This is a genomic window from Methylophaga thalassica MP (assembly GCF_000214595.1).
GTDB lineage: Bacteria > Pseudomonadota > Gammaproteobacteria > Nitrosococcales > Methylophagaceae > Methylophaga > Methylophaga thalassica.
Window position 1 is genome coordinate 403,701 of the sequence record NZ_AFIG01000003.1, and the last position, 57,671, is coordinate 461,371.

Consider the following 57,671-nt stretch of genomic DNA (forward strand, 5'->3'; position numbering starts at 1 on the left):
GTCATGAATGAATCCCTTACCCTGACCCAAAAACAAATATTTGATCCGATGGCGATGGTGCATCATTTCATGCATATGATCGAAATTATTTCTTTTGATCTAGGAATGTTCCTTGCCGTCACTGTCTTTGCAGCACTGGCAGCACCAGCCCTCATAGGCGGCTGGAATTTTTCCACACAAGCCATGGCGTTTAAACCTGAAAAAATGGATCCCATTAAGGGGCTTAAACGCGTTTTTGGTCCTCAAGGTTTAGCTGAGCTGGCAAAAGCATTAGGTAAATTCATTCTTATTGGTGCTATATCTACCGCAATTTTGTGGGGAATACGTGACCAATTATTGACGCTTGGCAGCCAGGAAGTGAACGTTGCCATGACCGATTTAGGTTATTTAACGTTGTGGGTATTTCTTGCAATCACAGCCAGTTTGATTTTAATCGCACTCATCGACGTGCCATTTCAATTATGGAATCACAACCGTCAACTGCGGATGACCAAGCAGGAAGTCAAAGATGAAATGAAACAAACAGACGGTAATCCTGAAGTCAAAGGTCGTATCAGACGTATGCAGATTCAAATGTCCCAGCAGCGGATGATGCAGGATATTCCCTCAGCGGATGTCGTTATTACTAACCCGACTCATTACGCTGTCGCGCTTCGTTATGATCAATCTCGTCCTGGCGCACCTATTGTTGTGGCTAAAGGCGCAGATTTGATTTCACAACAAATTCGACTGGTGGCACAAAATAATGAAGTTCCTATTCTGGCAGCACCACCGCTGACTCGTGCCGTATATTATTCAACAGAAATCGGCGAAGAAATTCCATCTGGTCTATATATTGCAGTAGCTCAGGTACTGGCTTTTGTATTCCAATTGCGTCGCTACCGAAAACAAGGTGGCAAGAAACCGCATTTGAATCCAGAAGATTTACCAATACCTGAAGAATTTAGACGAGATTAACGCTACATGGAAAATAACGTACTGGCTGCCCGTTTTAAATCAGTTGTAAACGGTCAATTAGCCACGCCAATGCTACTGGTGGCATTGCTGGCCATGGTTATCCTTCCCTTACCAGCATTTATGCTGGATATGCTATTTACCTTTAATATCGCCCTATCACTGGTGATTGTACTTGCCAGTATTTACATGCTTAAGCCGCTGCACTTTGCAGCCTTTCCCAGTATTTTGTTGATCGCAACCCTACTGCGCTTAGCATTAAATGTCGCCTCAACCCGTATCATTCTCTTGGAAGGACATACAGGTGCTGCAGCGGCTGGTAACGTTATCGAAGCTTTTGGCGAGTTCGTGATTGGTGGTAACTATGCTGTCGGTTTTGTGGTGTTTTCTATCCTCGTCATTATTAACTTTGTCGTAGTCACCAAAGGTGCCACACGTATTGCCGAAGTTAGTGCCCGCTTCACTCTGGACTCTATGCCTGGTAAACAAATGGCCATCGATGCTGATTTAAACGCTGGTCTTATCGATCAGGATGAAGCACGTCGCCGTCGTGAAGAAATTATGCAGGAATCAGACTTTTACGGTTCCATGGACGGTGCCAGTAAGTTTGTCCGTGGTGATGCTGTCGCCGGTATCCTAATCCTGTTTATCAATATTATTGGCGGTTTCATTATCGGTGTTGCCCAACATGATTTGAGTTTTTCTCAAGCCGCACAGAACTACACATTATTAACTATTGGTGATGGTCTAGTTGCCCAGTTACCTTCATTATTACTGGCATCAGCAGCCGGCCTGCTGATTACACGCTCCACAAAAGAACAGGATATGGGGCAACAGATTGTCAGTCAGTTATTGAGTAATCCCAAAACCTTGGCAGTGACATCAATTATCATCGGTGGACTTGGCTTAATTCCGGGTATGCCAAATATCCCCTTCCTGATTCTAGCCGCCATCGGTGGTGGCAGTGCATTTATGATTCATCAGCGTCAAAAAGTCGCCACGCAGAATGAATTAACGGCGTCCCAACAACCTTCATCTGAGACTTCCCGTGAGCAACGTGAACTCAGTTGGGATGATCTGAGCCCGGTTGATCCTATTGGTCTGGAAGTGGGTTATCGCCTTATTCCTCTGGTAGATAAAAACCAGGGCGGACAATTAATGAATAGAATCAAAGGAATACGTAAGAAAATATCACAAGAAATGGGCTTTTTGATCCCACCGGTACATATTCGCGATAATTTGGACCTAGCACCAACGGCCTATCAAATCACCCTGTTTGGAGTGACATTTGGTGAAGCAGAAGTACATCCAGACAGAATGCTGGCTATCAATCCAGGTCAGGTTTTTGGTGCGCTTGAAGGTATCAAAACGCAAGATCCTGCTTTTGGGCTTGATGCTACCTGGATTGAAACCGGTCAACGAGAATATGCACAAGCGCAAGGCTACACCGTTGTTGATGTCGACACGGTTATTGCTACCCATTTGAGTAAGATTCTGAATAATCACGCCCATGATCTGCTGGGACGTGAAGAAGTTCAGCACTTGCTTGATAACCTTGGAAAATCTGCGCCTAAACTGGTTGAAGGTCTGGTGCCTGATACCGTGCCATTAGGTACGGTACAAAAAGTCTTACAAAACCTGTTGGAAGAAAACATTCCTGTGCGTGACATTCGCACCATCACCGAAGCGATTTCTGAACAGGCGAGTCGTAATCCAGATCCTGAAGCCATTACAGCCGCAACACGTATGGCACTGAGTCATTCTATTATTCAGCATATCAATGGCACTCGCACTGATTTGCCGATTATCACCTTAGATCCAGAACTGGAACAGATATTGCTAAAAACTTTACAGGCATCGGGAGAAGGTGGAGCCAGCCTGGAACCAGGACTGGCAGAGAATATGCACAAGAACTTGCAGGAAGCCACTCAAAGACAGGAAATGACGGGTGACTCAGCTATTCTGGTAGTTCAGGCAGGTTTGAGAAGTTGGATTTCTCGTTTTATTCGCCACTCCATTCCCGGTTTGAACGTGTTGTCCTATAACGAAATACCGGATGACAAACAAATAAGAATAGTGGCCAATATCGGCCGATGAATTAGAGTTTGAGGTTGATGTATGAAAATCAAACGTTTCCAGGCAGCTGATGTACGTCAAGCTATCCGAGAAGTAAGAGATGTTCTCGGTCCGGATGCAGTCATTCTCTCCAACACACGTGTTGATGGTGGGATTGAGATCGTCGCGGCCACTGATTATGACGAATCGCAGTTTCGTCGTCAGTCTCAGGTAGACGAAGCGCCACAACCTCATGTATCTCCAAGGGTAGAAATTAATCCCAGTCTTGAGAGTAATTCGTTTGAGCCATCTCAGCCTGCTCCGAAACAAAATATCTGGTCTCAGGAACCCACTTTAGTCCAGATGCGTAAAGAAATCGCTGGCTTACGTAATATGCTGCAAAACCAGCTTTCCGATCTGACATGGAAAGATATGGAACGTCAAAATCCAACTCAGGTACAGCTACTGAAGCGCTTTATGCAAATGGGTATTGATGTTGAACTTGCCAAATCCATTACCGCAAAAATACAAGGTATTGATGATTTAGAAACAGCATGGCGTCATTGTCTCGGGCAGTTAGCCTCTCAAATTCATCTCACTGAAGAAGATATTTTATCGCAGGGCGGCATCTATGCACTGGTCGGACCAACCGGTGTTGGCAAAACCACTACCATCGCTAAACTGGCCGCTCGTTGCGCTCTAAAGCATGGCGCCCGGCAGGTTGCGCTCATCACTACTGACTGCTATCGCATTGGTGGACAAGAGCAGTTACGCACCTATGCCAGGATTCTAGGCGTGCCTGTCAGAGTTGCCAGAACCCATGCTGAGCTGACTGAAACACTCAATGACCTGCTTGATCGCCGCTTTATCCTGATAGATACTGCGGGAATGAATCAACGTGATATAAAACTGACAGAGAAGTTTGCCGTGATTAAACAGCAGTCACCTCGTGTCAAAACTTACTTAACGATGTCAGCGAACACTCAAACAAGTGCTATGGATGATATTATTAATGCCTATTCTCACTTGAACTTGAGCGGCTGTATCCTGACAAAAACAGATGAAGCCAGCAGTCTTGGTGGTGCCGTTTCAGCTTTAGTGCGGCATCGATTACCACTGGCCTATATTGCTAATGGTCAGCAGGTTCCTGAGGATCTGAGTCTCGCCCGGCCAAATACACTTGTTAATCAGGCCAGTGAGTTGATGAATGATGAGCAACAACTGGATCCTCAAACAGTATCCAGTTATGGAGGTTTTGCCGCCTATGGCTGAAAATACCCATGATCAAGCTGCTGGCCTTCGAAAAATGGCACAAGCAGCCAGACCAGTGAAGGTCATTGCTATTGCCAGTGGTAAAGGTGGGGTTGGTAAAACCAATGTCACCGTTAACCTGGGCGTTGCACTTGCTGCATTGGGCAAAGAAGTCGTTCTATTGGATGCTGACTTAGGCTTGGCAAATATTGACGTTATGTTAGGGCTTCATCCTCAATTCAATCTGCTTCATGTTCTGGATGGCTCAAAAACACTGAATGAAATAATTGTTGAGGGACCCTCTGGTTTAAAAATCATTCCTGCGACGTCTGGCGTGAAAAAAATGGCCGAGTTAAGCAGTGCTGAACACGCTGGCATGATACAAGCCTTCAGCGAAATGGATCAGCATATTGATGTTTTACTTATCGATAGTGCAGCCGGGATCGCAGATAGTGTTATCAGCTTTAGTAAAGCTGCTCAAGAAGTCATTGTGGTGGTGTGTGATGAACCCGCTTCCATCACCGATGCTTACGCTTTAATCAAATTACTCAGTCGTGAACACCAAGTAGAGCGCTTCCATATCGTCACTAATATGTGTAGAAGTGTACAAGAAGGTCGTGAACTGTTTGATAAAATTTCGCTAGTCTGTGATCGCTTTCTCGACGTCACCCTCGATTTTATGGGTATAGTACCGTTTGATGAGGATTTAAGACGGTCTGTAAAGAAACAACGCAGTGTAGTAGAAGCATTTCCACGTAGCAAAGCGGCTACAGCATTTAATCATTTAGCCAAAAAAATAGAGTATTGGCCAGTACAGAAGCAACCACGTGGGCACATGGAATTTTTTGTTGAAAGACTCATTCAGGCAAGTATGGAAATGGTATGAGCAACAGAGCTGTCATGTACACATCGGGTCAAAGTAAATCAGAATTGATTGAACAGCACGCGCCATTGGTAAAGCGAATCGCTTATCACATGATCGCCAGACTGCCAGCATCAGTTGATGTAGAAGATTTGATCCAGGCAGGTATGATTGGCTTACTTGATGCTTCACATCAGTATAACTCAGCTCAGGGTGCCAGTTTTGAAACCTATGCCGGTATCCGTATTCGTGGTTCGATGCTGGATGAAATCCGACGTAATGACTGGGCACCGAGATCCGTTCATAGAAAAGCCCGAGAAATTGCAGAACAAATGCATAAAATAGAACAAGAAAAAGGGCGAAATGCTTCAGACAGTGAAGTAGCGAGTGCACTTGGTATCGATATCAATGAATACTATCAACAGTTAAATGATTCGAGTGGTTATCAGATTTTCAGTCTTGACGAGTTTACTGATAATGATGAAACCCATGCTCATCCAATATCTGTCGGCCCCAGCGGACCCGATGATGAAGTTCAGGATGATGATTTCCAACAGGCATTGGCACAAGCCATAGACACACTACCAGAGCGAGAGCGCTTATTAATGAGCCTGTATTATAATGACGAATTAAATTTAAAGGAGATAGGCGAGGTTCTGGGAGTCAGTGAATCCAGGGTCAGTCAGATTCATAGCCAAACTGTGATTCGACTTCGCGCCAAACTTCGTGACTGGATTATGTAAATTTTGGAGGTGTGCTTTGGATAAAAATATGAAGATCCTGATCGTGGATGATTTTTCCACAATGCGTCGGATAATAAAAAACCTGTTACGAGATCTGGGATTTAACAATACGCAAGAAGCTGATGATGGTCTTACGGCCTTGCCTATTCTTCAGGCAGGCGGAATTGATTTTCTGGTCACCGATTGGAATATGCCAGGCATGCAAGGTATTGATCTGCTTAAAACTGTTCGTGCCGATGAAAAACTTTCATCACTACCGGTTCTGATGGTCACCGCCGAAACAAAACGCGAGCAGATTATTGAAGCGGCACAGGCTGGCGTGAATGGTTATATCGTCAAGCCATTTACTGCAGCAACGCTTAAAGAAAAAATCGAAAAGATTTTTGAACGCATCAACGCACAATAAGGAGCACTCGGCTCATGGCTTCAGCAAATCAGGCAACCCAATTAGAAGCAGCAAGAGCCCTCGTCGAGGCGCTTGAAAAGAATGATGAGATCGCTGCGGAGGAACAACTGACAATTCTGGCAAAAGCACAGGAAAGTCATTTATTCAAAGAAGTAGGCAAGCTTACACGTGAACTTCATGATTCTTTGAATAACTTCAATCTTGATGCAAAACTGGTCGATTTAACCCAGAATAATATGCCTAACACACGTGAACGGCTTAACTATGTCATCACCACGACAGAAGAAGCGGCACACAAAACCTTAGGTTACATCGATAACACCTTACCTTTAGCTCAAGAACTCCGAAATACTGCCGAAAAGATAGATGAGAGTTGGCACCGTTTTCGGAAAAAGGAAATGAATGCAGATGAGTTTCGCTTGTTGGTAAAAGAAATAGAAGAGTATTTACCTACAGTGAAACAACATGCAGATCAGGTTCACCATAATTTATCTGAAATGATGTTGGCTCAGGGCTTCCAGGACTTAACCGGACAAGTGATTCGTCAGGTTATTAGCTTGGTAGAAGAAGTGGAAGACAGTTTAGTGCAGTTAGTCAAAGTGGCTGGCAAACCGAAACAGTCTCCGAATAAAAAAGAAATTGACCCAATTAAAGCTGAAGGTCCGCAGATAAATGCACAAGACAACCCGAACGTGGTGAATAACCAGGATGATGTGGATGACTTGTTATCTAGCCTCGGCTTCTGAGGAAATGATTCATGGCGCTGGACACAGATGATGAAATCCTGCAAGACTTTCTTGTTGAAGCAGAAGAAATATTAGAAGGTCTGAATGAGCAACTTGTTGAGCTAGAAAATAGCCCGCAAGATGCCGATCTCCTTAACTCCATCTTTCGTGGTTTTCATACCATTAAAGGTGGTGCAGGCTTTCTTAGTCTGGAAGCGATGGTCAATCTTTGCCACAAGAGCGAGGACTTATTCAATCTGTTAAGACAAGGTGAACGCTTTGTCGATGCCGATATGATGGATACCTTCCTCAAAGTGCTCGATATTCTTAATACGATGTTTGCCGAAATTAAATCCGGTCAATATCCAAGCCCTGCTGATAATGAAATTATTGAGCAATTATCTGTATACATCAATAATGATTCAGCCGTGGCTGCGCCAGAGCCAGAACCAGAAGTCGCGCCTGAAGAACAAGTTGAGGAAGTTGCGCCATCTCAAGGATCAGAATCAGCCAGTGCAGCTGCAGATGATGAAATCACGGATGATGAATTTGAAGCTTTATTAGACCAGCTCCATGGTAATTCTGCGCCAGGCATTAAAGACACAGAAAAAGCAAGTACACCTGCTCCTACCCCAACACCCACTTCAACAGGTAGTGATGACATAACTGAAGAAGAGTTTGAGGCTCTTCTGGATGAATTACAGGGGGCAAAAAAGGCACAAGCTGAGCCCCCTGCCCCAACACCATCCGTGCCCAAACCAGCTAGCCCGCCAGCATCTGATAAAGCGGCAGAAACCAAAGCTTCTGCACCGAAACCAGTAGAAAAAGCCCCTACTGCTGCTGAAAAGGTTGAAGCGAAAGCGGCTCCTGCCAAACAAGCAGCGGATACCAGTGTACGTGTTGATACAAGCCGTCTTGATGAAATCATGAATATGGTGGGTGAACTTGTACTGGTAAGAAACCGTATAAGCACGCTTGAATCAGCGTTTGAAAATGAAGAGATGGCAAAGGCTGTCAATAATCTGCGCGTGGTCACAGGGGATTTACAGACGGCTGTGATGAAAACGCGTATGCAGCCAATCAAAAAAGTATTTGGTCGCTTCCCTCGCGTTGTGCGGGATATAGCCAGAAGCCTTAAAAAAGATATTGATCTTGAGCTTCGTGGTGAGGAAACCGATCTTGATAAAAACTTAGTTGAGGCACTGGCCGATCCGCTTGTGCATTTGGTCAGAAATGCGGTGGATCATGGTATTGAAATGCCCGATGTGCGTGAAGCTGCTGGTAAACCTCGTCAAGGTAAAGTCGTCCTCTCTGCCGCTCAGGAAGGTGATCATATCTTACTGACTATCGCTGATGATGGTGCGGGTATGAACCCTGAAACACTGCGCCGTAAAGCTGTTGAAAAAGGCATGATGGATGAAGACACAGCAGGAAGACTTACAGAATCCGAGTGCTTTTCACTGATCTTCTCTCCCGGTTTTTCCATGAAACAGGAAATATCAGATATTTCCGGCCGTGGTGTCGGTATGGACGTGGTAAAAACCAGCATATCGAAACTGAATGGCGTTATCGATATTCAATCTGAAGTCGGTGTGGGTACAACCCTCTCTATTAAGGTCCCACTGACATTAGCCATTATGCCGACATTGATGGTGATGTTGGGTGAACAAATTTTTGCATTCCCGTTGGTTAACGTGAATGAGATATTCCATCTCGATCTTTCTAAAACCAATGTGGTGGATGGTCAACAAACCATTATGGTGAGAAATAAAGCCTTACCCTTATTTTATCTCAGCAAATGGCTGACCAAAGGTCGGACTGATGGCAAAAAACCTGAAATTGAACATGTTGTTATCGTAAATGTAGGTACTCAGCGTGTCGGCTTTGTGGTCGATGTCCTGCTGGGGCAAGAAGAAGTTGTTATTAAACCACTTGGAGCTTTGTTACAAGGAACTCATGGGTTTGCTGGCGCGACTATTACTGGTGACGGCCGCATTGCATTAATTCTGGATTTCCCAGAATTAATGAAAGTCCATGCTAACCGTGGATATTAGGAGTAGGTGTGACGGTTAAGGTTCTGATAGTCGATGACTCAAGTTTTTTCCGTAAACGTCTTGCTGAAATCATAGCAACCGATCCGCGACTTCAAGTCATTGCCACTGCCAGTAATGGCGAAGAAGCTATCAGGGAAGTACAACGTCACCATCCCGATGTGGTCACAATGGACTTAGAAATGCCGGTGATGGATGGCATTACCGCCGTACGTAAAATAAAAGCAATCCGTAATACACCCGTCCTTATGTTGTCGACCTGGACCACGGAAGGAGCGAAATCGACGCTGGATGCACTGGAAGCCGGTGCGACAGATTTTTTACCAAAGCGTTTTGAAGATTTATCGAGTGATAAAGTTGAAGCTCAACGCAAGCTTTGCCAGCGAATATATCAACTGTCCAGTGGCTTTCACGCCAATCACTCAGATTTATCAGCGGCGAACAGAATAGTCAAAAGCCAAGTATCTGTTCCAGTGAAAGCTGATAAGTCCTCAAATACGACACCTGAGCTGGTTGCCATCGGTACCTCGACAGGTGGCCCGGTTGCTCTACAAAAAGTATTAACACAATTGCCGGCGAATTTTCCTTGTCCTATTTTATTAATTCAGCACATGCCGGCCACATTTACACCCTCATTTGCAGAACGCTTGAATACACAATGTGCAATTCGGGTAAAACAGGCAGAAAATGGTGAAGTGTTGCAAGCGGGTACAGCCTATCTGGCACCTGGTGGCCAACAAATGTTACTTAAAGGCCGCCCAAATCATCTCTATGTCAGTATCGAAGCCGGTGACGCTAATGAGACCTATAAACCCTGTGTGGATCTGACATTTGATTCTATTGCCAATATATGTGGAGCCAAAACCTTAGCTGTTATCTTGACGGGTATGGGTAGTGATGGTCGTAATGGCTGTGAAAATATCAAGAAAAGAACTGGCACCGTATGGGCTCAGGATCAACAAAGCAGTACGATTTATGGCATGCCAATGGCTGTCGCTAAAGCTGGCCTGGCTGACAAAATTCTCGATATCAACGACATTGGTCGACAACTGGCGGAACTGAGTTGATATGGATATTTTGAGTATCCTCGGACTCATTATTGGTTTTGGGGCCATACTGATAGGCCAGTATCTTGAAGGCGGTCATATTGACACCATTATGAACGCTGTCGCCCTGTTGATTGTGATGGGCGGCACGCTTGGTGCAGTCATGCTACAAACGCCAATGAGTACATTTCTGCGTGCCATGCGAATGTCTTTATGGATCATCAAACCACCCAAGTTATCACCTCGCCTGCAATTAGAAAAAATACTGGAATGGAATCAGGTTGCACGACGAGAAGGACTCATCAGACTGGAATCTATGGCGATTGAAGAGACCGATCTTTTCACGCAAAAAGGCCTGCAATTGATTGCCGATGGCATTGAACCGGAAGTACTCAGAGAAGTGTTGGAGAATGACCTGGATATTCAGGAATCAGATGATTTTCAGACAGCCAAAGTGTTTGAAGCCATGGGTGGATACTCACCCACTATTGGTATTATTGGCGCTGTGATGGGACTGATTCATGTGATGGGAAATCTGGCAGATCCTGCCTCACTGGGTTCAGGTATTGCTGTTGCCTTTGTCGCTACAATTTATGGTGTGGGTCTTGCCAATCTATTATTCCTGCCAATCGGTAATAAGCTAAAAGCGTTGATTAATAAGCGTAGTCGTCTTCAAATGATGTTGATTGAAGGGTTAATTGGTGTAGCTGATGGTGACAACCCAAGAAATATCGAAAGTCGCCTTCAGGCCTATTTAAACTGAGTGATGCTCTATGGCTCGTCGAAACAGACATGAAGAACATGAAAATCACGAACGTTGGCTGGTCTCCTATGCTGACTTTATCACCCTTTTATTTGCTTTTTTTGTCGTGATGTACTCGATCTCTTCCGTCAATGAAGGTAAATACCGTGTGCTGTCTGATACTCTGGAAGCGGTATTCTCAGAACCTGTTCGTAGTAAAGATCCAATACAAATTGGTGAAATCAGTCGGGGAAAAGGTGAGATAGTGATTGAACCTCTCGCCCCAGTTGTGCCGGAAACGCCTCTACCTGAGGTTGTTTCCAACTTTCCACCTAAAGCGACAGATAATGATATCCGTACCATCAATGATCTATCCAAACAATTCAGCTCCGCATTATCCGATTGGATTAAATCTGACGATGTCATGATAAAACAAGGTGAAGACTGGCTAGAACTGGAAATAAAGTCACGAGTGTTATTTGAAAGTGGTGAAGCTAGGCTGGCCCGCCCTGCTATACCTGTTCTGGGGGAGATAGCTAGTATCCTTCAAAAATCAGCTAATCCTATTCAGGTTGAAGGATTTACTGATAATAACCCCATTAATACGCCACGTTTTCCATCTAACTGGGAATTATCGGCTGCACGTGCTGCCAGTGTTGTCCATTTATTGGACAGGTACGGTATTCAACCTGACCGTATGTCAGCTATCGGCTATGGTGAGTATAAACCGATTGCAAGTAATGATACTGAAGCAGGACGGCAGAAAAACCGCCGGGTGGTGTTGGTTGTGTTGGGTAATGATATGAGCCGTCGGGATATCAATGTTTTCCATGATGCAAGCACAGGCTCCCCTTCATCCAGATCGTCAATCCCCGTTAATTCTGACACAAGCCAGTCTGGCCAAAATAATACAGGTGAACAATAATCATGGCTGTCTGGGCAGTATGTAATCAGAAAGGCGGGGTCGCAAAAACGACAACAGTAGTGTCGCTTGCCAGCCTACTTGCTCAGAAAGGTGAGCCCGTGCTGATGCTCGATCTTGATCCTCATGGCTCACTGACAACCTATCTCGGTTATGATCCTGACAGCATTGAAACCAGTATTTACACCTTATTTCAGCAATTAGACAACACTCCCAAAGAAGCCATTTTAAAAAGTCTGAAAAAAACTCGTCACGATAATATTTTCTTATTACCCGCCTCCACCGCGATGGCAACACTGGACCGACAGTTAGGTGCTCAACAAGGGAAAGGCTTAGTGATTCGTAAAACATTAAGCTTTTTCAAAGATCGCTTTAAACACGTGCTTATTGACTGCCCGCCAATGCTTGGGGTGTTAATGATCAACGCGCTGGCAGCCTGCGATAAACTGATTATTCCGGTCCAGACTGAGTTTTTATCGCTCAAAGGTCTTGAGCATATGTTGCATACCGTGTCGATGATTAATCATTCGCGACGAAGCGCCCTGCCCTATTTTATTGTTCCGACCATGCATGATGGCCGAACAAAAGCAGCTATCGACTGCCTGGCAGAACTTCATAAACGCTATGGTGATAATGTCTGGCAAAGTTTTGTTCCTGTCGATATCGGCTTTCGTGAAGCCAGTAAGCTTGGACTGCCTTTACCAGAAATGTCACCCGATAGCGCAGGCACAAGAGCCTATAAACAATTGTTGAATATGTTAAATGAGCCAGAGGTGAATGTTTCCAATGGCTAAGAAAAAAATTTATGAACAGCGGGATGCGTTATCCGCTTACTTCAATGATATGTTATTGGATTCAGAGCAGACCGCGAGCGATGCTGCTGTAAGCCATTCAGAACCACCAATAACCAAACCCGCATTGAAACAGACTGTCATATTTCCAACAGAGGATATTATCCAGTCTGATGAAGATATTGTCGTTCCAGCCAGCGCGCTGGTATCGACACCGACGCCAGAAAACGAGGATGACATACCGCCTCAAGACGTGAGCAGCGAAACAGAATCGATAGTAGAAGAGTCCCTCCAATCTGATGCCGCATCAGAAACGACAGCAGACAAGCGACAAATACCGAACACTGTTCTCAAAATATTATTGTGTGATATCGGTGGTATGAAAGTCGCTATCAAAGTTGATTCGCTTGATAATATTATTCGCTGGCCAACGCAGGGGCTGAGTCAAATTCCTGGACGTAAATCATGGGAAGTCGGTCTTTTCAGTGACAATGGTCAAAATACTAATGTCATTGATATCAGAACGCTATTACATACCCCCAATAAAGAAACAGCATTACAAGCAAACTATATACTTCTGGTCAATGACAGACGCACTGGTATCGCATGCGATAACATTGAGCAAATTATCAATAAAAACAGTGGCGACATTAACTGGCGCCATGATACAAGTCAGCGGCCATGGTTTACAGGCGTACTGAGCGAAACAATGCACAGTATTTTGGATATCTCTGCCATCATTAATGCCTTAGAGTGATGTTAACTGGCATGATGTCTGCATATCCTTTATCAGCAGCTCGCTGTCATAAAAATGACAGCCATATCAGAAGGTCATAAAACATGAGCGAGAAAGATAACAGTAACGAAAACCCGATTTTACAGTGGGTGACGTATCAACTCGAAGACGAATACTATGGTATTAACGTCATGCAGGTGCAGGAAGTATTACGCATGACTGAAATTGCGCCGGTACCAGGCGCGCCTTCTTATGTACTGGGTATTATTAATTTACGTGGCAATGTAGTGACCGTCATCGATACACGAATGCGTTTTGGTTTAAACGCGATTGAACCTGATGATCGGGCTCGAATTATTATCGTAGAAGTCTCTGGCCATGTTATTGGTATGTTGGTCGACTGTGTGGCAGAAGTCGTTTATTTACGCCAGTCAGAAATTGATACTGCACCGAATGTCAGTGATGACAGTTCACGCTTTATTCAAGGGGTCTGCAAACGTGATAAATATTTGTTGATTCTGGTCGACGTCAATAAATTATTAAACGATGAAGAGATTGCTGACATTTCTGGTTTTTAAGGGATAACGTCAATGGCTGATGATATCAACCCTATCCAGCCGACCACGCCCTTGCCGATTATTCATCCTGTCTCAGATGAAGATAAACCGGCGCAACAGGATCAGCACAAGAAGAAACAAGAGACGAATGAAGAAGAAGAGAAACCGCGTCCAAAAGAAGATGATAAGGGCGAGTTTATTGATGAGTACGTTTAAGTTCAGACAGCTGTCTGGGGAGTAAAACCATGACTATTTTCGTCGTATTTACCGTGATGAGTGCCGTATTTCTGGTCATTGGCCTCGCTACCATGCGTCTGCTGAAACTGTATCAATTGCAAACTAAACGTATTCATGATCTTCAAAATCAAATCACCGCCTTATGCTCGGGTGCTGCTGGTACTGATGATCGTATCCATAAGTTCGAGCAAACACTGAGTAAACTGCGTGATCATCAACGCAGCCTCGACCTCAGTGCCAATCATCAACCGGGTTACGACCATGCGATTCGTTTAGCTAAGAAAGGGGCAGATATTCAACAGCTGATAAATAACTGTAATTTAAGCGATGAAGAGGCTCATCTGATTACCACATTACATGGACAGCGTAATGTACATTAATCTTTTGGTTTCGGTATTTTGGCGTTGGGTTTACCGACTAAAAAGCCTTGAACCATATCAACACCATAACTCTTTAACAATTCTAAGGTACTTCTTCTCTCGACAAACTCCGCCACCGTCTTTTTACCAAGGCTATGAGCAATATCGATCATCGATTTCACTAATTGCTGATCAACCGGGTCGTTATCCAAATCAGTAATAAATCCGCCGTCAATTTTCAAAATGTCGACAGGGAAATGTTTTAAATAACTATACGAATTAAAGCCTGCCCCAAAATCATCGAGTGCAAAGCGACATCCCAGTGAACGCAAATCTGACACCATTCTTCTTGTCTGCTCAAAGTTAGAGATGGCGTAGGTTTCGGTAATTTCAAAAACAATACGATTCGGATCTATCTTGGTCTGACTGAGCTTATCCCGTACTAACTTGTATAAATTCTCATCCAGAAATACATTGCCTGAAAGATTGATAGCAAAAGATAGATTTTCTGGCATATTGACGATTAGCTCAAAGACTTTCGCCACTACCCAGAAATCAATCTGATGTATCAACCCCATTGCTTCAGCAACAGGAATGAACTCTTTTGGATAAAAAATAACGTTACCATCACCACGCATACGAATCAGGCACTCATAGTGTGAGACCTGCTCGGATTCAAGTGAATAAATCGGTTGGAACTCTAATAAAAACAAACCTTCCTTCAACGCAGCGCGAATGCGTGGTGCCCATTCCACACTATGACGCAAGGTATGCATTTCTCGGTCATCAGGACTGTAAAGATGCACTCTGTTGCGTCCGCGAGTTTTGGCGGTATAACAAGCCTGATTCGAATGTGACAGTACTTCCCCTACCGTGGTGGCATTGTCCGCATCAATCACTTTTAAACCGATACTGGCTGACAGATGATAATGATGACCATGATGTTCAAAATCATAGCCATCAAAAAGATTGCGTAGATCTTCAGCTAATTTGATTGCTGTTTCTTTATCCGTATTGTTGACCAGCACAGCAAACTCATCCGAACCAATCCTCACCAGAATATCGTTAATATTAAAATAACGCCTCAGCGAGTTAGCCACCTGTACCAGCAAAGTATCGCCTGCTTCATGTCCCTCGGCGTCATTCAGCACTTTAAAGCTATCTAAATCAATATAAAAAAGTGCACTGACGCTCATGAAATTACGCACCTGACTCAAGGTCATATCCAGTGCATTCTCTAAACGTCGTCGATTAGCCAGGCCGGTTAAATCATCATGATTCACTGAAAACTGTAAGCGTGCTTCCATCACTTTCAGGTTAGCAAGTTCATCTTCAAGCTCTGTTTGTCGTTTAAACGTTTTATCACGCTCTCGTTTAATTGCTAATGCCGTCATAATCGCTGGAGGTAATGATTCAGCTGTCATCGGGTGGTAAAGGAGCGAAGTCACACCATAGCCTAAATCAGTAAGTAACTGAGCATGATCCCAAATAGATTGCCTGCATAACGAAATAATGGGGATCAAACGCCATTCATCAAACTGATCCATCACCATACGAATATCTTTGGTAGAAATTCCAGGTAAATCATTATCTAAAATCAATAAGTCGATATCGGATAAGTCGTTTTGGATACTCTGCCGCAGTAACAGCATAACCCCATCAGTATCAGTCGCACTTTGTATGCGTTTAAAACCACTGATTTCAAGTAAGGTTTTTGTAAATGCCGTTTCGGCTGGATGGCGACCGCCAATGATGATCTTTGCATCAAGGAGTTCTGTAACTGAAGCTATGCTAGCAGGTAGATCAGATTTCTGATCAAGTGCTATCTCACGCATCAACGTTTCCTTGATTTTATTTTTCATCAGTTAGGGGAGCTACATTCTGTAGACCAGAAATTAAACATGCACCGACAATATCGGATATATATATTAAAATCAACACTTAATGTTATTTTTATAATCCTGATTATAAAGTTTATGAGTATGTTTCCAGAAAATGCTTATGTATATAAATGCTGAGTTTCAGCTTTGGTTTTTATTTTCTCTTTTATTTACAGGAACTTTTCCTGACACCAGATACGCATACGCAATAACCTCGGCAATCGCTCTGTAGAGTATCGGGGGAATTTCTTCACCAAGTTTGAGTTCACTCAATAACTCGGTCAACAGCGCATCCTGACGCAATGGGATATTGTGTTCGCGTGCTATGCGAATAATTTCATCCGCAATATCACCCTGACCAGTGGCGGTGACAATAGGTGCATTCTCACCATCATATTGAAGTGCTATGGCATGCAAAATATCTTTTTTACTCATACGGAAATATCCACCAGGTGATCATTTCGTTCTGTCATCACAATCGGTGTTACAGGCTTTACAATGCCTTGTCTGCAACTTAGATGACTGACATTAAGCCCAATATCATTTAAGCGTCCATCTAAATGCTCTAAATAAGTTGTCAATAATGTGGCACTTTGCTGACGTTCCGCTAATAACACCACACTCACATCAAGCGCGTGCAGTGTGATTCTGGCTTGCATAGGACCTAAATTCTGAGTTTCAAGGTTGAGTTGGACCTGCCAAATCGCTGAATCCTTATTTTTGTTCTTCCCGGTATATTGCTGGTCAATCCGCATCTGCAACATTTCCAGTTGCTGCTTTTCCTTAACGGGTAGATCAAATAGCCAGACATTGGCGTTGGTATTGAGATCATTGTCTTGGACCATCGACAATTGATTGAACTGAATTTTCGCAGTGACTGACTCAACATCCTGCAATAAATCACGCATCATTTGAAACTCAATCGCTCGTGTAACAGCCTGTTGCGCATTTGCAGCCACATTCACAACTGGTGCAGTCGTGACCGGTGGTGAACTTGTCGTCACTGGTGATGCTGTTTTATCTGTATTGCTAGCTGTTGTTAATCCTGACAATAAACTGAATAACAGCTGAGTTGGTGTTTGCCCACGATTTGCCAGAGCTGGCAATATTTGTGCTGGCAGAGGTCTCATATCCTGCGGTGTTGATAATACCTGCCTGATAGCAGTTTGCACCTCGATCGGTAGTTGTTTTATGAGCTCTGGGTTATCCAGTAATTTAGGTAATAATGGGGATTGTAATTGTGCTCTAAGCACATCCGCTAATCGTAATAAATTCCCTTTCAGGTTCTGTTGTAAATTCGTCTCCGCAGTCGTTTGCTTCAGCTGATTTTCAAAAAACACCCCACTGTTATTAATCGTTTGTTGCAGCTTTTCCGGCTGCTGCAAGCTGCTCTTATCCACCAGGTTTTGTATTAAACCAGTTAGTGCTTGTCGCACGGGCTCAGGCAGAGATTGCGTAGTATCTGGCGATAAATTCATGCTCGCCGGTTTAGCTATCAGGTTCTGTAATAATGGTAATAATTCTCGCTGGTAATTCATCACCCGCTGTTCACGAGTCGCAGCATCCGGCATGATCTTCACCGATAATGGCAGTGTTTTTAATACCTCAACAGCAAGTTTATCGCCTGTTTTAAACAGCTGATTGATACCACTAACATCAATTTCCATTAGCTTAGGTAAAGCGTTGTTTAATTGAGCAAGCTGGTTAGCTTGAGGCTGAGTTACCGACGCATCAGTAATAAATTTAGGTGCCACTAATAAGCGATTTTGTGCAAGCATTTTGACAACATCGGCAGCAATGACTTGCCCCGCTTTTAATAGTGTTGCCAAAGTCATTGGCTCAATATCGATTTTTTGTGCTGAGGCAGGCGTTAATTGAATGACTGGCTGGCCAGCTTCGATAGATTTCTGCAGAGTGACTTTTTGACCAGGCGTCAGCTCTTGTTGCGTATTGACCTGAAACACCTTATCACCAAGCTGAAGTTTAATCTGATCGGCATTGACTCTTCCAATCACTGTCGCCTCTACTTTTTGGCCGACAGGAAGTGCATCCGCTAATTTTGTAGAGGCATTTACAATCACTTCAGTATTCGCTTGTTGAGATCTATTTATCTGCATAAAGTCACTATATAACTCGACATAGTGCTAGTATAGCAATCTGGTTATTGCTAAGAGCAATGGCAATGAAACATAAAAATGGACAATGGTATATTCGTAAACAGGGCAAGATTTCAGGCCCGTTTACCGCTTCTGTTATTAGTAATCACCTAAAAGTAGGCCGGCTTAGTTTGGATGATGAGGTCTCACGTGACCGTCGTCATTGGCATAGCTTTGCTGATTCTGCTGATTTCACTATTGCTCCCTCAAAAGATCAGCCTGTAAAAGGCTATTTAGATGAGCGTACAGGCTTGGATCGACGTAATTCAACAGATACTGTAGTCGATGAGTCAGTATTACAACAACGTCAAGGCGAACGGCGCGAGGAGGAAGCGGAAATAGAGCTGAAAAGACGATATCTGCGTCGAATCCTAATGCATCGTTACTTAAACCGTAACCAAAACATATTATGGCCCAGCATCTCTATTTTAATTGTCCTTGTCATTGTCAGTATTTTAGCCGTTCGCTTTCCAACTCCTTTGCCAACCCCACAATCTGATTGCCAGTCTCCAGCAACACCTAAGGTCAATTGGAATAACTGTCAGCTTTCAGGCCAAAATCTTACCAATACCTCTCTCTCCATGGCGTTAATGCGTGCTAGTAATCTTAGCAATGCTAACCTGATGAACAGTGACTTATCGGGAGCTGATTTGGCTTATAGTGATCTGCGTAAGGCGAATTTGAGTTACGCCCTATTAATGAAGGCTGATCTGAAAGGTGCAAACTTAAGAGAAGCAGATTTAGGTGATGCCGATTTGTCTTATGCAGATTTGTCCTACGCCGATTTAACCCTGGCCAATATCAATGGTGCCAAGCTGGAAGGCGTTCAGTTAGATAATGCCATCTGGATTAATGGTGCAATATGCGGTAAAAACTCGATTGGTATTTGCCGACAATCAGTGCAATAGTTCGGCTAATTGCCGGTCCTGAGTTCTAGCAAAAACGCATTGAGCAAAGATACTGCCATTTAAGGCTAAGAACATATCCCACTGTGTATCCCAGTTATCACCTTGCGTTCCCAGGAAAGCCTCAGCCGCCTGGGCATTAATTACAGCAGCGGCCCACTCGACAAACTCATAACAGGCACTGATAGCCAGACTTACAGAGCAGACCAGAAAAAATAACCACTTGCCTCGCTGAAGTGGAGAAGCGCGTAATAATATTTCACGAGCTAATAATGCTGGTATAACACCCTGAATAAAATGGCCCAGACGATCATAATGATTACGGGCTAAGTCGAACTCGTCCTGAATCCAGTTAAATAAGGGATTTTCTGCATAGGTGTAAAAACCGCCAATAATCAGAATAAAAGCAAAGATGCTAATAGCGCGAATTGAAATAATAGTCAGTGGAAATCGTCTATGAGTCACTAGCAATAGGGGTATTGCAACCATGACCGGCACGGTTTCCATAAACCAGGTCAATCGATCAGCAACCGGATCTATGGCAGAAACAAGCAAGGCAATAGAAACGAATCCCAACCAGATCAGTTTTTCTATATTATGACTTGTCAGCATTACGCAGAGCTTGGGCTTAGTGCAATTTACGTGGCGCAGCCAGGGTGAATGCCGGAATATTCACTTCAAAGCGTTCGCCATTATCACCCATCATTTTGTAATGACCTTGCATCATACCAACAGGCGTATCTAGCATCGCTGCACTGGTATAGGTGAATTCCTGTTCAGGGGCGAGATAAGGGTGAAGTCCTACGACACCATCGCCTTCTACTTCTTGCTCATGACCGTCGCCACCGGTAATTTTCCAGTAACGCGATAACAGCCGTGCCGATGATTGGCTGTGATTTTTGATAGTGATGGTATAGGCAAATAGATAGCGTGCTTTTTCCGGATCTGACTCTTCATCCAGATAGGTCGTTTCTACATCAACTAAAATATCGTTATTTTGTTCATTCATAGCTTAATTATACATGGCTTTTTGTGCCAATAAGCGTGCACCTTTCAGACCGACTTCCTCATCAAGTACGATATGGATCGGTATCTGCTTCATCAACGTCGTCATACGGCCTTTTTCAGCAAAGCTGTTGATAAATGATGGGGATCTAAACTTAGCCATATTCTTCAGCAGAATGTTGCCAACCAGATAAACACCACCTCGAGCGAGTGTTGTCAGCGCTAAATTCCCGGCTTGCGCCGCATAAATATCTACAAACATGTCTAAGGCTTCATTTGCTAGAACATCATTGTGTTCCAGCGCAAACTGACTGATAGCAGATGCCGCATCACCATTAACCATGGCTAATCGCAAAGCATTATTTTCGTCAATTTGTTTATAATCACGTAAGAAATGATAAAGACTAACAAGACCGCTACCACAGACAATACGGTCATAAGACACATGACCATGACGTTGTTGTAGATGCTCCAGAAAAAGCTGTTGCGTCCGATCTAATGGTGCGAAATCAACGTGTCCACCTTCTGTCGGAAAAACTCGCCAGTCACCATTGTCGGGAATCAATATCGCCTGCCCTAGTCCGGTGCCGGCACCTAAGACAACGCGGGGCGAAATTTCACTAGGCCCTCCAATTTGTATGGTTTCAAAATCCGCTGACTGAAGACTGGCAATGCCGTAACCCACTGCTTCAAAATCATTACACAGCGTGACACGCTTGATTGAGAATTGCTTCTCAATCAAGCTGGCATCTAACTTCCAGGGTAATTTTGTCACTTGTCCATACTGATCGCTGACCGGGCCTGCAAGCGCAATACAGGCTGAATCAATCGAATATGCTTGTGGCAGCTGTTCAATAAAAGCAGCCAGAATCGCATCAAAACTATCAAAGCGCTGACTATCTAATCTGAGCTTAGATAAAACATGGCCATCAGCATCGGATAACTCAAATAGTGTTTTTGTTCCACCTACATCAACGGCCAGCATACGTGACATCACTACTGACCCGCAGCAGCTTTATCCATAAACCAGTAATAATCATTCTCCGGCGCCAGACGCTGTACTGGTAGGCCAGAGACAGCATCAGTTGTAATATCATTGACGATCGCCGCTTTGGCTTCGCCAGCAATAAATACAATTACCTGACGCGCGGCGTTAATAACGGGATAGGTAATAGTCACTCGCCATGAATCAAATTTTTCCACATAAAGGCTTGCCGTGAGCGTGTCAGTGACCTCTAAAGCTGGTGTCTCAGGGAACAATGAAGCAATATGCCCATCGGGCCCTAAGCCTAACAAGACTAAATCAAACGGCGCACCATCCATGATCATTTTCATAGTATCGGCGTATCGTGCTGCTACATCAGCTGCATCACCACTTTCTGTTGGCATACGATGCACATTTTCTGCCGGGATCGGTATTAAATCGATCATGGCCTGACGGGCCATCTTAAAATTACTGTCATCATGTGTGGCAGGCACACATCGCTCATCACCAAAAAATAAATGTACCCGCGCCCAGTCAATCTGTTCGATATAAGGTGATGTCGCTAATTTTTCATATAAACCTTTTGGCGTAGAACCACCTGCGAGTGCCACATAAAAAACACCCCTTTTTGCAATCGCTGACCGCGCTGTACTGACAAAATGTTCTGCTGCAGCGGTAATTAAACTCGTCGCATCAGGCAGGATTTTTTGTTCTGCTTTCATTGTGTTCCTCAATTTCTGATTATTTAAACTATGCTGAAACTATGGCGATTAATCACCGCAATTCCCAAATGAATTTTTAGCATGATATATCAAAACTTAACGCTTTTGAGCTAGTCTTAAAATACGCAGCATTTTTTATATAATTAAGGAAGGATCTATGAAAAAAACTTTGGCACTCATTTCGCTTTTTGCCATCAGCCCGCTCAGTTTTGCTGAAGACGTCCTACAACTGGGCATGGTGACCCTTGATACCAGCGCTAGTATAGACGTTGAAAATGATGAACTCATCACCCGCTTGCAAGTTTTTGAGCAAGGAAAAGATCCAGCCAAATTAACCAATATGGTGAATAAAAAAACAGCCCTTGTTCTGGATGCGGTTAAAAATTTCAACGCCATTAAAGCCGAAACATCCAACTACTCCACCCAGCCTATCTATGATGATGGCAAAATTGCCAGTTGGCGCGTCAGTCAACAACTGACTCTGGAAACACGCCAGTTTGACCAAATGAGCCAATTTATTGCTGATATCAATACCTTGGCCAATATCCAATCTATGCAGTTTATGGTGTCAGATGACCGAGCTGAACAGGTGAAAACCGACTTGCTCAAACAAGCGATCAGCAAATTTAAAGATAAAGCTAAACTTATCAGCAGCGAATTTGATCGCAGTGGTTACGAAATCGTGTCTATATCCATTGATGGTAATGCATTTAACCCAATGCCGATGATGGAACGCGCCAATATGATGTCCGCTGATATGCAAATGAAAGGCGCACCAGCCGCATTAGCCGGAGGTAGTAACGAAATTTCCGTCAACGTCCGTGGCAGTATCAAACTGAATCAATAAATCCTGTCATATCCGCGGTGATAGAAGGACATCACCGCGGATATCCCCTTATTTCAAAAACAGTGCATAAGCCGGGTTATCGGTTTCTTCCCAGTAGGTATATCCCAGCGTATCCAGAAACGTCTGAAACTCCTGCTTATAGTCTTCTCCAACCTGAATACCCACCAGCACGCGACCATAATCAGCACCATGGTTGCGATAATGGAAAAGACTGATATTCCAGCGCTGACCAATTCGAGTCAGAAAACGCAGTAAAGCGCCAGGTCGCTCAGGAAATTCAAATCGAATTAAGCGTTCATTATCAATCTGAGGCGCATGCCCCCCCACCATGTAACGAACGTGCAGTTTCGCAGTTTCATTATCAGTGAAATCAACCCAGTCATAGCCAGCATTATCGAGCTGTGAAAATAGCTGCTGTCGTTCTTCTTCCTGCCCATTCATCCGCACGCCGACAAATACCTGCGCTTTTTGCTCATCTGCATAGCGATAGTTAAATTCGGTAATGCCTCGTTCACCCAGTGTTTTACAGAATTTCTGGAAACTACCCGGCTGTTCATCGATTTTAGTGGCAAATAAGACTTCCCTGCGCTCACCAATCTCAGAACGCTCAGCAACATGACGTAGGCGATCAAAGTTAATATTGGCTCCGCTATTAATCGCAACGAGTTGCTGATTTTCCATCGGGTTCTGTGCTAAATATTTTTTCACACCCGCCACAGCGAGCGCGCCCGATGGCTCAGCAATAGAACGGGTGTCCTGGAATATATCCATAATTGCGGCGCATAATTCGTCACTACTGACGGTGACGACTTCATCCACTGTTTCCCGACAGATTCTGAAAGGTTCGACACCCACTTGTCTGACGGCTGTGCCATCGGCAAACAAGCCTACTTGATCCAATTTGACCCGTTCATCAGCTTCCAGTGCGGCTTTCAAACTGGCCGCGTCGGCCGGCTCGACAGCAATGATTTTAATTTCTGGCCAAAAGGCTTTGATATAAGCCGATACACCGGAAATTAGACCGCCACCACCAACGGGCACAAAAACAGCATGAATAGGTTCAGGATGCTGACGGATAATTTCCATCGCAATCGTGCCCTGCCCGGCAATGACTTCCGGATCATCATAAGGATGAATAAAGGCACGACCATCTTTCTCTGCAACAGCTAAGGCGTAAGCACTGGCATCATCATAACTATTGCCATGTAATTTAATTTCAGCACCATAAGCACGAACAGATTCAACCTTGATGGGCGGCGTCGTTTTCGGCATGACAATCAAAGCGGGAATATTCATTTTACTTGCCGCTAAGGCCACACCTTGCGCATGATTCCCCGCCGAAGCACAAACCACGCCGCGTTCACGTTCATCAGCCGATAGCTGACTCATGCGGTTATACGCACCTCGCAGTTTAAATGAAAAAACCGGCTGAAGATCTTCCCGCTTGAGTAAAATCGTATTGTTAAGTCTTTTCGATAAACGAGGCATTACCTCAAGAGGCGTTTCATTCGCCACATCATAAACGCGAGCTTTAAGAATTTTTTCTACGTATCCAGTCAGCATTTCAGCCCAAATCAATCAGTTATGTTGAGAAAAAGACTCAGTGATAGACAGCCAAATCCAGCCATCACTTTCTAAGCAATCGCTTACGTTACCATTGACCGCCATTTATCTCTATAATTGCCGGGATATTTTTTAAGTGATTTGAAACAAAGGAAGCTGCATATGAATGCTGATGAAATGAAAAAACAAGCTGCGTGGGCAGCGCTTGAGTACATTAAAGGTGATGGTATTGTCGGTGTCGGTACCGGTTCGACAGTCAATCACTTCATTGATGCACTGGCAACAATTAAAGATCGTATCGAAGGCGCAGTATCAAGTTCTGAAGCCTCTACACAAAAATTAGAAGCTAACGGCATTAAAGTCTTCAATTTAAATGACTGCAATGAAATTGAAGTTTATGTTGATGGCGCAGATGAATCGAATCACTTACTGGAACTAGTAAAAGGCGGTGGCGGCGCATTAACACGTGAAAAAATCATTGCTGCAGCCAGTAAACAATTTGTCTGTATCGCTGATGCTTCAAAACTGGTCGACGTCTTAGGTAAATTCCCTTTACCTGTTGAAGTGATTCCGATGGCACGCAGCTACGTCGCCCGTGAGATCGTCAAGCTAGGCGGTCAGCCTGTTTACCGTGAAGGTGTTATTACCGATAATGGCAATGTGATTCTGGATGTGCATGGTCTGGATATCATGGAACCGATTAAGTTAGAAAAAACCTTGAATGATATCGTCGGTGTGGTCACAAATGGTTTATTTGCCATGCGTCCAGCGGATGTTCTGTTACTGGGTTCGCCAGAGGGAACCAAAACCGTATTCGCGAAATCATAAAAGGCTAAATATGGACTGATCCTGCTCAGCGGGATCAGTTTTCTTTTTTCTCATCATTGGCGACATTATGTTCAGACCGCTCAGTCTCTATATCGGCATGCGTTATACACGCGCCAAACGTCGTAATCATTTCATTTCTTTTATTTCATTAACTTCCATGCTCGGTGTAGCTCTGGGTGTTGCGGCATTAATTACCGTACTCTCCGTGATGAACGGGTTTGAGAAAGAACTGAAAGATCGCATCTTGGGAATGACTTCCCATGCTTTTATTACTGGCGAGGATGGCACATTAAAAGACTGGCCGGATTTACAAGATCTTATTAGACATGATCCAGATGTAGTCGCTTCGGCCCCTTTTGTGGAGGGTCAGGCCATGCTGAGTCAGGGAAGTCGCGTACGTGGCACCCTGGTTCGTGGGATTGACGCTGAATTGGAACAAAGTGTATCGACCATTGGCGATAAAATTATTCAGGGTAAATTAGCTGACTTAACTGATGGCAGCTTCGGCATTGTGCTCGGTAAAGATTTAGCAACTGCTATGGGTGTGACAACCGGCGACAAAATCACCATGATTACTCCTCATGTCAGCCCTACCCCTGCTGGTGTCATACCACGTCTGAAACGACTGACTGTTGTCGGTATTTTTGAAATAGGCATGTATGAATATGACAGTGGGCTGGCTGTTATGAATATTAACGATGCCGCTAAATTATTCAAAATACCGGGACGCGTCACCGGCTTACGCTTAAAATTCGATGATGTATTCAAAGCACCGCAACTATTACGCAAGTTAATGCAGGATGTTCCTGTTAACTACCGTGCCGCTGACTGGACCTTCCAACATGCGAACTTCTTCCGTGCACTAAAAACAGAAAAAACCGTGATGTTTGTCATCTTGATGCTTATCGTCGCGGTGGCGGCCTTCAATATCGTATCAACATTAGTGATGATGGTGACAGATAAACAATCGGATATCGCTATATTACGGACCTTAGGTATGAATCCTGGCAGCGTGATGGGCATATTTATGGTGCAAGGGACTTTGATCGGTTTAATTGGTACCGCCATGGGTGTTGTCGGTGGTGTACTGCTGGCCTGGAATATTGAATCTTTGATTGCCAGTTTAGAGAAACTGATTGGCTATCAGTTCATGCCTGCTGATGTTTACTACATCAGTAGTCTGCCATCACAGCTAGAATGGAGTGATGTCAGCGTCATTGCTATTACCGCATTTGTATTGTCTATTCTTTCCACGCTTTACCCTTCATGGCGTGCATCACAGATTAAACCGGCCGAGGCGCTTCGTTATGACTAATCAAGCAGTGTTATCTGCCAGCCAATTATCAAAATCATTTACCGATGGTCAGTTAAAAACCGATGTTCTCAATAACATTAATTTAACGGTTAACCGATCCGACCGTATTGCGATTGTCGGTAGTTCTGGCTCTGGTAAAAGTACACTTTTACATATCCTTGGTGGCCTTGATTCACCTACAGAAGGTCAGGTGTTGGTTCAGGGGAAGGATATCCATGCGATGAAAAACAAAGCCGCCAGTCGTTTGCGTAATCAACAATTAGGCTTTGTGTATCAGTTTCACCATTTGCTACCAGAGTTTACCGCTGTCGAAAATGTCGCCATGCCATTAGTGATTGGTGGCATGTCGCCCACCTCAGCTCAAGAACGAGCGACTGAACTGCTTGATAAAGTCGGACTAGCCCATCGCTTTCAACATAAACCCAGTGAGTTATCTGGTGGTGAACGTCAACGCGCAGCACTTGCCAGAGCATTAATCACCGAACCTGCCTGTCTGCTGGCGGATGAGCCGACCGGTAATCTGGATCATCGTACAGCTCAAGGCATATTTGATCTTATTTTGAAATTAAATGAGGATTTTGGCACTGCACTGGTAATTGTCACTCACGATACCGGGCTTGCAGCCAAAATGGATCAGCAACTCACCTTGATTGACGGCTGCTTAGCTGCCGGAGCCTGATTTATTTTTATGTTGGCGCTGACGTTGTGTCCAGGTATGGATAACAACCAGTCGCCAACCTAACCGTACAAAAATAATACCTACTATCGCTGACACCACGCCACAGATAGTGCATCCCAGCAGTAAGGGTTGCCAGATCGATAAAAACTCTTTTGAGAACCATTCCCAGGTCAGACTAAAGGCAGGTGTGCCCATCGGTTCATTTAATACCCAAGCACCCAGTTTATAGGCATAGAAAAAGATGGGGGCCATCGTGAAAGGATTAGTAATCCAAACGCCCATCGCAGAAATAGGCAAATTGACTCTAAACAGAATGGCTAATGCCGCGGCAACAAACATCTGCCCCGGAATCGGCATAAATCCAACAAACAGACCCAATGCCACGCCACCAGAGATGGAACGACGGTTGGTATGCCATAAACGTGGTTCAGTTAATCTCTGACCAAACTTACGGAGATGTGGATGTTCGCGCATCGTGTTGTGATCTGGCATGATGCGTTTTAGGAATTTACGAGGCATGGCGTCTCAGTAACATGCTAAGTCGGGCGTCATTATAGGGATATATGAATAAAACTGCCATTGCATTTTTGCTCGGCACATTGATTAGTCTGTACGTAAGCTATCCTTTAGTAACTGGAAGCTTGTTACTACTGTGTTTAGTGACATTTATCTGCTATCGAAAAATATGGATATTGGGTTTTATTGTCGGACTATTATGGTGTGCATATCAAGCACAATTCGCCATTGAAAATAAACTGGCTGCAGACACACCTGTAAAAGTATCGCAGGTACAAGGACTTATCGCCTCAATTCCTGACACAAATAGCGATCATATCCGCTTTGACTTTTTTCCAGATGACCCGTCACTGCCCAACAAAATAAAACTAAGCTGGTATTTCCCTCCTGAACACACTCCCAAAGCCGGGGAACGCTGGCAACTGACGGTCAAACTGAAACCGCCTTTTGGCATGATGAATCCTGGCGGTTTTGACTACGAAAAATGGTTATTCAGTCAAGGTATCGGCGCGACGGGTTATGTCAAAGAAGCAGCAGACAACCAACGACTGGCTAAATCCAAATACTGGCAAATCAACGATTGGCGTTTCCAACTGCAACAACAACTTCGGGCACTATCTCCATCCACAACACAATTACCTTTAATACTTGGGTTAGCTATTGGTCAACGTGATGATATCAGTCAGACACAATGGCAAGTTTTACGACAAACCGGTACCAGTCACCTGATGGCGATTTCGGGGTTACATATCGGCTTAGCCGCTGGCTTAGGCTTTTATCTGATAAGTTGGTTATGGCGCTATATCCCCTTTAATACACTTCGTATACCTGCACATCGGATTGGTGCGGTGGGAGGACTGACAGTGGCTATTTTTTATGCTTGTCTTGCTGGCTTGTCCATTCCAACACAACGAGCTTTAGTAATGATAAGCCTCGCCATGTTAGCCCTGTTTCTGAAAAGGTCGGTCTATCCTTCACATATTTTGTCACTGGCTTGTATTTTGGTGTTGCTAATTAATCCCTTTGCCTTGTTAAGTGCTGGATTTTGGTTATCATTTGCTGCTGTTGCCATTATCTTGCTTTGTTTTACCCAGCGTTTTCCAGCTATCAGACTTGCTTGGTTAAAGATTCACTTTTTAATGGCTTTGGGATTGATCCCATTACTGATTCTTTTCTTTAACGATGTGTCGTTGATATCCCCAATAGCGAATCTGATTGCTATACCACTAGTAAGTGTATTGGTTGTACCGCTGATTATTTTGGCGATGATCGTTTTACCTATGAGCTCATCATTAGCTGCAATATTGCTTTATGCAGCTGACTTTTTACTCAATATACTCTGGCATATTTTGTCATTTTTAAGTGATCTGTCTTTTGCCAGTTGGACTACGCCTGTTTATCCCTGGCCACTGTTATTCATGCTTTTATTGGCCATCTTATTCGTTTTACTACCCAGAGGGCATCCTGGAAAATATCTCGCGTTAGTATTCTTAATACCAGTACTTTTTTACGAATCCGAACGCCCGGATACGGGTGAGTTTTATCTGACCGTTTTGGATGTAGGTCAAGGCTTAGCATCAGTCATAGAAACAAAACATCACACACTGATATTCGATACGGGTCCTCGATACAGCGAGAGTTTTAACACAGGAGAAGCTGTTGTTGTTCCCTTCTTACGCTACCGCGCTATAGATCATATTGATACATTACTCATTAGTCACGGGGATAATGACCATATAGGAGGACTACAGGGGGTCATCAATAATATTGCTGTAGATAAGGTCATGGTTAGCCAAAGCATCACTAATATCGACACCCGTCTATGTAAAGCCGGTCAACACTGGCAGTGGGATGAGGTTAAATTCACCGTATTACAGCCATTTCCTGCTCAAGCTGGCTCAGAAAATGAACGTTCTTGTGTACTACTGGTCCGCGGCAAGAATCTATCCGCATTGTTACCAGGCGATATTGAGAAACAAAGTGAGCAACTATTAGTTCAGCACTATGGCAAAGCGCTGAAATCAGATATTTTACTTGTGCCTCATCATGGCAGCAGAACTTCCTCAAGCCAGCCTTTTATCGACGCCGTATCGCCAAAATACGCTGTCTTTTCTGTTGGCTTTCGTAATCGCTATGGTTTTCCGGTGAAAGACATTGTCCAACGCTATACGACTGTAGAAAGTGAAATTCTTCGAACCGACTGGAATGGAGCCATCCTGTTCCGTAACGCCGACGCTCCCATTTTATGGCGTCAGCATGAAGAACAATTGTGGACGTCGAAAGCTACTGAGTAAGACAATTTTCACGTATCATGAGCGCTATTTTCATTTAAACAACTGAGACTGACATCATGCTGGAATTGTTTAAAGCAGGCGGTTGGTTGATGATCCCGCTATTTATCTGTTCGGTCATCGCCATTGCTATCATCGCAGAACGTTTTTGGAGTCTTCAAAAAAAACGCATTGCCCCTAAAGAATTAATCACACAAATCTGGCAATGGCTAAAGTTTAATCAAGTTGATGAACATCGCATCAAAGCTCTGCAAAGCAATTCTCCTCTGGGCCAGATTCTGGCTGCCGGACTGCTGAACCGTAATAGTTCACGGGAAATCACCAAAGAGAGTATTGAGGACATTGGTCGTCATGTCACTGTAGCTTTAGAACGAAATCTCAACACGTTAGGAACCATTGCAGCAATCTCCCCGCTACTTGGCTTACTGGGTACTGTACTTGGCATGATTAAAGTGTTTACCGTGATTACCACCGCAGGTGTAGGCAACCCTGAAGTGCTCGCTGGCGGTATATCAGAAGCCTTAATCACCACGGCTACCGGCCTTGTGGTTGCCATTCCAAGCTTAATTTTTTACCGTTATTTCCGCGGTAAAATCAATATGCTCGTGGTTGGGATGGAAGAACAAGCCATGCAGTTAATCGAGATTCTGCATGGTGATCGTCAGTATGATCCAGATGAGGAAGCAAGACGTGAATCTATCACCAAAACGATCTGAGGAACCAGATGTCAATCTGACACCGATGATTGACGTCGTTTTCCTGCTTTTATTGTTTTTTATGGTTTCCACCAGTTTCATTCGTGAAAGTTCACTAAAAGTTGATTTGCCCGAAGCGACCGGTGAAGCAATGACGGAACAGGCTGAGCCTGTTGATATCGTGATCAAGGCAGATGGTAAAGTGCTGGTAAATGATCAGGAACTCGCTACAGTCACATCTGAAGCCTTGGCCGCTGTATTAAAACGCGTGGTGGGCGAACAAAAAGATCCTCATGTCATTATCAGTGCTGATGCCAAAGCTGAATATCAACTTATCGTCACAGCCATGGATACAGCACAACAATTAGGCTATACCAAACTGACCCTGGCAACACGTCAAACAACTGCGGAATAATCAATGAGTCAAACACCTGTCAGCCTGACAGCAGTCCAGTTATACAAACGTCTATTAAGTTACGTTAAGCCATACTGGCTGGCTTTTGTAATATCCATTATTGCTATGATTGCTTTCGCCGGCACAGAAACCGGGATGGCGGCGTTAATGAAACCTCTGCTCGATGGTAGTTTTGTGGAAAAAGATCCCACCACTATCAAGTACGTGCCGCTGATGCTGATCGGCTTATTTTTAATCCGTGGCGTGGCTAACTTTCTGACCACCTATGGCCTTGGCTGGATTGCCCGCAATGTTATCAAGACCTTGCGCGAAGAAATGTTTGAAAAACTCATTACCTTACCGGCCAGTTTCTACGATAGAAATAACTCTGGTCAGCTCATGTCGAAATTGCTTTATGACGTTGAACAAGTCGCCGGAGCGGCGACCGATGCGATTTTGACGGTTATCCGCGATACCTTAACGATTATTGGTCTGATTGCCTGGATGATTTATCTGAACGGTTTTTTATCTCTGATCATTTTAGTGACCGTGCCCTTTGTTGCCATCCTTGTTTATTTTGTCAGTATTCGTTTTCGTCGGATCAGTAAAGAAATTCAGGGCTCGATGGGCAATGTCAGTCATGTCTGTGGCGAAATCATTGAAGCACACCGTGAAGTCAAAACATTTGGCAGTCAGGCTTATGAAACAGAACGGTTTGATCGCATAAACCGAAAAAATCGTGGCCAACAAATGAAAAAAATTGCCACCGATGCTTCCAGTGAACCTGTCATTCAACTGATTACCGTCTTAGGGCTTGCCGTGGTGATCTATCTGGCCACCTTACCAGAAGTCCTGAACTCGATTACTGTCGGTAGCTTTATTTCCTTTATCACGGCGATGTTTATGCTGCTTACACCACTTAAACGTCTGACAAAAGTGAACTCTAAATTACAGGCAGGTATTGCCGCTGCAGAAAGTATTTTCACCTTACTGGATGAAGAGCCAGAGCATGACACCGGTACACTGACCATGGATCGTGCCAAGGGAGAAATTGAATATCGTCATGTCAGCTTTAGCTATGATGAAGGCAAAGGCAGTGTGCTGAATGATATTTGTTTTATGGCTAAGCCGGGTCAAACTATCGCTTTTGTTGGTCATTCTGGCAGTGGTAAGACCACCTTGGTCAGTTTACTCGCTCGTTTCTACAATATTGAAAAAGGTCAAATTCTGATTGATGGCGTAGATATCAGTCAACTCACGCTAAAAGATTTACGTAAACAATTATCACTGGTCAATCAGCAGGTTGTATTATTCAATGACACCATAGCTAACAATATTAGTTATGGCCAAGCGGGTGAAGTGAGTGAAGAAGCCATTATAAAAGCTGCAAAATCGGCTCATGCCTGGGAATTCATTCAAAAATTACCGCAAGGCTTACAAACAGAAGTGGGCGAAAACGGTGTACTTCTGTCGGGGGGGCAGCGACAACGTCTGGCCATTGCCCGAGCACTGTTACGTAATTCACCCATCCTGATTCTTGATGAAGCCACGTCAGCACTTGATACCGAAGCAGAACGTCATATCCAGGCAGCCTTTGAAGAGCTGATGCGTGAACGCACTACCCTGGTCATCGCGCATCGTTTATCCACCATTGAAAAAGCCGACAAAATTATTGTTATGCATGATGGCGAAATTCTTGAAACCGGTACTCATCAGGAATTACTGGCAAACGGGAAACATTACGCAGAGTTATACCGTCTACAATTTCAGGATGACTAAGCATAATGCGCTGGCTAACTGACAGTTGGTATCAGTCATCAACTCAATATTGGTTCTTATTACCTCTGAGTTGGCTGTATCGGCTTGTTGTTATCATGCGGAAATGGGCCTACCGCTCAGGCATCTTCACCACACACAAAATGCCCGTACCGGTAATTGTAGTGGGAAATATTACTGTGGGCGGCACCGGAAAGACGCCATTTGTTATCTGGCTGGCTGAGCAGCTTTTAGCCGCAGGCTATAAACCTGGCATTATCAGCCGAGGTTATGGTGGTAATAGTCGTAAATATCCACTCGATGTTGATAAAAACAGTGATGCAAAACATTGTGGAGATGAACCGTTACTGATAGCAAGACGCACAGCTTGTCCGGTGGTGGTTGATCCGGATCGGCCACAAGCGGCTATTCATCTATTGAGCCAATACCATTGTGATGTGATTATTTCAGATGATGGTTTGCAACACTATGCTTTAGAACGTGATATGGAAATTATCATTGTTGATAGTGTCAGACGGTTCGGCAATAAACATTGTCTGCCTGCAGGGCCGCTGCGTGAACCGCTTTCCCGGCTTAACAACGTTGATTTCATTATCTACAACGGCAAGAGTGACGAGCATAATACTATTTCAATGCAGTTAAGCGGCTCAGCGTGGACAAATCTGCTGGATCCCAGCCTCAAACAAGCATTGAACAGTTTCAGTCACAGTGAAGTCCATGCTGTCGCGGGAATTGGTCACCCCAAACGTTTTTTTGACTCATTAGCCGCAGCTGAGATTATTGTTCATCCTCATGCCTTTGCTGATCATCATGACTATCTACCGACAGATCTGGAATTTTATGATGACTTGCCCATTCTAATGACCGAGAAAGATGCCGTAAAATGTCAGTCTTTTGCTCATAAAAATATGTGGTATCTACCCGTTGAAGCCACCATTGATAGCTCAGTATTCCCCGCTATTCACCAAACATTAAAGGAACTTTCTAATGGATAATGCACTTTTAGAGATACTTGCCTGCCCGGCCTGTAAAGGTAAATTGCACTATAAAAAAGAGGCTCAGGAATTATTTTGTTCAGCCTGTCGCCTTGCTTATCCTGTGAAAGATGATATCCCTGTCATGCTGATAGAAGAAGCACGTCAGGTGCCTGCGGATGAAGAGGTATAAATGAGCTTTAGCATTGTTATTCCTGCACGATATGCGTCAACGCGTTTACCTGGTAAACCTTTACTGGACATCGCCGGTAAACCCATGATTCAGCACGTGTATGAACGTGCCTTAGAAAGTGATGCAGATAACGTTATCATTGCCACCGATGATGAACGCATTGCTGAAGCAGCCACAGCTTTTGATGCCGATGTTTGTATGACCTCTGACAATCACCGTTCCGGCACAGACAGGCTAGCAGAGGTTATCAAGCTGAGACAGTTTAAGGATGATGAGATTGTCATTAATGTGCAAGGTGATGAACCCTGCTTGCCCGCTTTATTAATTAATCAGGTAGCGGCCGATCTTGCTCAACATGCCGATGCAGATATGGCATCACTGTTCAGTCGAATTCATCAGGAAAAACAGGTGTTTGATCCTAATGTGGTCAAAGTCGTCATGGACAGTCAGGGCTATGCTTTATATTTCAGCCGCGCGCCGATTCCTTGGATGCGTGATCATTTTCATACAACCCCGTTGCCTCCAGAACTCCCCCACTACCGTCATATTGGTTTATATGGATATCGGGCTGCTTTTCTGAAAAACTACGCTGAAATGACGCCCTGTTTGCTAGAAACAGAAGAATCTTTAGAGCAATTGCGGGTATTGTTTCACGGTAAAAGAATACACATGTCAGAAGCTTTAATCAGTGCCGGACATGGGGTAGATACAGAAGCAGACTTACTTGAAGTCAGACGTTTACTGGCAGAGTAGCTTATCCAAGCCTGCCGCAATGAGTTCGGCATGTAAATTTCCCTCACCATCAAATACAGGCAAGGTATATGTCACGGGGACTGGCCTGTGGCCCTCGCCGTATTGATTCGGCTGGATATTATGGCCCGACTCTAATACTTGCAGGATTAACTCAGCCCCATCCAGCAGCTCAATAATCTCGCAACGATGTTGTTGATAAGAAACCTGCTGGCCAATTAAGGCCAGCAGTTCTTCGTGCAGAATATTACTCTTGCGTGGCATTCGTCTCACTCGCTTCAGATTTGGCCTTCGTTTTCTTTTCAGAACCATTATCATCCGAAGTCGAACTTTTTTCTACCACTGCTTTTTTGTCTTCAGCGTGTTTTTCCGCTTGTTTTTCAACCGGCTTATCACTTGCTTCTGCTTTTTCTACCGGTTTAGCTGAATCACCCTCTTTTGCCGCATTAGCCGCTGCCGCTTCTGCTTTGTCCTTATCACTTGGACGACGACGTCTGTTTGTAGGTCCTGATGAGCGAGGTCGGCGAGGCTTGTTGGCTGGTACTTTATTGCCATCTATTTCCGGTTCTTTATCCGATTTAATGACGTTGCCATTCACTTCAGGCTCTGGCTCAGGAATAGCATTTCCATTCACCTCTGGTGGCGGTGGTGGCGCTATATTGCCTTTATCCACCTCAGCAGGATTGACTGCATTGTTGTCAGTTGAACCGTTTTCAGCGCGCGCTGGACGACGACGGCGACCACCGCGACGTGAACGACGACCATTACTATTACGAGGCTGTTTATCATCGTTATTGTCTGATGCCGACTCCTCTTTCACTGGTGGAGTAGGCATGTCAGCCTTTTTCTGTTCAGTGTTATCGACGTTTTTATCATTCCTGCGTCGCGGATTCTTACGTTCACCATTTTTTTCAGCAGACTCTTGATTATTCGCTGCATTATTTTTGGGACGGCTACGTCCACGACGATTCTGCGAACGTTGTTCCTGTGAGCTTTTTTCTTTTTTAGTATCCACTATGGACTTTTCTTCCTTTTCTGGCTCACTTTTTCCTGTCAACACATTCAACAGACGTTTAAGCAGGCTTGGTTTTTGTTCAGGCTCTTTCTCACGAACAATCACAGGAGCAGGTGCTGCAGGCGAAATGCCTTTCACAGCAGGTTGTTCCATGACAGGTTTGTCACGTAAAACAACTGGTACTTCCTGTTCTGGCGGAGAAATTAATTGATGACTGACTTCATTGCGCTCGCTGCCATCCTTAATGCGCTCGATATCATAATGAGGCGTATCCAGATGCGGGTTCGGAATTAGAACCAACTTCACACCGTGTCGCTTCTCAATGATATCGACCTGTGTGCGCTTATCATTAAGAATGAATGTCGCCACAGGAACAGGTAGCTGAACGATTAATTGCGTGACTTTGTCTTTGGTGGCTTCTTCTTCAATGAGTCGTAATACCGCTAAGCCCAGTGATTCAACACCACGAACATGACCCAGACCCGCACAGCGAGGACAGATTTCCTGATGCGCATCACCTAAAGCTGGACGTAAACGCTGACGGGACATTTCCAACAGACCAAAGCGAGAGATGCGGCCAACCTGAACACGGGCACGATCTGCTTTCAAATGTTCACGTAAACGGTTTTCGACTTCACGCTGATTACGGCTTGGCCCCATATCAATGAAATCAATTACCACCAAACCGCCTAGGTCACGCAACCTTAACTGACGGGCAATTTCTTCTGCCGCTTCAAGATTAGTGTTTAGAGCTGTTTCCTCAATATCACCGCCTTTGTTAGCGCGTGCTGAGTTCACATCGATAGAAATCAACGCTTCGGTCGGATCAATCACTAGTGCACCACCAGACGGCAGACGAACTTCATGACGGAAAGCACTCTCAATCTGGCTTTCAACCTGATAGCGGGTAAATAGCGGAACTTTGTCTTGATATAGCTTAAATTTACTCAGCTCATGCGGCATTACCATACGCATGAAGTCATAGCCTGTTTGGTAAACTTCAGGCGAATCAACCAGAATCTCACCGATATCTTTACGCAGATAATCACGTAGTGCGCGGATGATAATGTTGCTTTCCTGGTAAACAAGGAATGGCGCGCTACGATCTTTTACAGCCACATCAATCGCCGTCCACAACTGGATAAGGTATTCAAGATCCCACTGTAGTTCTTCAGGTTGCTTACCCACACCGGCGGTACGCACAATCATGCCCATACCGTCTGGCACTTCAAGTGAGCGCAGGGCTTCTTGCAGCTCTGCACGGTCATCACCTTCGATACGACGAGAAATACCACCAGCACGAGGGCTGTTTGGCATTAAGACTAAATAGCGACCAGCCAGGCTGATGAAGGTAGTCAGCGCAGCACCTTTATTACCACGCTCTTCTTTTTCAATTTGGACAACCAGTTCCTGGCCAACAGAAAGCACGTCCTGAACATTCAGACGACCATTAGTATCGTCATTGTCATCACGCTTTTTGAAGTAGGTTTTTGAAATTTCTTTCAGTGGTAAGAAGCCTTGTCTTTCTGCACCATAGTCAACAAAGACAGCTTCTAAACTCGGTTCTACACGAGTGATTTTTCCCTTATAAATATTACCTTTCTTTTGTTCTCTGGAAGGTGTATCGATATCCAGATCAAACAGGCGTTGGCCATCGACCATTGCCACACGCAACTCTTCTTCGTGCGTTGCGTTAATTAAAATTCGTTTCATGCACTAACCTCAATGTTGAGGTCCGCATATCCTGCCGCACACCACCGTAGCGGACGCGTTAGCCAATCGGGCTTTACAGAGCGACGATGTCTGTTATTCAGTAATTAATTGTAAATCGTATTGTTTCTTCATGTGCCCTCCCATCAAGGCATGCATGATCCATCTTTGTATCTTTTTCGTGTTGCAATAAGGTTCTGCAACTTTCATTGGTTTCTCAGCTTAAGTTAAGCTTTATGTATCTGAACCGTTCTTCTTATATTAATTACTTTAAATTGTCGTCCTGCCTGATGCGTCTTTCTACTCGTTTTGATGGCAATCAAGACATGGGAACCTGATATTCTTACAAGGACTCCCTATGAGTCCGCCTGCTGAACCCCTGTTCAGCCAAGATATATTTGTTTACCGGGCGCCGCATCAACCTCATTTGTGGAGGGCGCGACGCAAAAATCAGTCAACGTGGGCAAAAGTAGGTATACTGACCTCATTTTACGCACGGACCAACGATCGAATATAGCAGTCTATTGCCATCTCAGCAACTGAAAAATTAAACCTATTCTATGGCAGCTCACAAACCACAGTCACAAAAAGTGCAATTTATCGAAATAAGTGCTTCTCAAGCCGGGCAACGTATCGATAATTTTTTACTCACTCTTGAAAAAGGAGTGCCCAAAAGTCGCATTTATCGAGCTATCCGTAAAGGTGAAGTTCGGGTCAATAAAGGACGCATCAAACAAACCTATAAAATCGAAGCCGGTGACGTCATTCGTGTGCCACCACTGCAAGTTTCTGAAAAAACAGCACCGACCGAGATTAATGAATCACTTCAGCAGCAATTACTGGCCAGTATCATTTTTGAAGATGATGCCATGCTGGTGTTGAATAAACCCTCAGGACTTGCTGTACACGCCGGAACCCAAATTCAGGTTGGTGTCATTGAAGCTTTTCGGCTAATTAAACCCGAATTGGAATTTATCGAATTAGTTCACCGTCTGGATCGTGATACATCGGGCTGTTTACTAATAGCGAAAAGTCGTGAAAGCCTGCTCAATCTTCAGCAACAGATGCTTTCGGATCAAATCGATAAACGCTACCTGACATTACTCAAAGGTGAAATGAATAGCGGTGAAGTCTATATAGAGCAACCTTTACAAAAAAACACCGTGTCTTCCGGTGAACGTATGGTTAAAGTCGACCCAGAAGGTAAATCGGCAAAGACACTATTCATAAAAAGACAAAGTTATAGCATCGCTCAACTGAGCGAAGTCAAACTGTTTACTGGAAGAACACATCAAATTCGTGTTCACTCTGCCTGGTCTGGTCATCCGGTAGCAGGCGATGATAAATATGGCGACCGTGAATTTAATAAACAAATGAAAACGTTTGGACTTAAACGTTTATTTCTACATGCCTGGCGACTGGGTATTCACCACCCTATCACTCAGGAACCACTCTCACTTGAAGCACCACTTCCAGAGAAATTGCAGCAGGTCATAAAACAGCTGGAGCAAGCATGAGTCCTTACCAACTCATTGTGTTCGACTGGGATGGGACCTTAATGGATTCAACAGGTCATATCACGGCTTGTATGCATCAAGCCATTGCCACATTATCACTTGAGCCATTGAGCGACAGCCAGGTGAGTCATATTATCGGGCTGGGATTAAACGAAGCGGTTCAAACGCTCTACCCTGATGCGGATACCACGACTTGGAATGCATTAGCTGATTGTTATCGACAAACCTGGATCAGCACCCCAGAATCGACACCGCTGTTTGAACATGCGGAAAACCTGCTTAAGCAACTTAATGAGCAAGAGATATTTTTGGGTGTAGCCACAGGAAAAAGCCGTCGGGGTCTGGACAGAGCCCTAAAGGAAACGGGGCTGGGTGAGTTATTTATCTCAACCCGATGCGCGGATGAATGTCATTCCAAACCCCATCCTCAGATGTTAATGGAACTGATGGATTTTGTCGGTGTTGATGCCGAACAAACACTGATGATTGGTGATACAGAATTCGACTTAATGATGGCTCATAATGCCGGCGCGCATAGTTTAGGTATCACACATGGTGCCCACTCAGAAACAACACTAAAAGCAGCTAAGCCAAAAGCTATTGTCCATAATCTTTATCAAGTCGAGAAATGGTTAACTCGTCCTGACACAGAGTTTTGATATGATGGCATACTTATGTTTTTTTCAGGAATAGATCAATATGGCAACATTCGGCGATTTCCCATCTAATAATAATTCGGAAAATAAGGGCAACGACAAGGAAGATCATAGCTGGGAGCGTAATGTTCTGAGAGATTTAGCTTTTGCAGCCATCAGAGAACAACGTAATAAACGTCGCTGGGGTTATGTCTTTAAAGGTCTGCTTTTCCTCTACCTTATCGCTTTTTTAATACTGAGCTACTCACCAAGTAAACTCTCTTCAGCCACTGGTCCTCATACCGCCATGGTCGAAATCAGTGGACCTATTGCCAGTGACTCAGAAGCCAATGCTGACAATATTGTGACCGGTATTCGTAATGCCTTCGAAGACCAGTCAGCGAAAGGCTTGATCCTACGAATGAATACGCCGGGCGGCAGCCCTGTACAATCTGGCATTGTGAATGACGAAATTCAACGTCTGAAAAAAACACGTCCTGATTTTCCAGTTTATGCTGTGATCCAGGATGTCTGTGCTTCTGGTGGTTATTACATCGCTGTAGCGGCCGATAAAATTTATGCAGATAAAGCCAGTATTGTGGGTTCAATTGGCGTCAGAATGGATGGTTTTGGCTTCACCGATTTGATTGATAAAGTGGGCGTTGAACGCCGTTCTTTAACGGCTGGAGAACATAAAGCCTTTTTAGATCCATTCCTGCCGATGAAAGAATCGGATCTCAAACATGCTCACCAAATGCTGGATACCATTCATCAACAATTTATTGACGTAGTAAAAGCAGGTCGTGGAGACAGACTGGCGAAGGATGATAATCTATTTTCAGGTTTGTTCTGGTCAGGTGAGCAAGCGGTCAATCTTGGTTTGATTGACGGTTTAGCCAATACCAGTACGGTTGCACGTGATATGTTAGGTGCCGAAGATATTGTTGATTACACCCCACGTCCCAACTATCTTGACCAGTTTGCAGGAAAGCTCGGCGCATCAATTTCTCAATTTGTCAGTGAGAAGGCATCATGGAGTGTGAACTGATATGGCAGATACCATTGAATTAACCGAAGCCCAACGACAAGAACGTGATGAGCGTTTTCGTTATGTTGATCTGACGCATCCGCTAATGAAGGCGTTGTATGAAATGCAGCTGGACTTAGACTTAGAGAACGAGCAGGAGGAGCAAATATGACGCTTTCCGCCGAATCCCTAGTCAATAAATCACTGGAACTGGTTTCTCCTCCCACTACCTACACTCAACTCAACGAGCTAATGGAAGATCCAGACAGTAGTATTGATGATATCAGTGCTGTCATTAATACCGATCCAGCCTTAGCCACACGTTTATTAAAGATTGTGAATAGCCCTTTTTACGGCTTTCCATCGCAAATCAATACCATTTCACGTGCCATCACCATCATTGGTACTCGTGAGTTGACCAACCTCATTCTGGCCACATCCGTACTCAATTCCTTCAAGGGAATTCCGACGTCACTCATTAATATGAATGAGTTCTGGCGTCATAGTTTTGCCAGTGCTATTGCCAGTAAAATGTTGGCGGAAGAATGTGGTCAACGTGCAAGCGAACGCTTTTTTATTGCTGGACTTCTGCATAATATTGGTAGCTTAGTGATATATCAAACGGTGCCTGAACTGGCACGCGAAGCGATTAATAGTGCGGAGTTTGGTCATGAAGTGATTTATGAAGCAGAACAACGTGCGATGGGCTTTGATCATACCCATGTGGGTGAAGCTCTCACCAAAGCATGGCGACTGCCAAAATCACTGCAGGAAGTAGCACGCTACCATCACTCACCGTCGCAAGCTGATGAGTATATGATTGATGCAGCAGTTGTACATATTGCTGACATCTTGGTATCTTCCGTGCCCTTCGGACACAGTGGTGATAGCCATGTTCCCCCATTAGACCCAGCAGCATGGGACTTACTGGGTTTAAATGAATATCAGATTCCGGATTTGCTGAGACAAGTTGCCAAGCAAATCGAACGTTTGGAATCGGTTATGATGACTGAACATTAAATTTCGAAATAAGACTAATCTATTCAAGAGGCTTACAATGAGAACGGTTCTTCTCGGTGCACCAGGCTCCGGTAAAGGTACACAAGGTGTTGTGTTATCAAAGAAATTCAATATCCCTCAAATCTCAACAGGTGACTTACTGCGTGCCGCAGTGAAAGCTGGCACAGAATTAGGTAAACAAGCTAAAAGTGCGATGGATGCCGGTGCCCTGGTTTCTGATGATATCGTTATCGGTCTGATCCGTGAGCGTTTATCAGAAGAAGATGCTTTAGATGGCTACATTCTTGATGGTTTCCCACGTAATATCGCTCAGGCTGAAGCGTTAGACAGTATGCTTGAGCAATTAGGCCAGCCATTACAAGGGGTTGTGTTACTGGACGTACCATTTGAAGAATTGATGCAACGTTTAACAGGTCGTCGCACCTGTAAAGACTGTGGTGCTATCTACAATATTCACTTGTCACCGCCTAAAAAAGAAGGCCAATGTGATAGCTGTGGTGGTGAATTATTTCAACGCGCTGACGACAACGAAGAAACCATTGGTAATCGTCTGAAAGTCTATGAAGAGCAAACAGCGCCATTGATTGGTTATTATCAGAGACAACACAAACTGCACGCTATCCCAGGCACAGGTGACATCGATGAAATCACCAATGCCGTTGGCGCTGTCTTCGACACTATCTAACTGCAAGCATCATATACCGGCCCACATTTGGGCCGGTTTTACTTTATGGCCAATATTTTAGCTGTTGGGATCGCCACCATTGATATTATCAATCGTGTGAGTCGCTATCCAAAAGAAGATGACGAAGTTCGGGCTGTCAGTCAGACCATTCGGCGCGGTGGTAATGCCACCAATACACTGGTTGTACTCAGTCAGTTAGGTCACCAATGTGCTTGGTCTGGTGTAATAATAGACGAGAGCGATGCTGCCATTGTCAAAAATGAACTAGCTGAGCATCAGATTGACTTTAACCACTGCAAAGTCATTTCTCAGGGCAAATTACCCACCTCTTATATTAATGTCAGCGAAAGTACCGGAAGCCGAACGATTGTGCATTACCGGGACTGCCCAGAACTGGATTTTGCGTTTTTTTCGCAACTCGATTTAAACACATTTCACTGGGTGCACTTTGAAGGCCGAAATGTAGCTGAATTAAAGCAAATGCTGAGTTGGTTAAAAACACACTACCCTCATTTACCTTGCTCTTTGGAAATTGAGAAACCGCGTGAAGGAATAGAGCAGCTGTTTTCTTTAGCGGATGTACTTCTGTTCTCAAAACCTTATGCAATCAGTCAGGGGTTTAGCTCAGCACAACACTTTCTTCAGAGTTTAACAAAGGAAAATATCATGACCTGCAGCTGGGGAGAGGCAGGCGCCTGGCTTAAGGCCAATGATAAAATCATTCACTGCCCCGCCTTCCCTCCGCCAGAGGTAGTTGATACGCTGGCTGCTGGTGATACATTTAATGCAGGCATTATTTCAGGATTGGCTAAGCAGCTTTCTCACCAAGAGACTCTTGAGTATGCATGTCGTCTGGCCGGACACAAATGCGGCCAGGATGGACTGACTAATTTAACGATACCATGACAGAAATCTATCTATGCAATCAAAATGAGCTTGAGGAATATCAAACCCGCGGCTTCGATATTGAACTAGGCGGTGATAAAACATTGGATTTTTTCCTGCTAAAACAGGATGGCGAAGTTCGAGCCTATTTAAACTTTTGTCCTCATCTGGGTATTCCGCTTAATTGGCAACCTGATCAGTTTATGTCGCTGGAAGGTACCCATATTCAATGTTCAACACATGGTGCCCTGTTTCAACTGGAAGATGGTTACTGCTTTTCCGGGCCATGCCGAGGCGAGAGTTTGACCCCACTGAATATCAAGGTTTCAGCCACTGGGGATGTTTACCTGATCTCTTCTAGCTGATAGGGTGAACAATTATCTTGTCTCGGAGATAATTGTGGAATTATTGGAAAAATGGTCTGAAGCCTCAATTACTAGCCTGAGTTTTTTCTGGATGGCGCTATGGGCATTTATTTTTGGCTATATCCTCAGCAGTATCATTCAGGTGATGGTCTCCAGAAAAGAAATGCGTGACCTAATGGGAGGCGATGACCTCAGATCCATATCAACAGGTACCTTGTTCGGTTTTATCTCTAGCTCATGTAGTTTTGCCGCATTATCGACCACCCGGGCCTTATTCCAGAAAGGGGCTACTTTTGCTGCCTCCATGGCCTATATGCTTGCTTCCACTAACCTTGTTATTGAACTCGGCTTTGTCATCGCCATTTTTCTCGGCTGGCAATTTGTTATTGGGGAATATATAGGTGCCGTTTTATTAATCCTGATTGCCTGGTTGTTTATTTATTTGACCAATCCTGAGTCCCTGATAAAACAGGCACGCGAAAATAAACCTGATGAGATGAATGCCAACGAATCAGACGGATATAAGTGGTCACGTTTATTCAGTAAAGAAATTTGGCAAAAAATCAGCCAAAAATATGTCATGGAATGGCAAATGGTATGGAAGGACGTACTGATTGGTTTTACTGTGGCAGGCATTATCTCTGCGTTTGTCCCTGACGCTTTTTTTAAATGGTTATTTATCGGTGCAGGCACAGAAAATCCAGACTTTTGGTCAGTATTACAGCAAACATTAGTGGGTCCAATAGCCGCTTTTTTCACCTTTATAGGCTCTATGGGTAATATTCCACTTGCAGCTGTGTTGTATGGTCAGGGTGTAGCTTTTGCCGGTGTGATGGCATTCATCTTCTCAGATATGGTTGTTTTGCCTGTACTTCGCATCAATGCGAAATATTATGGTTGGAAAATGGCATTATTTATTTTAATGATGCTGTTCACCTGTTTAGTGATTACCTCTCTGTTACTGCATTATGGTTTCCAGGTATTCGATTTACTTCCCAATCTACAGAACTGGTCATCACCGGCGGAACAAGATCACTTTAAACTTAACTACAATTTCTTTTTGAATATTGGTTTCTTACTTATTTCAGCCTATCTTTTTTTGACATGGAGAAACGCGCAATCCAGTCATCATCATGACCATAACAAAACCATGTCATGGACTGACATTGTGATGAATTCACTAACGATACTGTCAGGGGTTTGGTTAGCAGGCGGCGTATTAGTGAAATTAGTGCTGAATTAATCTGTTTCAGCGCTAAGTATATGTCTCACTGCTTCTCTTAGCTCATTAACGATATGTTTACGTCCTGTCAGCTTGAGTTGTTCAGCAACAGCATCAAATGATCTGCCCTGCAAAATCAGCATAATCAATAGATGCTGTTGCTTTAATTGCAGTTGCTTAAAACATGGCTGAGAAAGCTGATCGCCAAGCCACTGCCACAATGCCCATTCCGAAGACTCATAAGGGCGTTGTTTAAAAGCAAAACTGTTTACTTGCTGCTGATAATCAAGCATCAACGTTTCATCATCAAAAGACTGACTGATTTGCATGACTGCTTCCGCATCCAGTTCTTGCCACTGCCTTTCCAGTAAAAAAGTCCACTGCTGGGCTAGCGTTTGATGTGCCCTTTTGACCAGCTTTTCTCCATCAGCATTGATGGCTTTTAACATCATCACCGATAGACTGCCAGAGACCTCGTCCCGGTGTTGGCCGATACGCACAATTTTAAACCCGGCTTTTGACCAGAAACGGAGTAACTCGACCGACAGTGCAAAGCTGACACCGACCGTATCAGCACCATCTACACTAGCAAGATAATGCTGTAATAAAAGCTGACCCCAGCCTCGTTGTTGGCAATCAGGATGCACAGCGATACGGCTTATTCGCTGATAATGGTATTGCCCAGCATCCTCAATTCCGGCGTGCACTAGTAAGGATTGCGGTAATAAATGTCCTTTTAGACGACGCGTACCATCATAAACTTGTTGTGCTAACTCACCGTCCAGAGCTGACTCAGTAATCGTCCATAGTGTGGCAACGACATTCCCCTGGAAACGCAAAACACTGACCTGCATATCAGGATGATCCAATAACATCTGCACATCAGCTGGACGTGTTCGGTAATGGGCCAGTGCCATCAAACCAAATACCTGCCTGAGTAAACGTTCATCATTCAACAATTGCTGTTGTTCAAGCGTTTCAAAAATCAGCTGGTTTTCCTCAGCAGCAGAGATTGCTTGTCCATCAACTGGCTCAGCATCTAACAGCAATGCGGCAAAACTAAATTGCTCAACCACATCATTCTCAGCCCAGCGAACGGGTTTCTCCAACACATATGCCCGCCAGCCTGGAGCTAATCTATCCAAGGTTTTATAAAAACGCAGCACAAAGCCGCGTCCGGTCCCTTCATAACCATGGATAGTGGAGCTGAATACTAAGCGGGAATAGTTGATCAGATATTGCTCCAGCATACTGGCTGGAATGGCCGCGGCTTCATCAATGATCAACAAATCGGTGGCTGGTTGGCTCAGCAAAATAGCATCGGGTGCCATAAACTCAATGATGGCATCATGCCAGCGAACAGATGTTTTACCCAGTTTACTCTCTGCTAATTGCTGATGAGCATGTAGCAGTAAAGTTTGGATACTTGCCGGACTGGGTGCCGTCAACAGAATATGTTGCTTACCTGATTTCAGAAGTTCAGCAGCGGCCATTCCTAATAAAGCCGTTTTGCCCCGTCCCCGATCTGCCGTTAACACTAATGGACGGCGACGATGCCCGTTAACAACTTTCGTCACAGCAGCAATCGCTTCACCTTGTTCTTCCGTCGGCGTCGGAATAAGGGGAGATGGAGGATTTGCAGCTTGCAGAGGAATTAAATCAGGTAACGTTTGCTGCTGATTAAAGCATTGAATCGCGGGAAAGGTAGTGGCGATAGCCAGAAACCGTGTCAGCCAGCGCGTCGGTTTTAATGCCGTATTGAGCAGGACCAACACTGTACCACCGGCTTTGACACAGCCGATAAGAGCACCAAATGCATCAGCGTCAAACTGCGCTGTTACCTGAAAAATGAGCAGCTCACACTCTTGCCCTAAATGCTGATGCGCCTTTTTAACCGATACTGCTTCATCTGAAGCAGTATTGTCAGTTAGCCAAAAGCAAGTAGACGGGGGTACTGATTGATAAAAAATCTGTGCCTGTTTATTAAGCCAATCAAAATCGCCTTGTAATATCCAACAGTGACGCTGTGGCAAAGACATCATTTATCATTTAAAGCTTAATAGTGCGGTGGCGGTGGCTCATCGCTCGGCCGCATGAGTTGCATCTGTTGCATGCTTTCCATTTGCGCTTTGAAAGCAGCCATACGTTGTTCCAGCCGATCAATCTGTTTTTGTTGATTGATGACTACCTGATTTAACTCTTCCAGCAAACCGTCCTGAAAAGCTAAACGGGTTTGAAGATCAATAATGTCATTATTCATTAATCATCTCCGTCATAAGATAAGGCAGGCCCCAACCAACGCTCTGCTGTTTGCTTATCCCAGCCTTTACGCTGAGCATAGTCTTCCACCTGATCCTGATCGATTTTGCCCAGACCAAAATAACGTGATTCAGGATGTGCAAAATAGAAACCACTGACAGCGGCTGTCGGCAACATGGCATAGCTTTCAGTAATAGTCATGCCGGCATGTGTGACAGGATCAATCAGATCCCATAACAGCCCTTTTTCAGTATGGTCCGGACAGGCCGGATAACCTGGCGCAGGACGAATGCCTTGGTACTTCTCGTCAATCAGCGCTTCATTATCTAATTGCTCTTGTTTGGCATACCCCCAGAACTCTTTACGCACCCGTTCATGCATACGTTCAGCAAAGGCTTCTGCCAGACGATCCGCCAGCGCTTTCAGCATAATGCTGTGGTAATCATCATGATCTTCTTCAAAACGGGCGACGTGTTCATCAATGCCAATACCCGCAGTGACCGCAAAAGCGCCGATATAATCATTCACGCCGGTTTCTTTTGGTGCGATAAAATCAGCTAAAGCAGCATTAGGGCGACCAGGTGGACGTTCGGTTTGTTGACGTAAGCTATGCAGCGTCATCAACACTTCATCACGATTATCATCACGATAGACTTCAATATCATCGTCATTGATGCTGTTGGCTGCGAACAGACCGATCACCGCTTTCGCTGTCAGCCATTTTTCATCGACAATTTGCTGCAACATTTTTTTCGCATCTTCAAATAAGTGCGTGGCATGTTCACCCACCACTTCATCAGTCAAGATACGTGGGAATTTACCCGCCAGTTCCCATGATTGGAAAAATGGCGTCCAGTCAATACGCTCAACTAATTCAGCCAATGGATAGTCATCAAACACTTCCAAACCTAATTTAGCGGGTTTGGTAGGTTGATAAGCGGCCCAGTCAATCTTGGTTTTATTCGCTCGTGCTTCAGCAATACTTAATTGACGGCGACTGCTCTTACGTCCTTTATGTCTTGAACGCTTCTCTTCATAATCTTTTTTCAGATCCGCAATAAAGGCATCACGTGTGTCTTTGGTGACTAAACGCTGGGCCACACCCACCGCACGTGACGCATCTTTTACATAAATACTGCAGCCATGATAGTTCGGTTCGATTTTCACAGCCGTATGGATTAATGAGGTCGTTGCACCGCCAATCATTAACGGCGTCTCCATACCCAGTCGCTCCATTTCTTTAGCGACGTGCACCATTTCATCCAGTGATGGCGTAATCAGGCCAGACAAGCCAATAATGTCGACATTTTCTTCTCGTGCTGTATCCAGAATTTTCTGTGCTGGCACCATGACACCGAGATCAATGACTTCGAAGTTATTACATTGCAGCACCACGCCAACGATATTTTTACCAATATCATGTACGTCACCTTTGACCGTGGCCATCAGGATCTTGCCGTTATTTTTGCTGGTGTCACCCTCTTCTTTCGCCGCTTCGATAAAGGGCATCAAATAGGCGACGGCTTTTTTCATCACGCGGGCAGACTTGACCACCTGAGGTAAAAACATCTTACCTTCACCAAATAAGTCACCAACCACATTCATGCCATCCATTAATGGCCCTTCAATCACTTCCAATGGTTTGGCATATTGCTGACGGGCTTCTTCCGTATCGTCTTCAACGTAATCAGCAATGCCTTTAACCAAAGCATGTTCCAGACGTTTTATCACCGGCAGTTCACGCCAGGCCAGGTCTTCCTGCTTAGCAACACTGCCGCCTTCACCTTTGTATTTTTCTGCCAGTTCCAGCAGGCGGTCAGTGGAATCGTCACGACGGTTTTGCACGACGTCTTCTACGGCTTCACGCAATTCTTCTGGCAAATCATCATAAATCGCCAACTGGCCGGCATTGACAATACCCATATCCATACCGGCTTTAATGGCGTGGTAAAGGAAAACCGCATGAATCGCTTCACGAACCGGATTATTACCACGGAATGAGAAGGAGACATTCGACACACCACCACTGATCAGCGCATGTGGCAGACTCTGTTTAATATCATGCACCGCCTCGATAAAATCGACGGCATAGTTATTGTGTTCTTCAATACCTGTAGCCACGGCAAAAATATTCGGATCGAAAATGATGTCTTCTGGTGGGAAATGCACTTTTTCAGTTAACACTTCATAAGAGCGTCTGCAGATTTCCAGTTTACGTTGGCGGGTATCAGCCTGACCAACTTCGTCAAACGCCATTACAATCACTGCCGCACCATAGCGACGAACCAGCTTGGCCTGTTCGATGAATTTTTCTTCGCCTTCTTTCAAGCTAATGGAGTTAACAATGCCTTTACCCTGAATGCATTTCAGACCGGCCTCAATAACTTCCCATTTGGATGAGTCAATCATCACAGGAACACGACTGATATCTGGCTCAGCAGCCAGTAAATTGAGGAAGGTGACCATAGCCTCTTTCGAGTCCAACATGCCTTCATCCATGTTGATATCGATGATTTGAGCACCATTCTCCACTTGCTGACGAGCGACTTCTAAAGCGGTGTCGTAGTCACCTTCTTTAATCAACTTGGCAAAGCGGGCGGAACCCGTGACGTTGGTTCGTTCACCGACGTTCACAAACAGGCTGTCAGGAGTGATATTCAGTGGTTCTAAACCACTTAAACGGCAATGATGTAAATTAGCTTTTGGCTGACGTGGTTTAATGCCTGCCACTGCATCGGCAATGGCTTTAATATGTGCAGGTGCGGTACCACAGCAGCCACCAACAATATTCAAGAAACCAGATTGTGCCCATTCTTTAATTTGCGCCGCCATGACTTCTGGTGACTCATCATATTCACCAAACTCATTTGGCAAACCCGCATTTGGGTGAGCACTGACGTGGCAAGTTACCACATTGGATAATTCTTCTACGTATTGACGTAATTGCTCTGCACCCAACGCACAGTTCAGACCAATACTCAGCGGCTGGATATGTGCCAGTGAGTTCCAGAATGCTTCGGCGGTTTGACCAGAAAGCGTACGGCCACTGGCATCAGTGATGGTGCCAGAAATCATGACCGGAATATGCACATTGTTCTGCTCGCAGAACTGATCAATCGCAAACAGAGCGGCTTTGGCATTTAATGTGTCAAAAACGGTTTCCACCAGCAATAAATCCGCACCGCCATCAACCAAACCACGAATGGCTTCCAGATACGCTTCAACCAGTTCATCAAAACTGACATTACGAAAGCCAGGGTTATTTACGTCAGGAGAAATACTGGCCGTGCGGTTAGTTGGGCCTAACACCCCAGTGACAAAACGCGGTTTATCCGGATTTTTCGCTGTAAACTCAGCAGCCACTTCTTTGGCAAGTTCAGCGGAGACTTTGTTTAACTCATACACCAGATCTTCCATCTGGTAATCAGCCATGGCAATAGAAGTGCCGTTAAAGGTATTGGTTTCGACAATATCCGCACCCGCTTCAAAATAAGCGCGGTGGATATCGCGAATAATCTGCGGTTGGGTCAGAGACAAAAGATCGTTATTGCCTTTAACATCACAAGGATGATCAGCAAATCGCGCTCCACGGAAATCTTTCTCTTCCAACTTGTAGCTTTGAATCAACGTGCCCATGCCACCATCAAGAATCAGGATACGTTGTTCGAGTAAGGATTTAATTTGTTGAAGCACAGTCATTTAAAGCAGATTTCCCATCTGGTAAAGCGATTATAAAAATCGCACGATTATACCAGATACTCACCATGACTTTTTAACTCTGATCGATGTAGTTCAGCCAGCATTGCTGCTGGCTGATTAACGATTTACACCTTGAATGACGATAAGCCGGTTTGCAACTCATTGGCTGTGGCATCCAAATCGCTACCGACCTGACTCAATTGTTTTGCGCCTTCCGCCGTTTGCTGAACCAGATCAGAAATACGGGTTAAGTTCTCACTGACGTTTTCACAGACATTACTCTGCTCTTCAGTGGCTGAAGCAATCTGTAAAGTCATTTCAGAGACTTCATCAATGGCGGTTTTAATTTTCATTAAGGCACTGGCAGCTGAATGCGCTAATTCCACGCTATGCTCTACCTGCTGACCGCTTTTCTTCATCGCTTCAGAGGCTTCTTTATTACCCTGATTCAATAATGAAAGACGATTCTGGATTTCTACAGTCGCTGACTGCGAACGGTTAGCCAATGCACGTACTTCATCTGCCACTACAGCAAAACCACGTCCTTTTTCACCTGCTCTGGCAGCTTCAATCGCGGCATTCAATGCTAATAAATTGGTTTGTTCGGCGATGCCCTGAATTTCAACCAAAATCTCGGCAATAGCGCCGCTGTTTTTGACCAGTTGATCCAACGCTGCTTCAGAAAGTTGAACACTGTTTTTCACATCACTGATTGACTGTGCATTCTGACTGACAAGATCGGCACCGGCTTCGGTTGATTGGTGTGCATCACTGACAAGTGTCGCTGTACGCTCAGCATTACCGGCAATTTGCTGAGCTGAGGCCGACATTTCAGTAACTGCAGACACCATCTGATCTAATAAACTGCTTTGCTCATTCATCTGCTCACTGGTTTGCTGACTAATTTGCTTACCTTGTGCGGACAATTCACTTATGCGGTTACCGATAGGCAGCATCTTTTTAATGAGCGTCTGTAACTTCTCAATAAATGTATTTAATAAACCAGCCAATTTGCTGGTTTCATCCTGGCGAGTGATATTAATGCGTTGAGTGAGATCACCTTCTCCACCGGCCAATTTACCCACAATGCCCGTCATATCATGTAAGGGTTTCACGCTACTTTTCGCGACGAACCAGACAATAACCATTCCGATGATCGCGAATAAGATGCCGAGTAACGTTGTCTGGGTGATAAATCGTGACTGCTGTTTATCCATGAATGACTGCTGCTTCTCAATATCAGCATAGATAACCGCTTCAGGCACTGAAATATAGACAATCCATGGCTTATCAGCTTTAGCTAGAGTGAACGGTTTTAAAACTCTCAATGCAGAGTCGTCAGCAAATATTTTGCCCTCACCCGAAGCAGATACGGCTTTAATTTTTTCGACCAGATCAGCATCGATAGACTTCAGGTTTTTGCCCACTAATTCAGGATGCTCGCTATCAGCAACGATGACACCCTTGGGGCTTAATAACAGCATCTGACCAGCGCCATCATAAAGCCGTTTATCAACATCTATGACTTTGGATTGCAGGAAGTCAGCACTGATATCCACACCCGTCATGCCAATAAACTGTCCGTTGTTGTTAATGGGGACGACCATACTGGTCAATAAAACATCCTTACCATTAATAGGATAAATATAAGGGTCAATAACACAATTTTTGTTGGAATCCTTCGGGCATAGGTAATATTCGCCAGCTCTGACACCATTTTCGTCACGGCTCTGGTCTTCAAGTCCAACCAGATTCTCAATAGTAAACCCCTCATCATTACCGTGAATGACATAAGGTAGGAAACGACCATTTTCATCACTACCCGTTGTTGAACGATATAAACCATCAGAAAAATCGAGTTGATTCGGTTCAAAAGCGACATAGGTCCCTAAGAAATTAGGGCTCAGATTTAAGGTCTTTTTCAGGATATCAAGTGCTAGTTGACGTTTATCAATGCTATTCGAGGCATCGGCGAGTGTCTGCATAGACATCGATGTGGTAGTGGCTACATTTAACGCTTTTTCAAGAGGCACAAGCAGACTGGCACTGGTATCACTGGCCAGCAGATCCAGATAGTTTTCTGCCTGCTCTTTTGTTATTTCACTGCTGTAATCTGCTAGTGAATCGTTAATTTTGCCAAAGTTGTATACCACAACAAGTGCCGTTACCAACACAACAGACAGCAGACTCAGCCCAGCCCAAACGCTAAAGCGTTGCTGAATAGATAAATTCATTTTAACTCCGTAGAAATACAGCCACCCGTCAAAACTGTATCCTGTTTGTTAGCTGATGAATAAAGCTAAAGCGCCACTATAAAAATGTACACAAACAGACGACAAACTCAGGCTACTGTTCTCCATTAAACAGTGCTCAAACGTGTTCTATAAGTTATGACAAGTCACCAAAGAAATGATGATGTGCAAAATATGACAGAAAGCGAAATAGAAAACAATGTTTAATGAGAGGAAACATGGATTCAGTCACATATCACTTTCTCAATACAGTCTCATGCCGACTTTTTTCACGGTATCGCCATCGACTTCATTCACTACCCAATGAATGCCATGCCAATCAATATCATCCCCCACTACAGGGTGTCCACCTACACGGCGGGCAATAAATTCCCCTAGACTGACGCCGACTTCCTGAGGACTGATGGTTAAGCCATAGGCCTTAGCCACATCCACTAACATAGCATCGCCATTGAGTACAAACGAACCAAAAAAGGCTAACTGTTTCTGGTTAAGTTGATTATCGCCATTGAATAACTCATTCAGATTATCTAAATCTTCTTCGCGACTAATCACACATAAAATGTCGCCTAATTTTAAGCGGGTACTACCTTTAGGATGAATCATCTCTTCATTACGGAATAATGCAGAAATCATTGCCCCTGATGGAAAGCGTAATAACCGAATAGGTTGCTCATCAAGGCGATGATTTTCTACTTTATAGACAAACATTTCATAATCACGCTCGGGCAAAATCCCCAGAGATCCACGCTGTCTTGGGCTGGCTTTTTTAGGGATCTGTACCCGCATCCATTTTGCCATCGGCAATAATGTTCCGCCCTGAATTAATAGCGACAGCAGGACCACAGCAAACGCCACATTGAAATACATTGACGAATTCTCTACTCCGCCGATAACAGGGAAAATCGCTAACACAATCGGTACAGCACCACGCAATCCAACCCAGGAAATGAAGCCGATTTCTCGCCAGCGGAACTTAAAGAACGGTTTTACTGAGAGCACGACAGCCAGCGGTCTGGCAACAAAAATAAGGGCTAAGGCAATAACCAGTGACGGTAAAGCATATTTCATCAATTCAGTTGGCGTGACCAACATACCCAGCACCAGGAATAAGCCAATTTGACTTAACCAGGCCAGGCCGTCATACACAGGTAAAATGTGTTGTAACTGACGCGTGTTTTCACTGCCTATCATTAAGCCGCAAAGATAGATCGCCAGAAAACCACTGCCCCCCACCCAGGAAGCCATCCCAAAAATAGTAAACCCCAGTGCTAAAGCCAGCAGAGAATACAGGCCTGGTACCAACTCTAATTTGTTCAATAAACGTTTGACTAACCAACCGCCTAAAAGACCAATACCAATGCCAAAACCAAATTGTTGCAGGAAAAATAAGACATTGCCTAAAACCGTATTTTCATCACTGATCAATAACTGAATAAACATCAAGGTGAGGAAAATAGCCATCGGATCGTTAGTACCGGATTCAATTTCAAGGGTAGCACCAACCCGCTCGTTGATATTAATCCCTTGGCCACGCAACATGGAAAATACAGCGGCCGCATCGGTTGATCCGACAATAGCACCAATCAACAGCCCTTCAACCAATGTCAGATCAAAAATCCACATTGCGATTAAACCAACGACGCCACTGGTAATAAACACGCCGACTGTAGCCATAGATAAGGCAGGTTTAAAACCAACACGGAATGTTTTCAGGCGAGTACGCATCCCACCATCAAGCAAAATCATCGCTAATGCCAGATGACCGATGACAAAGGCCACAGAATAATTATCAAACTGAATACCTAAAACACCGTCTTCCCCAGCCAACATACCTAAAGCCAGGAAGATAATCAGCAGAGGCAGACCAAATAATGACGATAAGCGGCTGGCCAGAATGCTGAGAGCAATCAGGGAACCACTTAACAGAAACAACATACTTATCGAATTCATAGGGGCGCTTTTAAATATGAGCTATGTCATAAACATAGCAACAAATGCTCGGAAGAGCACGAAATGACAGTGAATTTATCGCGGTGATGAGGGATTTTTTAAACTAAATGTCCCGGCCTCTTCAATATCAATAAAAGGTAAAAGGCTGCCGACATCCAGACGCGCCTTAAATCGATAATCAAATGAATCTTTGTTATTACTCATCAATTGACTGATTAACTTCGCACCGCCAATCAAGTCTGGCACAGCCCTGATTGTAAACTCCTCCGTGCCGTAACCTGCGACCCGAGGCAAGTCAGGTTCAGCACCACTTAAAATACGATAGCCATCAACTTCAACGGAATAGCTCATACCTTTCAATGGCAGTGCACTCCGGTTGGGATTAATGACTTTTAAGCCAACAAGAAATGTCGGTGTTGAAGCTGTTGATTGAGGCGCCAGAGTAAAGGAGGTGATATTGACCTGCGGCTGTTCGAACTGAGGAGACAATGTAGCGCATGCTGATAAGGTATAAGTCATGATAAAAAGAATGACCCAACGAAAGTGTCGCATTGAATGCTCCTGTGATGATTTAGAATCGAGTAACCCACAACAAATGATGCCCTCAGAGGCTTAATTCAAGCTTATCAGACAGATTAAATTGAAAGGTCACAAAAAAAGCGCCGCACTTTCTTTCAAAAGCACGGCGCCTGTTAAAGCTTATGGACGCAGTGTCCATTCAGAAATTCAGATTATTGACCGCGTTCCTGAACTTCTTCATTTTCATCCATCTCATATGCCGGATGCGGTGAGTTAGCAGAATCCTCTGCTTCCTCCATATTTTCTTTATATTCTTCGCTATGTTTTTTATCTTTAATGGTATCCAGCTCTTCACCCATTTCATGCGCCGGATGTTTTGCTCCCTCATGGGACGACTCATGTTCATTTGCGAAGGCTGCACCTGAGCTAAATAAAACCAGCATGACAACGGATAATAAAGTTGTTAGTTGTGTTTTTAACATGATTTTCTCCTTTGTTTGACTCCATCAAACATCGGTAAGAAGAACCTGAACAAATACCTATGTGTTCAGGACTGACTCCTACCCTAACGAATTCTTGAGTAAAATTCAAATCACGAAAAGATATTTTTCCTTTAATAATCAACAACTAAAATCATCACACCAGATCAGGCATAATCCCGAGCATCACGTCAGATAATCCTTAATGCTCACTCGGGAAATCACTGATTATCCTGCCGCCACGTTCTCAGCTCTCTCAGGTTTAGTAACGTTGATAAACCGATTCACGCCATTCAACAAGGCTTTTATTGCCGAGGTGGTGATATTCTGATCCTGACCAACACCAAACACGGTGGCATGCTCACCGACCTTAACCTCAACATAACTGACTGCCGTCGCATCAGACCCGGCGCTCATCCCATGCTCGTGATAATCAGCAACGGTAACCGTTTCACCAATATGCTCAGATATCGCTTTTGCCACCGCATCCAATGGGCCATTTCCCTGACCTTTTAATTCAATACGTTGTTGCTGATATTTCACCACCACATGGCTCAACACCTGATGACTTTCTTCATCGACAATATGGCTTCCCATGTATTGATATGGGCTATTCACCTGAATATATTCTTTATCAAACAAGGTCGCGATATTGTCAGCATTAATTTCACGCCCACTACTATCACTGACTTTCTGTACCACTTTGCTGAATTCAATCTGCAAACGTCGTGGCAATTCAAATCCGGCATGCTGCTGTAACAAGAAACTCACCCCCCCTTTGCCCGACTGACTATTTACCCGAACCACCGCATCATAACTACGATTCACATCCGCTGGATCAATTGGCAAATAAGGCACTTGCCAGTAATCATCGGCTTTTTGCACAGCCAACCCTTTTTTAATCGCATCTTGGTGTGAACCTGAAAATGCGGTAAACACCAATTCTCCTGCATACGGGTGGCGAGGATGTACAGGTAATTGTGTGGTTTCTTCAAACAACTGACGAATCTGATCCATCTGGGTGAAATCAACACCGGGATGGATCCCTTGTGAGTACAAGTTCATTGCCAAAGTGATCAAGTCCACATTACCGGTACGTTCACCGTTACCAAATAAACAGCCTTCCACACGATCAGCACCTGCCATTACCGCTAATTCAGCTGCTGCCACAGCTGTACCGCGATCATTATGTGGATGCACACTCAATATAATGCTGTCGCGATTGTTTAAATGGCGATGCATCCATTCCACCTGATCGGCATAAGTATTCGGCGTAGCCATCTCCACGGTTGCCGGCAAGTTAATAATCATCTTATGTTCTGGAGTCGGCTGCCAGATCGCCGTCACCGCATCACAGACTTCTTTGGCAAATTCAATTTCAGCACTGGAAAATGTCTCCGGTGAATATTGATAAATCCACTCAGTTTCCGGCTGTTTTGCCGTCATTTCTTTGACCCAGCGTGTTCCACGCTCAGCAATCTCTTTCACCCCAGCCTTGTCTGTGCGATAGACAATCTC

At 44.4% G+C, this 57,671-nt stretch carries 55 protein-coding genes and 1 pseudogene (2 of these 56 cut by a window edge); 37 read left to right on the forward strand and 19 right to left on the reverse strand.

Annotated elements, in window-relative coordinates; all coding sequences use genetic code 11:
* The 16 genes and pseudogenes from flhB to MAMP_RS13585 form a co-directional block, all read left to right on the forward strand.
* Nucleotides 1-957, forward strand: a pseudogene (flhB, locus tag MAMP_RS13510) (flagellar biosynthesis protein FlhB); it begins 176 nt to the left of the window's first position.
* A gap of 6 nt (nucleotides 958-963) precedes the next feature.
* Nucleotides 964-3,051 carry a flagellar biosynthesis protein FlhA gene (flhA, locus tag MAMP_RS13515; RefSeq protein WP_007146645.1) on the forward strand — a complete coding sequence of 696 codons (2,088 nt, stop codon included), beginning with the start codon at nucleotides 964-966 and terminating at the stop codon, nucleotides 3,049-3,051.
* Nucleotides 3,052-3,072: 21 nt separating this feature from the next.
* Nucleotides 3,073-4,281 carry a flagellar biosynthesis protein FlhF gene (gene flhF, locus MAMP_RS13520; protein ID WP_007146646.1) on the forward strand — a complete coding sequence of 403 codons (1,209 nt, stop codon included), beginning with the start codon at nucleotides 3,073-3,075 and terminating at the stop codon, nucleotides 4,279-4,281.
* Nucleotides 4,274-5,146, forward strand: coding sequence for a MinD/ParA family protein (locus tag MAMP_RS13525; protein ID WP_007146647.1), 873 nt, complete (start codon nucleotides 4,274-4,276; stop codon nucleotides 5,144-5,146). Before flhF ends, MAMP_RS13525 begins: the two co-directional genes overlap by 8 nt.
* Entirely contained in the window at nucleotides 5,143-5,865 is a 723-nt protein-coding gene (locus MAMP_RS13530) for an RNA polymerase sigma factor FliA (protein WP_007146648.1), read from the forward strand. The genes MAMP_RS13525 and MAMP_RS13530 overlap by 4 nt, the downstream gene beginning before the upstream one ends.
* A gap of 28 nt (nucleotides 5,866-5,893) precedes the next feature.
* Nucleotides 5,894-6,271 (forward strand): chemotaxis response regulator CheY, encoded by a 378-nt coding sequence (gene cheY, locus MAMP_RS13535; protein ID WP_040576613.1) that lies wholly within the window; start codon nucleotides 5,894-5,896, stop codon nucleotides 6,269-6,271.
* Between the two features lie 14 nt (nucleotides 6,272-6,285).
* Nucleotides 6,286-7,017 (forward strand): protein phosphatase CheZ, encoded by a 732-nt coding sequence (locus MAMP_RS13540; RefSeq protein WP_007146650.1) that lies wholly within the window; start codon nucleotides 6,286-6,288, stop codon nucleotides 7,015-7,017.
* 11 nt (nucleotides 7,018-7,028) lie between these two features.
* Nucleotides 7,029-9,050 (forward strand): chemotaxis protein CheA, encoded by a 2,022-nt coding sequence (locus MAMP_RS13545; RefSeq protein ID WP_007146651.1) that lies wholly within the window; start codon nucleotides 7,029-7,031, stop codon nucleotides 9,048-9,050.
* Between the two features lie 8 nt (nucleotides 9,051-9,058).
* On the forward strand, nucleotides 9,059-10,114 hold the full coding sequence (locus tag MAMP_RS13550; RefSeq protein WP_007146652.1) for a protein-glutamate methylesterase/protein-glutamine glutaminase: 1,056 nt from the start codon (nucleotides 9,059-9,061) through the stop codon (nucleotides 10,112-10,114).
* A 1-nt stretch (nucleotide 10,115) separates the two neighbouring features.
* Nucleotides 10,116-10,856 (forward strand): flagellar motor protein, encoded by a 741-nt coding sequence (locus MAMP_RS13555; protein WP_007146653.1) that lies wholly within the window; start codon nucleotides 10,116-10,118, stop codon nucleotides 10,854-10,856.
* Between the two features lie 10 nt (nucleotides 10,857-10,866).
* Nucleotides 10,867-11,760 carry a flagellar motor protein MotD gene (gene motD, locus MAMP_RS13560; protein WP_007146654.1) on the forward strand — a complete coding sequence of 298 codons (894 nt, stop codon included), beginning with the start codon at nucleotides 10,867-10,869 and terminating at the stop codon, nucleotides 11,758-11,760.
* A gap of 2 nt (nucleotides 11,761-11,762) precedes the next feature.
* Nucleotides 11,763-12,551 carry a ParA family protein gene (locus MAMP_RS13565; RefSeq protein WP_007146655.1) on the forward strand — a complete coding sequence of 263 codons (789 nt, stop codon included), beginning with the start codon at nucleotides 11,763-11,765 and terminating at the stop codon, nucleotides 12,549-12,551.
* Nucleotides 12,544-13,305: a chemotaxis protein CheW gene (locus tag MAMP_RS13570; RefSeq protein ID WP_007146656.1), complete on the forward strand. Its 762-nt coding sequence runs from the start codon at nucleotides 12,544-12,546 to the stop codon at nucleotides 13,303-13,305. The genes MAMP_RS13565 and MAMP_RS13570 overlap by 8 nt, the downstream gene beginning before the upstream one ends.
* An 83-nt stretch (nucleotides 13,306-13,388) precedes the next feature.
* A complete protein-coding gene (locus tag MAMP_RS13575; protein WP_007146657.1) occupies nucleotides 13,389-13,862 on the forward strand; it encodes a chemotaxis protein CheW in 474 nt (157 codons plus the stop codon).
* Nucleotides 13,863-13,874: 12 nt separating this feature from the next.
* Nucleotides 13,875-14,057 (forward strand): hypothetical protein, encoded by a 183-nt coding sequence (locus MAMP_RS13580; protein ID WP_007146658.1) that lies wholly within the window; start codon nucleotides 13,875-13,877, stop codon nucleotides 14,055-14,057.
* Between the two features lie 29 nt (nucleotides 14,058-14,086).
* The gene (locus tag MAMP_RS13585; protein ID WP_007146659.1) at nucleotides 14,087-14,458 is read left to right on the forward strand and encodes a DUF2802 domain-containing protein; all 372 of its coding nucleotides are present in this window, start codon (nucleotides 14,087-14,089) and stop codon (nucleotides 14,456-14,458) included.
* Here the strand turns inward: MAMP_RS13585 and MAMP_RS13590 are convergent.
* The 3 genes from MAMP_RS13590 to fliK all read right to left on the reverse strand — a co-directional run bounded on the left by MAMP_RS13590 (nucleotide 14,455) and on the right by fliK (nucleotide 18,434).
* Complete coding sequence (locus MAMP_RS13590; protein ID WP_007146660.1) at nucleotides 14,455-16,272, reverse strand: putative bifunctional diguanylate cyclase/phosphodiesterase; 1,818 nt, start codon at nucleotides 16,270-16,272, stop codon at nucleotides 14,455-14,457. The two genes, MAMP_RS13585 and MAMP_RS13590, sit on opposite strands and share 4 nt — an antisense overlap.
* Nucleotides 16,273-16,458: 186 nt before the next feature.
* Nucleotides 16,459-16,752 (reverse strand): EscU/YscU/HrcU family type III secretion system export apparatus switch protein, encoded by a 294-nt coding sequence (locus tag MAMP_RS13595; RefSeq protein WP_007146661.1) that lies wholly within the window; start codon nucleotides 16,750-16,752, stop codon nucleotides 16,459-16,461.
* Nucleotides 16,749-18,434 (reverse strand): flagellar hook-length control protein FliK, encoded by a 1,686-nt coding sequence (gene fliK, locus MAMP_RS13600; protein WP_007146662.1) that lies wholly within the window; start codon nucleotides 18,432-18,434, stop codon nucleotides 16,749-16,751. The genes MAMP_RS13595 and fliK overlap by 4 nt, the downstream gene beginning before the upstream one ends.
* 65 nt (nucleotides 18,435-18,499) lie before the next feature.
* Here fliK and MAMP_RS15785 point away from each other — a divergent pair, with 65 nt between their 5' ends.
* Entirely contained in the window at nucleotides 18,500-19,381 is an 882-nt protein-coding gene (locus MAMP_RS15785) for a pentapeptide repeat-containing protein (protein ID WP_007146663.1), read from the forward strand.
* Here the strand turns inward: MAMP_RS15785 and MAMP_RS13610 are convergent.
* From MAMP_RS13610 to pgl, 4 genes are read right to left on the reverse strand one after another with little or no spacing between them, the layout of a single operon-like run.
* Nucleotides 19,370-19,990 (reverse strand): DUF2238 domain-containing protein, encoded by a 621-nt coding sequence (locus MAMP_RS13610; RefSeq protein ID WP_007146664.1) that lies wholly within the window; start codon nucleotides 19,988-19,990, stop codon nucleotides 19,370-19,372. The two genes, MAMP_RS15785 and MAMP_RS13610, sit on opposite strands and share 12 nt — an antisense overlap.
* Before the next feature lie 16 nt (nucleotides 19,991-20,006).
* A complete protein-coding gene (gene apaG, locus MAMP_RS13615; protein WP_007146665.1) occupies nucleotides 20,007-20,387 on the reverse strand; it encodes a Co2+/Mg2+ efflux protein ApaG in 381 nt (126 codons plus the stop codon).
* A gap of 3 nt (nucleotides 20,388-20,390) precedes the next feature.
* The gene (glk, locus tag MAMP_RS13620; protein WP_007146666.1) at nucleotides 20,391-21,377 is read right to left on the reverse strand and encodes a glucokinase; all 987 of its coding nucleotides are present in this window, start codon (nucleotides 21,375-21,377) and stop codon (nucleotides 20,391-20,393) included.
* Nucleotides 21,378-21,379: 2 nt separating this feature from the next.
* Complete coding sequence (pgl, locus tag MAMP_RS13625; protein WP_007146667.1) at nucleotides 21,380-22,090, reverse strand: 6-phosphogluconolactonase; 711 nt, start codon at nucleotides 22,088-22,090, stop codon at nucleotides 21,380-21,382.
* 157 nt (nucleotides 22,091-22,247) lie between these two features.
* On the opposite strand from pgl, the gene MAMP_RS13630 reads away from it, so the two are divergent.
* Complete coding sequence (locus MAMP_RS13630) at nucleotides 22,248-22,937, forward strand: SIMPL domain-containing protein (protein ID WP_007146668.1); 690 nt, start codon at nucleotides 22,248-22,250, stop codon at nucleotides 22,935-22,937.
* 48 nt (nucleotides 22,938-22,985) lie between these two features.
* Here MAMP_RS13630 and ilvA read toward each other — a convergent pair whose 3' ends face one another.
* A complete protein-coding gene (gene ilvA / locus MAMP_RS13635) occupies nucleotides 22,986-24,500 on the reverse strand; it encodes a threonine ammonia-lyase, biosynthetic (protein ID WP_007146669.1) in 1,515 nt (504 codons plus the stop codon).
* A gap of 162 nt (nucleotides 24,501-24,662) precedes the next feature.
* On the opposite strand from ilvA, the gene rpiA reads away from it, so the two are divergent.
* The 3 genes from rpiA (at nucleotide 24,663) to lolD (ending at nucleotide 27,322) form a co-directional block, all read left to right on the forward strand.
* The gene (rpiA, locus tag MAMP_RS13640) at nucleotides 24,663-25,328 is read left to right on the forward strand and encodes a ribose-5-phosphate isomerase RpiA (RefSeq protein ID WP_007146670.1); all 666 of its coding nucleotides are present in this window, start codon (nucleotides 24,663-24,665) and stop codon (nucleotides 25,326-25,328) included.
* A gap of 67 nt (nucleotides 25,329-25,395) precedes the next feature.
* Nucleotides 25,396-26,643 (forward strand): lipoprotein-releasing ABC transporter permease subunit, encoded by a 1,248-nt coding sequence (locus MAMP_RS13645; RefSeq protein ID WP_007146671.1) that lies wholly within the window; start codon nucleotides 25,396-25,398, stop codon nucleotides 26,641-26,643.
* On the forward strand, nucleotides 26,636-27,322 hold the full coding sequence (gene lolD / locus MAMP_RS13650; protein ID WP_007146672.1) for a lipoprotein-releasing ABC transporter ATP-binding protein LolD: 687 nt from the start codon (nucleotides 26,636-26,638) through the stop codon (nucleotides 27,320-27,322). Before MAMP_RS13645 ends, lolD begins: the two co-directional genes overlap by 8 nt.
* Here lolD and MAMP_RS13655 read toward each other — a convergent pair.
* Nucleotides 27,305-27,841, reverse strand: a complete 537-nt coding sequence (locus MAMP_RS13655) for a DUF2062 domain-containing protein (RefSeq protein ID WP_007146673.1) — start codon at nucleotides 27,839-27,841, stop codon at nucleotides 27,305-27,307. The genes lolD and MAMP_RS13655 overlap by 18 nt on opposite strands.
* A gap of 44 nt (nucleotides 27,842-27,885) precedes the next feature.
* On the opposite strand from MAMP_RS13655, the gene MAMP_RS13660 reads away from it, so the two are divergent.
* Genes MAMP_RS13660 through kdsB form a run of 7 tightly spaced genes read left to right on the forward strand, consistent with a single transcriptional unit; the run spans nucleotide 27,886 to nucleotide 34,914 of the window.
* Complete coding sequence (locus MAMP_RS13660) at nucleotides 27,886-30,132, forward strand: DNA internalization-related competence protein ComEC/Rec2 (RefSeq protein ID WP_007146674.1); 2,247 nt, start codon at nucleotides 27,886-27,888, stop codon at nucleotides 30,130-30,132.
* 56 nt (nucleotides 30,133-30,188) lie between these two features.
* On the forward strand, nucleotides 30,189-30,845 hold the full coding sequence (locus MAMP_RS13665; RefSeq protein ID WP_007146675.1) for a MotA/TolQ/ExbB proton channel family protein: 657 nt from the start codon (nucleotides 30,189-30,191) through the stop codon (nucleotides 30,843-30,845).
* Entirely contained in the window at nucleotides 30,820-31,239 is a 420-nt protein-coding gene (locus MAMP_RS13670) for an ExbD/TolR family protein (protein WP_007146676.1), read from the forward strand. Before MAMP_RS13665 ends, MAMP_RS13670 begins: the two co-directional genes overlap by 26 nt.
* Before the next feature lie 3 nt (nucleotides 31,240-31,242).
* On the forward strand, nucleotides 31,243-32,997 hold the full coding sequence (msbA, locus tag MAMP_RS13675) for a lipid A export permease/ATP-binding protein MsbA (protein ID WP_007146677.1): 1,755 nt from the start codon (nucleotides 31,243-31,245) through the stop codon (nucleotides 32,995-32,997).
* A gap of 5 nt (nucleotides 32,998-33,002) precedes the next feature.
* Nucleotides 33,003-33,989, forward strand: a complete 987-nt coding sequence (gene lpxK, locus MAMP_RS13680) for a tetraacyldisaccharide 4'-kinase (protein WP_007146678.1) — start codon at nucleotides 33,003-33,005, stop codon at nucleotides 33,987-33,989.
* The gene (locus MAMP_RS13685) at nucleotides 33,982-34,161 is read left to right on the forward strand and encodes a Trm112 family protein (RefSeq protein WP_007146679.1); all 180 of its coding nucleotides are present in this window, start codon (nucleotides 33,982-33,984) and stop codon (nucleotides 34,159-34,161) included. Before lpxK ends, MAMP_RS13685 begins: the two co-directional genes overlap by 8 nt.
* Nucleotides 34,162-34,914, forward strand: a complete 753-nt coding sequence (kdsB, locus tag MAMP_RS13690) for a 3-deoxy-manno-octulosonate cytidylyltransferase (RefSeq protein WP_007146680.1) — start codon at nucleotides 34,162-34,164, stop codon at nucleotides 34,912-34,914. It abuts the gene before it with no gap.
* Here the strand turns inward: kdsB and MAMP_RS13695 are convergent.
* Both MAMP_RS13695 and MAMP_RS13700 read right to left on the reverse strand, forming a co-directional pair.
* On the reverse strand, nucleotides 34,900-35,175 hold the full coding sequence (locus tag MAMP_RS13695; protein ID WP_007146681.1) for a hypothetical protein: 276 nt from the start codon (nucleotides 35,173-35,175) through the stop codon (nucleotides 34,900-34,902). The two genes, kdsB and MAMP_RS13695, sit on opposite strands and share 15 nt — an antisense overlap.
* A complete protein-coding gene (locus MAMP_RS13700; protein WP_007146682.1) occupies nucleotides 35,159-37,639 on the reverse strand; it encodes an Rne/Rng family ribonuclease in 2,481 nt (826 codons plus the stop codon). The genes MAMP_RS13695 and MAMP_RS13700 overlap by 17 nt, the downstream gene beginning before the upstream one ends.
* A gap of 557 nt (nucleotides 37,640-38,196) precedes the next feature.
* Here MAMP_RS13700 and rluC point away from each other — a divergent pair.
* The 9 genes from rluC to MAMP_RS13740 are packed head-to-tail and all read left to right on the forward strand — an operon-like array spanning nucleotide 38,197 to nucleotide 45,013.
* On the forward strand, nucleotides 38,197-39,153 hold the full coding sequence (rluC, locus tag MAMP_RS13705) for a 23S rRNA pseudouridine(955/2504/2580) synthase RluC (RefSeq protein WP_007146683.1): 957 nt from the start codon (nucleotides 38,197-38,199) through the stop codon (nucleotides 39,151-39,153).
* Nucleotides 39,150-39,812 (forward strand): HAD-IA family hydrolase, encoded by a 663-nt coding sequence (locus MAMP_RS13710; protein WP_007146684.1) that lies wholly within the window; start codon nucleotides 39,150-39,152, stop codon nucleotides 39,810-39,812. Before rluC ends, MAMP_RS13710 begins: the two co-directional genes overlap by 4 nt.
* Before the next feature lie 40 nt (nucleotides 39,813-39,852).
* Nucleotides 39,853-40,836: a S49 family peptidase gene (locus MAMP_RS13715; protein ID WP_007146685.1), complete on the forward strand. Its 984-nt coding sequence runs from the start codon at nucleotides 39,853-39,855 to the stop codon at nucleotides 40,834-40,836.
* Between the two features lies 1 nt (nucleotide 40,837).
* Nucleotides 40,838-40,987, forward strand: a complete 150-nt coding sequence (locus tag MAMP_RS16220) for a hypothetical protein (RefSeq protein ID WP_007146686.1) — start codon at nucleotides 40,838-40,840, stop codon at nucleotides 40,985-40,987.
* A complete protein-coding gene (locus MAMP_RS13720) occupies nucleotides 40,984-41,835 on the forward strand; it encodes an HDOD domain-containing protein (protein WP_007146687.1) in 852 nt (283 codons plus the stop codon). Before MAMP_RS16220 ends, MAMP_RS13720 begins: the two co-directional genes overlap by 4 nt.
* Before the next feature lie 37 nt (nucleotides 41,836-41,872).
* Nucleotides 41,873-42,520, forward strand: a complete 648-nt coding sequence (locus MAMP_RS13725) for an adenylate kinase (RefSeq protein ID WP_007146688.1) — start codon at nucleotides 41,873-41,875, stop codon at nucleotides 42,518-42,520.
* Between the two features lie 45 nt (nucleotides 42,521-42,565).
* The gene (locus MAMP_RS13730; protein WP_007146689.1) at nucleotides 42,566-43,426 is read left to right on the forward strand and encodes a PfkB family carbohydrate kinase; all 861 of its coding nucleotides are present in this window, start codon (nucleotides 42,566-42,568) and stop codon (nucleotides 43,424-43,426) included.
* Nucleotides 43,423-43,770: a Rieske (2Fe-2S) protein gene (locus MAMP_RS13735; protein ID WP_007146690.1), complete on the forward strand. Its 348-nt coding sequence runs from the start codon at nucleotides 43,423-43,425 to the stop codon at nucleotides 43,768-43,770. Before MAMP_RS13730 ends, MAMP_RS13735 begins: the two co-directional genes overlap by 4 nt.
* Nucleotides 43,771-43,804: 34 nt before the next feature.
* Entirely contained in the window at nucleotides 43,805-45,013 is a 1,209-nt protein-coding gene (locus tag MAMP_RS13740) for a permease (RefSeq protein WP_007146691.1), read from the forward strand.
* Here the strand turns inward: MAMP_RS13740 and MAMP_RS13745 are convergent.
* The 8 genes from MAMP_RS13745 to leuA form a co-directional block, all read right to left on the reverse strand.
* The gene (locus MAMP_RS13745; protein WP_007146692.1) at nucleotides 45,010-47,031 is read right to left on the reverse strand and encodes a tRNA(Met) cytidine acetyltransferase TmcA; all 2,022 of its coding nucleotides are present in this window, start codon (nucleotides 47,029-47,031) and stop codon (nucleotides 45,010-45,012) included. The genes MAMP_RS13740 and MAMP_RS13745 overlap by 4 nt on opposite strands.
* A 17-nt stretch (nucleotides 47,032-47,048) precedes the next feature.
* Nucleotides 47,049-47,252 (reverse strand): SlyX family protein, encoded by a 204-nt coding sequence (locus MAMP_RS13750; protein WP_007146693.1) that lies wholly within the window; start codon nucleotides 47,250-47,252, stop codon nucleotides 47,049-47,051.
* Complete coding sequence (metH, locus tag MAMP_RS13755) at nucleotides 47,252-50,950, reverse strand: methionine synthase (RefSeq protein ID WP_007146694.1); 3,699 nt, start codon at nucleotides 50,948-50,950, stop codon at nucleotides 47,252-47,254. Before metH ends, MAMP_RS13750 begins: the two co-directional genes overlap by 1 nt.
* Before the next feature lie 125 nt (nucleotides 50,951-51,075).
* Nucleotides 51,076-53,184 (reverse strand): methyl-accepting chemotaxis protein, encoded by a 2,109-nt coding sequence (locus tag MAMP_RS13760; protein WP_007146695.1) that lies wholly within the window; start codon nucleotides 53,182-53,184, stop codon nucleotides 51,076-51,078.
* Nucleotides 53,185-53,445: 261 nt separating this feature from the next.
* Entirely contained in the window at nucleotides 53,446-55,155 is a 1,710-nt protein-coding gene (locus MAMP_RS13765) for a potassium/proton antiporter (protein WP_040576615.1), read from the reverse strand.
* A gap of 75 nt (nucleotides 55,156-55,230) precedes the next feature.
* On the reverse strand, nucleotides 55,231-55,707 hold the full coding sequence (locus MAMP_RS13770; protein WP_007146697.1) for an LEA/WHy family protein: 477 nt from the start codon (nucleotides 55,705-55,707) through the stop codon (nucleotides 55,231-55,233).
* A gap of 179 nt (nucleotides 55,708-55,886) precedes the next feature.
* Nucleotides 55,887-56,156 carry a hypothetical protein gene (locus MAMP_RS13775; protein ID WP_007146698.1) on the reverse strand — a complete coding sequence of 90 codons (270 nt, stop codon included), beginning with the start codon at nucleotides 56,154-56,156 and terminating at the stop codon, nucleotides 55,887-55,889.
* A 225-nt stretch (nucleotides 56,157-56,381) separates the two neighbouring features.
* On the reverse strand, nucleotides 56,382-57,671 hold the 3' portion of the coding sequence (gene leuA, locus MAMP_RS13780) for a 2-isopropylmalate synthase (protein WP_007146699.1). It continues 408 nt past the right edge of the window; the window shows 1,290 of its 1,698 coding nt (coding positions 409-1,698); the start codon falls outside the window, past its right edge — the gene reads right to left on this strand; it ends in the stop codon at nucleotides 56,382-56,384.

Bases quoted from the DNA above. Each gene is read 5' to 3' on its own strand.
- MAMP_RS13700 (WP_007146682.1), bottom strand. From the start codon at position 37,639: ATGAAACGAATTTTAATTAACGCAACGCACGAAGAAGAGTTGCGTGTG.
- MAMP_RS13710 (WP_007146684.1), top strand. From the start codon at position 39,150: ATGAGTCCTTACCAACTCATTGTGTTCGACTGGGATGGGACCTTAATG.
- MAMP_RS13735 (WP_007146690.1), top strand. From the start codon at position 43,423: ATGACAGAAATCTATCTATGCAATCAAAATGAGCTTGAGGAATATCAA.
- MAMP_RS13775 (WP_007146698.1), bottom strand. From the start codon at position 56,156: ATGTTAAAAACACAACTAACAACTTTATTATCCGTTGTCATGCTGGTT.
- MAMP_RS13590 (WP_007146660.1), bottom strand. From the start codon at position 16,272: ATGCGTGAGATAGCACTTGATCAGAAATCTGATCTACCTGCTAGCATA.
- MAMP_RS13630 (WP_007146668.1), top strand. From the start codon at position 22,248: ATGAAAAAAACTTTGGCACTCATTTCGCTTTTTGCCATCAGCCCGCTC.
- MAMP_RS13665 (WP_007146675.1), top strand. From the start codon at position 30,189: ATGCTGGAATTGTTTAAAGCAGGCGGTTGGTTGATGATCCCGCTATTT.
- MAMP_RS13720 (WP_007146687.1), top strand. From the start codon at position 40,984: ATGACGCTTTCCGCCGAATCCCTAGTCAATAAATCACTGGAACTGGTT.
- MAMP_RS16220 (WP_007146686.1), top strand. From the start codon at position 40,838: ATGGCAGATACCATTGAATTAACCGAAGCCCAACGACAAGAACGTGAT.
- MAMP_RS13725 (WP_007146688.1), top strand. From the start codon at position 41,873: ATGAGAACGGTTCTTCTCGGTGCACCAGGCTCCGGTAAAGGTACACAA.
- MAMP_RS13715 (WP_007146685.1), top strand. From the start codon at position 39,853: ATGGCAACATTCGGCGATTTCCCATCTAATAATAATTCGGAAAATAAG.
- MAMP_RS13760 (WP_007146695.1), bottom strand. From the start codon at position 53,184: ATGAATTTATCTATTCAGCAACGCTTTAGCGTTTGGGCTGGGCTGAGT.
- MAMP_RS13745 (WP_007146692.1), bottom strand. From the start codon at position 47,031: ATGTCTTTGCCACAGCGTCACTGTTGGATATTACAAGGCGATTTTGAT.
- MAMP_RS13595 (WP_007146661.1), bottom strand. From the start codon at position 16,752: ATGAGTAAAAAAGATATTTTGCATGCCATAGCACTTCAATATGATGGT.
- MAMP_RS13765 (WP_040576615.1), bottom strand. From the start codon at position 55,155: ATGAATTCGATAAGTATGTTGTTTCTGTTAAGTGGTTCCCTGATTGCT.
- kdsB (WP_007146680.1), top strand. From the start codon at position 34,162: ATGAGCTTTAGCATTGTTATTCCTGCACGATATGCGTCAACGCGTTTA.
- MAMP_RS13585 (WP_007146659.1), top strand. From the start codon at position 14,087: ATGACTATTTTCGTCGTATTTACCGTGATGAGTGCCGTATTTCTGGTC.
- apaG (WP_007146665.1), bottom strand. From the start codon at position 20,387: ATGAATGAACAAAATAACGATATTTTAGTTGATGTAGAAACGACCTAT.
- lpxK (WP_007146678.1), top strand. From the start codon at position 33,003: ATGCGCTGGCTAACTGACAGTTGGTATCAGTCATCAACTCAATATTGG.
- MAMP_RS13575 (WP_007146657.1), top strand. From the start codon at position 13,389: ATGAGCGAGAAAGATAACAGTAACGAAAACCCGATTTTACAGTGGGTG.
- pgl (WP_007146667.1), bottom strand. From the start codon at position 22,090: ATGAAAGCAGAACAAAAAATCCTGCCTGATGCGACGAGTTTAATTACC.
- MAMP_RS15785 (WP_007146663.1), top strand. From the start codon at position 18,500: ATGAAACATAAAAATGGACAATGGTATATTCGTAAACAGGGCAAGATT.
- msbA (WP_007146677.1), top strand. From the start codon at position 31,243: ATGAGTCAAACACCTGTCAGCCTGACAGCAGTCCAGTTATACAAACGT.
- MAMP_RS13730 (WP_007146689.1), top strand. From the start codon at position 42,566: ATGGCCAATATTTTAGCTGTTGGGATCGCCACCATTGATATTATCAAT.
- MAMP_RS13555 (WP_007146653.1), top strand. From the start codon at position 10,116: ATGGATATTTTGAGTATCCTCGGACTCATTATTGGTTTTGGGGCCATA.
- MAMP_RS13530 (WP_007146648.1), top strand. From the start codon at position 5,143: ATGAGCAACAGAGCTGTCATGTACACATCGGGTCAAAGTAAATCAGAA.
- MAMP_RS13685 (WP_007146679.1), top strand. From the start codon at position 33,982: ATGGATAATGCACTTTTAGAGATACTTGCCTGCCCGGCCTGTAAAGGT.
- MAMP_RS13525 (WP_007146647.1), top strand. From the start codon at position 4,274: ATGGCTGAAAATACCCATGATCAAGCTGCTGGCCTTCGAAAAATGGCA.
- MAMP_RS13610 (WP_007146664.1), bottom strand. From the start codon at position 19,990: ATGCTGACAAGTCATAATATAGAAAAACTGATCTGGTTGGGATTCGTT.
- fliK (WP_007146662.1), bottom strand. From the start codon at position 18,434: ATGCAGATAAATAGATCTCAACAAGCGAATACTGAAGTGATTGTAAAT.
- MAMP_RS13540 (WP_007146650.1), top strand. From the start codon at position 6,286: ATGGCTTCAGCAAATCAGGCAACCCAATTAGAAGCAGCAAGAGCCCTC.
- flhA (WP_007146645.1), top strand. From the start codon at position 964: ATGGAAAATAACGTACTGGCTGCCCGTTTTAAATCAGTTGTAAACGGT.
- MAMP_RS13770 (WP_007146697.1), bottom strand. From the start codon at position 55,707: ATGCGACACTTTCGTTGGGTCATTCTTTTTATCATGACTTATACCTTA.
- MAMP_RS13695 (WP_007146681.1), bottom strand. From the start codon at position 35,175: ATGCCACGCAAGAGTAATATTCTGCACGAAGAACTGCTGGCCTTAATT.
- flhF (WP_007146646.1), top strand. From the start codon at position 3,073: ATGAAAATCAAACGTTTCCAGGCAGCTGATGTACGTCAAGCTATCCGA.
- MAMP_RS13580 (WP_007146658.1), top strand. From the start codon at position 13,875: ATGGCTGATGATATCAACCCTATCCAGCCGACCACGCCCTTGCCGATT.
- MAMP_RS13750 (WP_007146693.1), bottom strand. From the start codon at position 47,252: ATGAATAATGACATTATTGATCTTCAAACCCGTTTAGCTTTTCAGGAC.
- glk (WP_007146666.1), bottom strand. From the start codon at position 21,377: ATGTCACGTATGCTGGCCGTTGATGTAGGTGGAACAAAAACACTATTT.
- MAMP_RS13545 (WP_007146651.1), top strand. From the start codon at position 7,029: ATGGCGCTGGACACAGATGATGAAATCCTGCAAGACTTTCTTGTTGAA.
- MAMP_RS13660 (WP_007146674.1), top strand. From the start codon at position 27,886: ATGAATAAAACTGCCATTGCATTTTTGCTCGGCACATTGATTAGTCTG.
- MAMP_RS13645 (WP_007146671.1), top strand. From the start codon at position 25,396: ATGTTCAGACCGCTCAGTCTCTATATCGGCATGCGTTATACACGCGCC.
- cheY (WP_040576613.1), top strand. From the start codon at position 5,894: ATGAAGATCCTGATCGTGGATGATTTTTCCACAATGCGTCGGATAATA.
- lolD (WP_007146672.1), top strand. From the start codon at position 26,636: ATGACTAATCAAGCAGTGTTATCTGCCAGCCAATTATCAAAATCATTT.
- MAMP_RS13655 (WP_007146673.1), bottom strand. From the start codon at position 27,841: ATGCCTCGTAAATTCCTAAAACGCATCATGCCAGATCACAACACGATG.
- ilvA (WP_007146669.1), bottom strand. From the start codon at position 24,500: ATGCTGACTGGATACGTAGAAAAAATTCTTAAAGCTCGCGTTTATGAT.
- rpiA (WP_007146670.1), top strand. From the start codon at position 24,663: ATGAATGCTGATGAAATGAAAAAACAAGCTGCGTGGGCAGCGCTTGAG.
- rluC (WP_007146683.1), top strand. From the start codon at position 38,197: ATGGCAGCTCACAAACCACAGTCACAAAAAGTGCAATTTATCGAAATA.
- motD (WP_007146654.1), top strand. From the start codon at position 10,867: ATGGCTCGTCGAAACAGACATGAAGAACATGAAAATCACGAACGTTGG.
- MAMP_RS13570 (WP_007146656.1), top strand. From the start codon at position 12,544: ATGGCTAAGAAAAAAATTTATGAACAGCGGGATGCGTTATCCGCTTAC.
- MAMP_RS13565 (WP_007146655.1), top strand. From the start codon at position 11,763: ATGGCTGTCTGGGCAGTATGTAATCAGAAAGGCGGGGTCGCAAAAACG.
- metH (WP_007146694.1), bottom strand. From the start codon at position 50,950: ATGACTGTGCTTCAACAAATTAAATCCTTACTCGAACAACGTATCCTG.